Raw genomic sequence first — 57,671 nt, forward strand, 5'->3', positions numbered from 1 at the left:
ACGACCGCCCCCGAAAACGACTCGACGCAGCCACGCCCCGCGAAGCCCTGAACCAGCTACTCTCAGACCAACAAGACGGCAGTGTTGCATCGACCGGTTGAATCCACCCGCGGTGTGCCGGGCGCAATTGTCCGCATCGGGAACCGCTGTTCCAGCGGTGAGTTTCGGGTCAGACGGCCGGGCGGGCGACCGAGGACTGGCCGGGGTCGCGGGCGCCGAAGCTCGACGAACCGGGGCTCGGCGTGAGGCCCAGGCGGCGAACGATCTCGGCGGCCTCCTCGGCGGGCTTACGGCCCGCGTCGATGGTGATCGCGTTCTCGTCGGACTCCGGCGGCTCGAGCGCGTCCACCTGTGAGTCGAGCAGCGAGGTGGGCATGTAGTGGTCGTGCCGGGTCGCCAGGCGGCGCCCGATCAGGTCTTTCGACCCGGTCAGGTGCACGAAGATCACATTGTGCTCGCGCAGCACGTCGCGGTAGCGGCGCTTGAGCGCCGAACAGGTGATGATGCCGGGCACGCCCGCCATGGAGTGCTCGATGATCCACGAGGAGATCGTGTCGAGCCACGGCGCGCGGTCCTCATCGTTGAGAGGCTCGCCAGAGGACATCTTGTCGATGTTCTCCTGCGGGTGCAGGTCGTCGCCCTCTTCGAGGTCCCAGCCGAGCTGGCCGGCGAGGATGCCCGCCACGGTGGACTTGCCCGATCCAGAGATTCCCATGATCACGAGCACGGGCCGCTGATTCTCGAACATGGCTAGATCACGATGTTCAGGAGGAGGACGCCGGCCAGTCCGGTGACGGAGATGAGGCACTCCATGACCGTCCAGGTCTTCAGGGTCTGCGGAACGCTGGTGCCGAGGTACTCCTTGACCAGCCAGAAGCCCGCGTCGTTCACGTGCGAGAGGAACAGCGAACCGGCGCCGATGGCGAGCACCATGAGCGACACATCCGTGGAACTCAGGCTCGCGGCGACCGGGGCGAGGATGCCGGCGGCCGTGACCGTGGCGACGGTGGCCGAACCGGTGGCGACGCGAACCAGCGCGGCGACGACCCAGGCCAACAGCAGCACGGAGACGCTCGAGCCGTTGACCGCGTCGGCGATGACGGTGCCGATGCCGGTGTCGATGAGCACCTGCTTGAAGCCACCGCCTGCGCCGACGATGAGCAGGATGCCGGCGATCGGGGGAAGCGAGTCGGCGAGCGACTTCGAGACCGCAGCGCGGTCCATGCCGCCGCCGCGACCGAACACGATCATGGCGTAGATCACGGCGATGCCCAGCGCGATCATCGGGGTGCCGAGGAAGTCCAGGGTGGCGTTGAGCGGGTCGGTCGAGCCGGGGTTGATCGCGTCGGCGATCGACCTGGCGAGCATCAGCACGACCGGCAGCAGGATTCCTGAGACCGTGGCGATGAAGCTCGGGCGCTTGATGTTCTCTTCGAGACCCTGGTCGGCGGCGGTGATGAACATCTCGGGAACGGGCACCTTGACCCAGCGGGCAGCGAACTTGCTGAACAGCGGGCCGGAAATGATCACCGTGGGGATGGCGATGAGCACGCCGATGGCCAGGGTGAGGCCGAGGTTGGCGTTCAGGGTGGTGACGGCCACGAGCGGGCCGGGGTGCGGCGGCACCAGGCCGTGCATGACCGACAGGCCGGCGAGGGCCGGGATGGCGATACGAATGAGCGACTGCCCGCTGCGACGGGCGACCAGGATGATGACGGGGATGAGCAGGACCAGGCCGACCTCGAAGAACATCGGCAGGCCGATGAGGCCACCGATCAGGGCCATGGTCCACGGCAGGGTGCGCACGCTCGAACGGCTCACCAGCGCGTCGACGATGCGGTCGGCTCCGCCGGAATCGGCCAGCAGCTTGCCGAACATGGCCCCGAAGCCCACGAGCACACCCACGCCGGCCATCGTGGATCCGAAGCCCGCACCGAAGCTGGTGACGGCGGCGTTGGGGGCCATGCCGGCGCCCACGCCCACGCCGACGGCGCCGATGGAGAGGGCCAGGAACGGGTGCACCTTGAGCCACGTGATCAGCACGATGATCACGGCGACGCCGATGGTCGCCGCGAGGATGAGTTGCAGGGTACTGCCGGCGGGAACCACTGGTTCCACCGCCTGAATCGCGCGGGTCACATTCATCTCGAGAATCCGTTCCGAGGCCGCGTCCCTGCGACCCCTTCGTCATGTGGTGAACACGTAAGTCGCCCTCTCGCCGCGGGATGCGGCATAGTGAAGGAGGAAGTACGTAATCTGATTAATCTGATTAATCGGATTTATGAAGTGTTACACAACGACGGCGATGTGGTCAACAGCGCCGGAGTACAGATTGCGAAGTCGCAGGCTGGGACGGATCGGTGCGACGGGGTCGCACCGGGAGAGTGAGGGTGTGACAGTGACTGAAGTGGGCGACGAAACCTGGCGGGACCGGGGATTGCACGCGCGAGTGGTGAATGCGCTCGGCCAGGAGATCGTCGACGGCACCTACGCGCCCGGCGACATCCTCAATCTGGACAGACTGAGCGAACGGTTCACCGTGTCGCGCTCGGTGCTGCGCGAGGCACTCCGGGTGCTGCAGTCGCTGGGCATGGTCGAACCCCGGCAGCGCGTGGGCACTCAGGTGCTGCCCCGGCAGCTGTGGGACCTCTTCAGCCCGCAGATCATTCAGTGGCGCGGCCAGGGAGACTACTTCGCCCAGATGCGCGAAATACTCGAGCTGCGCCTGGGCATCGAACCCGTGGCCGCGCGGCTCAGCGCGCGCCTGATGACGACAGAGGAGCGGGAGGCCGTCGCCCGGGCCGCCGCCGTCATGATCCAGGCCGACCAGGCACGGGACGGCCGGCGGTACCTCGAGGCCGACGTCGACTTCCACACCCTGATCCTGCAGGGCTCGGGCAACGCGGTGATGGGCCACTTCGCGAGCACCGTGGCGGCGTTGCTGCGCACCCGCGAGCAGGAGAAGCGCTTCACGATCACCGAGTACACGCCGCCATCCGCCCATCGGCACAACGATCTGGCCGCGGCCATTGTCGCGGGCGACGAGGATGCCGCCTACTCCTGCGCGTATGCCACCCTCGAGGCCACCCTCAATGAGTTCGTGCAGGAGTCGGCCGGCTCCCACACCACCGCGGGCTAGTTCTTCAGAGCGACCCGGTGGGCTACTGCAGACCGTCGACCGAGACCAGGCCGTCGTGGCGGCGGCCGTCGAAGATGATCGTGGGGATCTTCACGGTGGCGATCTTCTCCTCCACGAGGGTCTTATTGGTGGCGATGATGTCGGCGACGGTGTCGGAGCCGGCCTCGGTCACGATCACGTCGATCTGGTCGGCGGACAGGCCGAACTCCTCGAGCCAATCGACCAGGGTCGCGGTGGCCTCGTCGGCGTCCATCGAGTTGATGGTTTCCTGCCACGGCAGGCCGGTTTCGGCCTTCTCCGTGAAGATGCGCTCGAGCACCTGCCAGTCGACGGGGGTCTCGGCGCCGCCCTGCGGATGCAGCCGCAGGGCCTCGAGGTACTGGGTCACCAGCAGCGAGTTGGGGAACTTGTAGCCCTCGGTGCCCGCGATCGGGTACGCGATGTAGGTGAGGTTGTGGGTCTGTTCGAAGCCCGACTCCTCGATGTTCTGGAACAACGCCTTGCAGAAGGTACAGCCGGGGTCGATGACCTCGACGGCGATGGGGTTCGCGGCGTCTTCGGTGAGGTAGCTGGCGTTGGCGGGCAGGTAGTCCTCGGCGGTCCAGGTCTGCAGGCGGGCCGGGATGGCCGCGAAGGTCTCGCCGAGGCTGCCGAATTCGTTGCCGAACGCACCGAGCACGTCGAACTCGCCCAGTGATTCCATGAAACCCGGCGTCTCATCCGGGATCGAGCAGGCCTCCGCGCCCAGGGTGCAGGATGCCGAGTCCTGCTTGTTGCAGGTGCCGTAGACGTAGAGGTTGACGGCGCTCTTGACCACGGTGTAGCCCGACCAGATGGTGGTGAGGATGACGAGAACGGCGAGGATCTCGAGGGCGATGCTGGCCGGACGCACCAGGCCGGGCCGGCGCACGGCGATCGGGGCGAGCAGGTGGTCCTTGATGTCCTGCTTGAAGGTCGTGTCGCAGGGCCGGAAGGTGACCCGGCGCCAGGTGCAGTTCCAGGCCTTGCCAACGTAGCGCCGGTACCTCGCCGAGAAGGCGGCCATGATGACCAGGACGATGAATGCTGCGATACAGAACACTTAGGAGAGGCCCTTCATCAGCCGTGCGACGGCCTGCGTGGCCGAGTCGATGTCCGACTCGGTCGAGTGCAGGCCGAGGGAGAAGCGCAGCAGCGGGGGAAGCCCGAGCTGTTCCTTGAGGTAGTGGTGGGCGCAGAAGTAGCCGCTGCGCGCCATGATCTTCGAGTGCGAGAGAAACACCGCGAGCCGGTGCGAGTCCTGCGCTGGCGCGTAGACGCTGATCACCGGGCTGGGCTCGGTGGCCAAAACGGTGAGCCCGGGGATCTCGGCGAGGCCGGCATGGAGCCGGGTGGACAGCCCACTGATGTGCTCGGCGGGCGCCAGCCCACCGGGGCGGATGCCGCCGAGCCACTCGATTGCCCGGCCGAGCGCGATAATCTCGCCCCAGGCCTGCAGGCCCGGTTCGAGTAGCGCCCCCGGGTCACCCTGAACGAGGTCGAAGTCGTTCTCGCGCACATCCTGCACCATGCCGCCGCCCACAAAGCCGAGCTCGAGGGAGGTGAGCAGCTCGTGCCGCGCCACGACGACGCCGAGGCTGGCGGCGTACATCTTGTGGCCGGAGAAGCAGACCGCATCCGCCTCGGTCTTCTGCAGCAGCGCCCGGCTGTGGCCCATGGCCTGGGCGGCGTCGACGATCACGATGCCGCCGCGGGCGTGGGTGTCGCGCACGAGCTCGGCGAGGTTGGTGAGCTGGCGGCCGTCGACGTTGGAGGTGGCGTTGACGACGACGACGGCCTTCTCCAGCCGCGCGGGTTCGTAGAGCAGGGCGCCGTCGGCGGCGCGGCCCAGCACCAGGCGTTCGACGCCCAGCCGGCGGGCGGCGGTGATGGTGGGCAGGAACACCGAGTTGTGCTCGATGTGGCTGGTGACGACCCTGTCGAAGCGGCCCAGCGGCAGCTGCTGCAGGAGCAGGTTGAGGCCGTAGGTGGTGTTGAGGGTGAACGACACGGCGTGGCTCTTGGACGAGAGCCCCAGCAGGCCGAGCACGGCCTGGCGGGTGTCGGCCACGGCGGCATCAACCTTCAGGCCCCAGGCGTACTTCACCCGGCCGCCGCAGGCGTTGTAGGTCGTGTAGTAGTCGGTGAGGGCGTCGATCACGGGCTGCGGGCGCAGGCTCTGGCAGGCGGCGTCGAGGTAGATCTCGCCGGGTTGCAGGTAGCCGAAATCAGCCGACCGGCCCGTGTCGAGCGGCTCTGCGGCGGGCCTGCGGAACAGCGTGCTGCGCTTCATGTATCTCAACTCCAGGCTCAGCTTAGATTCGGCGCCGTTCCCGGAGTGGGGTCCTAGGTCCCGTTTGACCGGGAGATGCGACCTTTACACAGCTAGCTCCAAGCGTTGGGCGAGATACGGCGCCGTGCGGCTGTAAGGATGCGCCGCGACCATAGCCGGGGTGCCCTCCGCCACGATGCGCCCGCCCGCGCTGCCGCCGGCCGGGCCCAGGTCGATGACCCAGTCTGCCGCGGCCACCACGCCCATGTCGTGCTCCACCACGACCACGGTGTTGCCCGCGTCGACGAGCCGGCCCAGCTGCGTCATCAGCAGCTCCACGTCGGCCGGGTGCAACCCTGTGGTGGGCTCGTCGAGCAGATAGAGGGTGTGGCCGCGGCGGGCGCGCTGCAGCTCGGTGGCGAGCTTGATGCGCTGCGCCTCGCCGCCGGAGAGCTCGGTGGCCGGCTGGCCCAGGCGCAGGTACCCCAGGCCCACCTCGCGCAGGGTCTCCAGGCTCCGGGAGGCGCTGGGCACGTCGGCCAGGAACTCGGCGGCCGCGTCGACGGTGAGGCCGAGCACGTCGGCCACGGACTTGCCGTTGTAGAGCACCGCGAGGGTCTCGGCGTTGTAGCGGGAGCCGCCGCAGGCTGGGCAGGGTGCGTAACTGCCGGGTAGGAAGAGCAGCTCCACGGCCACGAACCCCTCGCCCTGGCAGGTGTCGCAGCGCCCGCCGGCCACGTTGAAGGAGAATCGGCCGGCGCCGAAGCCGGCCTTCTGGGCCGCAGCCGTCGCCGCGTAGGTGGAGCGCACGGCGTCGAACAGGCCCGTGTAGGTGGCCAGATTGGAGCGCGGGGTGCGGCCGATGGGTTTCTGGTCGACGCGCACCAGGCGGTCGATGACGCCGGCACCGGTCACCGCGTCGACGACGGTGGTGGCCCGGTCGGCGCCGGCCTCGTCCTCATCGGCGTCCTGTGCGGACTGCTGGTCGGCCGCTCCGTTTCCGGCGGTACTGCCGGCGGGAGCGGCGTCGACCGGGCCCTGGCGCAGTTCCCGGCCCACGGCATCCGCCAGCACCCGGCTCACCAGGGTGGACTTGCCCGACCCCGAGACGCCGGTGACGGCGGTGAGCACGCCGAGCGGCACCTGAACGTCGAGGTCGACCAGGTTGTGCCTGTTGACGCCGGTCAGACCCAGCCACGCGGCCGGCTCACGCAGCGCGGGCGCCACCGAGGCGCCGGATGCCGGGTACAGGTATCCGCGTGTGACGGAGGCGGCGACCTCGCCCAGCCCCGATACCGGGCCGCTGTAGAGCACCTCGCCGCCGCCGTCGCCCGCGCGCGGGCCCACGTCGACGAGCCAGTCGGCGCGGCGCACGACGTCCATGTTGTGTTCGACCACGAAGACCGAGTTGCCGGATGCCTTGAGTTGTTCGAGCACCACCAGCAGTGGTTCCGCGTCGGCCGGGTGCAGTCCCGCTGAGGGTTCGTCGAGCACGTAGATCACGCCGAACAGGCCGCTTCGCAGCTGGGTGGCGATGCGCAGGCGCTGCATCTCGCCGGGTGAGAGGGTGGGGGTGGCCCGGCTCAGGCTGAGGTAGCCCAGCCCCAGGTCGATGAGCACCTCGAGGCGTCGCACCAGGTCGCCGGCCAGGGTGACGGCCACCTCGGTGACCTCGCCGGACTGGGCGGCGCGGTGCGAGCCGGTGGCGCCGGTGAGCTCGGCGGTGGGCCGCAGCACGTCGGCGAGGTCGCTGAGCGGCAGGGCGTTGAGTTCGTTGATCGGTCGGCCGGCGAAGCGCACGGTGAGGGCCTCGGCGCGCAGGCCGCTGCCGCCGCAGAGCCGGCACGGGCCGGTCTCGACGAACGCGAGCACGCGCTGACGCATCTGGGCGCTCGTGGAATCGGCCAGCGTGTGCAGCACATAGCTCCTGGCGCTCCAGAACCGGCCCTTGTACGGTTTGGCCACCCGGTCGCGCAGCGGGGTGACTTCCACGACGGGCTGCTCCTCCGTATAGAGGAGCCAATCGCGCGACTCACGGCTGAGCTGTGCCCACGGCACATCGATGTCGTGGCCGAGCACCCCGGTGATGTCGCGCAAGTTCTTGCCCTGCCAGGCGCCGGGCCACGCCGCGATGGCGCCGTCGCGGATGCTCAGGCTCACGTCGGGCACCAGCAGCGGTTCGGTGACGGTGTGCGAGATGCCCAGGCCGTGGCATTCCGGGCAGGCGCCGGTGGCCGTGTTGGGGGAGAAGGCGTCGGAGTCCAGGCGCAGGTCCGACCCCGCGGGGTAGGTGCCGGCGCGGGAGTAGAGCATCCGCATCGAGTTGGAGAGTGTGGTGACGGTGCCCACGCTGGAGCGGGAACTGGGTGACCCGCGGCGCTGCTGGAGGGCCACGGCCGGCGGCAGCCCGGTGATGAGGTCGACGTGCGGGGTGTGGCCCTGCTGGATGAGGCGGCGTGCGTAAGGCGCGACGGACTCGAAGAAGCGGCGCTGGGCCTCGGCGAAGATGGTGCCGAAGGCCAGGGAGGACTTGCCAGAGCCGGAGACTCCGGTGAAGGCGACGATGGCGTCGCGGGGAATATCGACGTTCAGATCGCGGAGGTTGTTCTCCCTGGCGCCGCGCACGCGCACGAAGCCATCGGCGCCGGGGTGGGCGGCGAGGTCCGTGGGAAGGTCCGGAGAAGTCAGTGCCGAAGAAGTCAATGGGGAGTGAGGCATCCGATCGACTCTAGTTCGGACCCCTGACACTCGACCGTGCGCGGCACGCGTATCGTGGAGAAGTTGATCCTCGAAAGGTCCTGATGCGCCGCACTATGTTCAAGTCCAAGATCCACCGCGCCACCGTGACGCACTCCGCCCTGCACTACGTGGGGTCGCTGACCGTCGACCTCGACCTGCTCGCCGCCGCCGACCTGCTGCCCGGCGAACTGGTGAGCATAGTGAATGTCAACAACGGCGCCCGCTTCGAGACCTACCTGATCGCCGGGGAGCGCGGCAGCGGTGTGATCGGCGTCAATGGCGCGGCAGCACGGATGGCGCACGAGGGCGACCTGGTCATCATCATCTCCTACGCCCAGATGAGCACAAAGAAGGCCAGGGCCTACCTACCCACCGTCGTGCACGTGGATGCGCAGAACGCCATCATCGCCGTGGGAACCGACCCTGCCGCCGCCCACGGCGAGAACCTCGAGCGCCCGCCCCACGCCGTCTGAGCCACCGCTGATCGGGTTGACCCACCGCTGATCGAGCTCATGCTTGTTAGTGGCCGCCGTCGACGAGCTTGAGGCCGATGACGCAGCCGACGAGGCCGAGGATGAGCAGGATCTTGAGCACCGACGCCGGTTCGCTGCCGAAGATCATCGCGTAGAGCACGGTCAGGGCCGCGCCGATCCCCACCCAGACCGCGTACGCGGTTCCGATCGGGATGGTGCGCATCGCGAACGCCAGGCCGGCCATGCTCAACACGAGGCCGGCTCCGAAGATCACCGTGGGCCAGAGCTTTGTGAAGCCGACGGATTTGCCGAGGGCCGTCGCCCAGACGGCTTCGAGAACACCGGACACGATCAAAATAATCCACGACATGACAACACTCCCGTGGCCAGTCTTGTCGCGTGCCGGGTACTGATCCGTCGTCCGGGACCGCGGTGAGCGGTCTCCCAGAAGACTAGCCCGGCGGCCTGTGCAGGAACTGAGCAGGCCGCCAGGGAGCGCTATGCGGCGGCGATGATGTCCACGACGAAGACGAGAGTGTCGGTTTCGCTGATGCCGGCCGTCTCGTTGCCGCCTTCGTAACCCAGTTCGCCCGGCGGGATGACGATCACGACCTGGGAGCCGACGGTCTGTCCGACCAGTCCCTGGGTGAAGCCGGTGATCAGCCCTGAGACCGGGAAGGTCGTGGGGCCGACGCCCCAGCTCTGGTCGAACACCTTGCCGGTGTCCCAGATGGCGCCGGTGTACTGCACGGTCACCGTGGAGGTTTCCGTGACGGCCGCGCCGTCGCCCTTCTTGAGCACCTCGACCCCGAGTTCCGCGGGCGGGTCGCTCTTGGGCATGGTCACGGTGGGCTCGCCGTCCTTGGCGAGCTTCACGGCGGGGAAACCGTCGGTGGGTTCCTGGTCTTCCCCGGTCGCGCGGGTGGGCAGCTTTTCCTTGATGTCGATCACGAAGAGCAGCTGGTCGGTGGCGGCCACACCCAGGTCGGTATTGCCGGCCTCGCCGAAACCGTCGGCGGGCGGGAAGACGACGGCCACCCTGTCTCCCACGTTGGAGCAGGCCACGCCCTTGAGGATGCCAGGGATGACGGCCTGGCCGTCGACCACGTTCACGGTGAGTCCGGCGGCGTCGCCGAAGCCGCCGGCGGTGAGCTTGGCCCCGGTGGTTGCGTTGTACGCGGCGTAGGAGATGGCCACGGAATCGCCCTCCTCCACGGCGTCCCCGGTGCCCTCCGTGACGACGGTGCGTTCGGTCGCCTTCGTGGCCAGAGGGGTTTCGAAGGTCACGGTCGGTTCAGCTCCGGCATCACCGGTGACGTTCACGGCATCCGAGGTCGAACCTGGATCGGTGCACTCGATCGCAGCAGCAGAGGCCGACGGTGTTGCCGACGGATCTGGCGACGTCGAGCACCCGGTGAGGACGACGGTTGCGACCGCAGTCAGGGTGAGGAAGGTAGGAAGTGTGCGCACGCAGGTGTCTCCAGTCAGATTCGGGCCTCGATCAGTCTGGCCCCCGCACCTATGTAAGTGCTGAATCGGGGCCGCTCCCAGCCGGAATCCCGGCGCGTTGTTGGGACTTTCGTCCCCTGACGGGGGAAGGACGGAGATCTAGACTTAATATACGGCTCCAGAAATTCGTCAGGCCGAGCAGGTCGATGGTGACCGAACCCCACCGACAGTGGCGCCATGCTTTCACGGCAACGTTTTGTTTGATTGACGCCCTGCCTCACCCATCGACCGCCGCTCGATGTGGTGAAAGCACGTCGAGAGAAAGAGCAATTCGTGTCCGACCAAAAGTCGACTTCAGTCAACGCCGTCAGCATGGACCGCTGGGAGAGCCTCAAGCGCGAGTATTTCTGGCGCACCCACCGCAACGTCCCCGCCGCGGCCCCGGCCGCCACGGTAGCCGACCCCAACGCGGAGTAGCCCGCCGTTCACCGGCGGCCGGTAGCCCGCGTCGGGACTTTGGTCCACAGACGTTCCCGCCATAGCGCGATATGATGAATTCATGGAACCGCTGAATGAGGATTCGACCGACACCTTCACGGATGCCAACCGCCCGCTGTATGAGGTGAAAGCCAACCTCTTCAAGGGTTTGGCGCATCCGGTTCGGGTGCGGGTGCTCGAGGTACTCGCACACGCCGACACCGACCTTTCGGTCTCGGACCTGCTCGCCGACACCGGCCTGGAGGCCTCACACCTCTCCCAGCACCTGTCGGTGTTGCGCCGGCACAACCTCGTGGTCGCCGAGCGCCGCGGCAGCCTGGTGTTCTACAGCCTGGCCTACCCGCAGGTCGCCGATCTGCTCGCGGTGGCCAGGCAGCTGCTCGTAGAGATCCTCGAGACCACCCAGCAGCGCCTGATCAGCACGGTGGGCCTGTCCCAACCCGGGTCGGCAGATGCCGTGGCGAGCAACGCGGTGTCGCGTTGACCGGGCTGGCCACCGCAGCCGGCACGACCGGCCGCTACCTGCGCGCCCTGTTGCCCAGTTGGCAGGACTACCGCGACGTGAAGCGCACCTGGCGCGGCGACATCGTCGCCGGCCTCACCGTGGGCATCATCGCGCTGCCGCTGGCCCTGGCCTTCGGGGTCAGCTCCGGCGCCGGCGCCGAGAGCGGCCTCATCACCGCCATCGTGGCCGGGGTCATCGCGGCCGTGTTCGGCGGCTCCAACATCCAGGTGTCCGGCCCCACCGGCGCGATGGTCGTGGTGCTCGGCCCGGTCGTGGCCGCCCACGGCGTCGGTGTTGTCGCGGTGCTCAGCCTCATGGCGGGCCTCATCGTGATCGCCGCCGGCGCCCTCAAGCTCGGCCGCGCGGTCACCTTCATCCCCTGGCCGGTGATCGAGGGGTTCACCCTCGGCATCGCCGTCATCATCTTCCTGCAGCAGGTGCCCGCCGCGATCGGCTCGCAGGCCGGACCGAGCAGCAACGCCTTCGTCGCCGCCGTGCAGTCCTTCGGCACCGTCGACTGGTCCACCGTGATCATCCCCGTGGCCATGGTGCTCGTCGTCGCCGCGATCATGATGCTGGCCCCCCTCGTGCACAAGAAGCTGCCGGGCTCGATCGTGGCCATCATCGTGGTGACCGTGATCGCCAACCTCGCCAACCTGCCGCTGGCCCGCATCGGCGAGCTGCCCAGCTCCCTGCCCTCGCCTCTGCTGCCCCAGCTCGATGCCGGCATGCTCGGCTCGCTGGTCGGCCCGGCGCTCACCATCGCGGCGCTCGCCGCGATCGAGTCCCTGCTCTCGGCGCGGGTGGCCGTCACGCTCTCCGACACCGGCCCGTACGACGCCGACCGCGAGCTGGTGGGCCAGGGCCTGGCCTCGATCGCGTCGGGCTTCTTCGGCGGCATGCCGGCCACCGGCGCGATCGCGCGCACGGCCGTGAACATCCGTTCGGGCGGCCGCACCCGGCTGGCGGCCATCGTGCACTCGATCGTGCTCGTCGGCGTGGTCTACCTGGCCACCGGGGTGGTCTCGCAGATCCCGCTCGCCGCGCTCTCCGGGGTGCTCATGATGACCGCGGCCCGCATGATCTCGATCGCCACGGTGCGCAGCATCATCGGTTCCACGGGGTCGGATGCCACGGTCTTCGTCATCACCGCCCTGGTGACGGTCTCGGTCGACCTCATCGTGGCGGTGGGCATCGGCATCGCCGTTGCCGCGTTCTTCGCGCTGCGGGCGGTGTCGGCCTCCAGTGGGGTGCACCGGGAGGAACTGCCCGGCGAACCCGTGTCCGGCGATGAACGCATCGCACTGTTCAGGCTCGACGGCGCCCTGTTCTTCGGTGCCGCCGAGCGGATGCTCGAACGGGTCAACCAGACCAGTCACATCACCGTCGTGATCATCCGCATGTCGCAGCTGCAGATCCTCGATGCCACCGGCGCCCGGGTGATCACCGAGATGATCCAGGCGCTCGAGCGGCGCGGCATCACGGTACTGGTCAAGGGCATCCAGCCGCGGCACCTCAAGCTCGTCACCCGGGTGGGCGTGATCACGTCGCTGCGGCACCGCAACCACCTGTTCACCGACCTCGACGCCGCGATCGAGCACGCTCGCAGCCACGTCACCCGGGCCGCGACCGCTGCGGGCGGCACGGATGCCGGCGACTTCGGCTGGACCAGCGCGATCCGGTTACCCAGGGACTAACGGGCCAGCGACGCCAGCTCGGCGCGGGTGGAGGCGCCCACCTTGCGCAGCAGGTTGGCCACGTGGAACTTCACCGTGTTCTCGCTGATCGACAGCTCTGCGGCGATGGCCTTGTTGCGCGCGCCTGAGGAGACGAGGGCGAGAACGCCCTGCTCGCGTGGGCTCAGCCCCCACTCGGTGGCCGGGGCCAGCGGCGCCAGGGGCGCGTCGAGCGGCAGCGAGACGGTGAGCTCCGAACCCCAGCCGGCGGTGGCCTGCACATCGAAGGTACCGCCGAGCGCGGCCACCCTGGCGGTGAGCGGACCGACGCCGGGGGAGTCCGCGGAGAGGGCCCCGGCTCCGTCGTCGCGGATCTGGATGAGCAGGTTGGCGCCGTCACAGTCCCACTGCACCCGCACTCGGCTCACCCCGGTCTGCTCCACCAGGGCCAGCACGGCCCCGCGCACGATGGCGCGGCCAGCGTGGGCGACCTCGCCGGGCAGGGCCCGCCCGTTCGCCGGTGGTTCGACGAGCTGCACGTCGAGGTCGCCGAACCGAACCAGCGGCCGCAGGTCGTCCCGCAGTCGGGCGAAGGCCTCCACCACGGGCTCCTCCGCAAGCGATCGGTCCCGGTCCGACACGGCCCGCAGGCTCACCATGGCGCTGGCGGCCAGATCGGTGGCGGTCTGCCGGGCGGCCTCGGCGCTGACCGTGCGCGAGCGCAGCACGGCGAGCAGGGATTCGAGGGTGGTCGAATGGGCATCCGTGAGGTCGGCGATGAGCTTGGCGCGCTCGGCCGACGCGGCCCGCGAGTCGAGCAGGTAGGCGGGGGTGGCCGCAGCGACCTGCTGGCGGATGCTGGTGGCCACGAGCTGCCACAACCGGCCCACGAATCCGAGGGTCGCCTCGGGATCCGCGGCGCCGGCCGGCGTGAGTTGGGGGTCGGTGAGCACCAGCAGGGCGCCGGTCGACGCGGTCCACGCGGTGACCGGTCGGTCGGTCCCGCCGATCACGGCCCGCCGGCCCCACGGGTCGGACGGCGCGAGAGTGAGCGAGTGTCGCACGGCGTCGAGCTCGACGAGCGTTACCTCATCGATGATCGCCGGGTCACCGGCCTTCTTCTGTGGGCGCCCCGTGCAGTCCTCGGTGAAGATCACCAGGGCGCTATGCCCGATGAACGGCTCCAGCAGGGCCGAGAAGCCGCCGGCGATGTCGAGGAGGGAACTCTCGACGACGGTTTGCAGGGCGTCGAGCAGTTCGATTGAGCGGGGGTTGGCGAGAGAGTACACCGGGTCAGCCTACCCGGATGTAGTCGTCCGGCCGCCCAGGCCCTACCCATTCGGGTGGGCGGCCCGTCCGTTCGGTGGGCCGCATCCACTGAGATGGGCGGCAACCATGGAGGAATGCCCCACACCGAAACCGTGACCGCCAGCCTGGGAACGATCCTCGCCGAGAACACGGCCGTCATCGATCGCCTGGCCACGGATGCCGCATCCACCGCACTCGATGACGTGGCCGACCGGCTCCGCGCCGCCGAGCGCATCTTCGTGCTGGGCGCCGGCCGCTCGGGCCTGGCCCTGCGGATGACCGCCATGCGCCTGATGCACCTGGGCCTCGATGTGCACGTCGTCGGCGAGGTCACCACGCCGGCCATCACGGCCGCCGACGCACTCCTCGTGGCGAGTGGCTCGGGTAGCACCGCTGGCATCGTGCGGGCGGCCGAGACGGCGCACGCGGTGGGCGCGACGGTGCTGGCCCTGACGACGGCCGGATCCTCCCCGCTGGCCGGGCTGGCTACGGTGACCGTGGTCGTGCCGGCGGCCGAGAAGCAGGACCACGGCAGCGCCCTGTCGGCGCAGTACTCCGGCGGCCTGTTCGAACAGTCCGTGTTGCTGATCGGCGACGCGGTCTTCCATACGCTCTGGCAGGCATCCGGGTCTACCGCCGCCGACCTCTGGCCCCGGCACGCCAATCTCGACTAGCCCGCCCCTCCCACTCACTTCGCACCACCCACAGAAACGGAAAGCAGATCCCATGAAGCTTCAGGTCGCAATGGACGTACTCACCACCGACGACGCGCTGGCCCTGGCCGGCAAGGTCGCCCCGTACGTCGACATCATCGAGCTCGGCACCCCGCTCATCAAGGCGGAGGGCCTTCGCGCCGTCACCGCGATCAAGCAGGCCCACCCCGACAAGATCGTCTTCGCCGACCTCAAGACGATGGATGCCGGCGAGCTTGAGGCCGACATCGCCTTCACCGCCGGTGCCGACCTGGTCACCGTGCTGGGCACGGCCGGCGACAGCACCATCGTGGGCGCCGTGAAGGCGGCCACCACGCACAACAAGGGCGTCGTCGTCGACCTGATCGGTGTGGCCGACAAGGTCGCCCGTGCGCGCGAAGTCATCGCCCTGGGTGCCGTCTTCGTCGAGATGCACGCCGGTCTCGATGAGCAGGCCGAAGAGGGCTTCACCCTCGAGACCCTGCTCGCCGCCGGCGAGACGGCCCAGGTGCCGTTCTCCCTGGCCGGCGGAATTTCGGCTGCCACCATCGAGTCAGTTCAGCGCGCCGGCGCAGCCGTCGCCGTGGCCGGCGGCGCCATCTACGGGGCGGACGATCCCGCCGCCGCCGCCGCCGAACTTCGCGCCGCAATCAGCTAGCCGCCGCCGGCGCCGTGACGGCGCATCCGCGAGATGACAGGAACGGCCCCTTCACAACGTGTGAAGGGGCCGTTCGCGACGCCTGGGCGCAGCGGGGATACTGCGAAACTGACGGATCAGCCTAAAAGGAGCTTGCCGAGCTGGTCGGAGGAGTGCACCACGGCGGTGGCCAGGGCGGCCTCCTCGGGGGAGCCGTAGCCCCATTCGACGAGGATGGTGGGAACGCCGTTGGCGTTGGCGCCCTCGGCGTCGTAGACGCGGTCGCCGACCATGACGACGGCGGAGGTGTCGACGCCGGCGGCGGCGAGGCGCACCAGGGCCTCCTCGACGATGTCCGCCTTGTTGCTGCGGGTCTCGTTCTCGGTGGCGCCCACCATGACGGTGAAGTACTGGGCCAGTTCGAAGTGTTCCAGGATCGCGATCGCGGTGTGCTCGGGCTTGCTGGTGGCCAGGCCGAGCGGGATGCCGGACTCGTGGATGCGCTCGAGCAGGCCGGCGACGCCCGGGTACACGGCGGTGTCCAGCGACGCGGGGCCCTGGTAGTCGGCGCGGTACACGGCCAGGGCCTCCTGGGCCTCGTCGGGCGTCATGCCGGCGTACTCGCCGAACGCGGCCAGCAGCGGCGGGCCGACGTACTTCATCAGCTCGGTGTCGGAGGGAACCGGACGGCCGAGCAGAGCGAAGGTGCGGGCCAGCGAGTTCGTGATCGCCGGGGCGGAATCCGTGATGGTTCCGTCGAGGTCGAAGAGGATGGCGCTCCAGGTGCGCGTCAGAGTGGGGTTCACTCGCAATATCCTAGGGCCGGAGGGGGCAAACCCGTGCATGCGAGGAGAATTCACGGCAAGCGCACGACCCTGCGGTTGACGGCTCGCTCGGCCGGGTTTCGGTCGTTTCCCCAGCCAACTGTTGCCGCAACGGACATCTGCGGCCGGTGCGCCGGACGCAAATGTCCGCACCGGAAACAGTTGCGGCGGAGGGCCGGTCAGGCCGGGGGGATGACGGTGGCGTCGAGGCCGGACACCCGCAGCGCGGCGCGGGGCGCCGACCGCTCGATGAGCAGCGCGTTGGCGCCGTCGACGTTCTCGGCCCAGTCGCGGGCGGCCTCCGGGTTGCGGCCGTGCCGCTCGTGCCGTGCCACCAGGCGCTGCAGGCGCTCGGAGCCCGGGGTCTCGCAGAACCACACCTCGGCGGCCAGGTCGGGCACCAGGTTCCAGGGTTTTCGATCCACGAGCAGGTAGTTGCCCTCGACGACCACGATGCGGGTGCCCGGTTCCACGACCAGGGCGCCCGCCACTCCCTCGTCCACCGCGCGGTCGAAGCTCGGCGCGTAGACCGGGTGATCGGTCTCGGCCGTGAGGCGCCGCAGCAGCGCCACGAAGCCCCACCCGTCGAATGTGTCGATGGCGCCCTTGCGGTCGTGCCGGCCGAGCCTGTCGAGGGTGGCGTTGGACAGGTGGAAGCCGTCCATCGGCAGGTGGACGGCCAGGGGCGCGGCGGCATCCGGCCCGGCGGGAGCCAGCTCGGTGATGCGCCGCGCCACCCGGTCGGCCAGGGTGGTCTTGCCCGCGCCGGGGCTGCCGGCGATGCCCACGATGATGCGGCCCTCGACGGGCAGCAGGTCGAGCACCCGGCGGGCGAGCAGGTCGAGCGGTGTGTCGTCGCCCGTGGGCGCACCGAAGGACGCGGCCGAGGACAGGTCGGGCACGGGAGCCTAGAAGAGTTTCGAGGCGGTGTCGTCGAGCCCGCGCATGGCGTCGTAGTCGAGCACCAGGCAGCGGATGCCGCGGTCCTCGGCCAGGGTGCGCGCCTGCGGCTTGATCTGCTGCGCGGCGAACACGCCCACCACGGGCGCCAGGTGCGGATCGCGGTTCATCAGCTCGAGGTAGCGGGTGAGTTGCTCGACGCCGTCGATGTCGCCGCGGCGCTTGAGTTCAACGGCCACCGAGGCGCCCTGGGCATCCCTGGCCAGGATGTCGACGGGGCCGATCGCCGTCATGTACTCGCGGCGAACCAGGGTGTGGCCGTCGCCGAGCAGGTGGATGTGCTCGGCGAGGAGCTTCTGCAGGTGGGCCTCGACGCCGTCCTTGATCAGGCCGGGGTCGATGCCGAGATCGTGGGCTGAGTCGTGCTCCACCTCGTAGAGGCTCACGATGACCTGGTCGGCGGTCTTGGCGTGTGTCACGGTCCACAGCTCGGTGATCCCGGCGTCGGCCTGCAACCCGTCGGGCGCCGAGACGGCCAGGCTGCACGGCGGGCTCATCCAGTTCAGCGGCTTGTAGGAGCCGCCGTCGGAGTGCACGAGCAGGCTGCCGTCGGACTTGACCATGAGCAGGCGGGTGGCCAGCGGCAAATGCGCACTGAGCCGTCCGGCGTAGTCAACTGAACATTTTGCTATAACGAGGCGCACTGAACGAGCTTAACCGGCGGCGGGGGTCTGCGTGCGCTCGCGGGCGGCCGGGGCGGCCAGCCCGGCCAGGGCCATGAGCACCACGATCACGAACAGGGCGTTCAGGATGCCCCACTGCTCGCCGATCAAGCCCAGCACCGGCGGCCCGACCAGGAACGCGAAATAGCCGATCATGGCGACGGCGCTCACCCGGGCGGCCGCGTTGGCGGTGTCGTCGGCCGCGGCAGACATGCCCACCGGGAAGCCGAGCGAGGCGCCGAGGCCCCACAGCACGGTGCCAACCACGAGCAGCCACACCGCCGGTGCGAGGATCACGAGCAGGAGCCCGGTCACCCCGAGCACCGAACAGGCCCGCAGTACGGGCACCCGGCCGAACCTGTCGAGCACCGGGCCGCCGAGCACCCGGCCCACCGTCATCGCCGAGACGAACACCCCGAAGACCAGCGCCCCGGTGGCGTCGCTCTGGCCGTGCCCGTCGACCACGGCCAGGGCCAGCCAGTCGCTGGCCGAGCCCTCGGCGAACGTCATGCCCAGCACGATCACCCCGATCAGCAGGATGCTCGGGTCGCGCCACACAGCGAGGCTGCTGCGCATCCGCTCGGCCCAGATCGGCCGCACGACGGAGGGATCCGCGGGGTCGCCGAGGGCCGGTCGGAGCGGCACGAACCGCACCGCGATCGCCGCGGCGGCCAGCGCGAGGGCGGCGACCAGGCTGAGATGCCAGCCCACTGGCACGGCGAGAGCGGCAGCCCCGGCCCCGAGCAACGCCCCCGCCACGGTGCCCAGGCTGAAGCAGGCGTGCAGCAAGGGCATCAGGGTGACACCGAGTTCGCGTTCGACGGCGGCGCCCTCGACGTTCATCATCACGTCGGTCGAGCCCATGCCGAAACCCACCAAGGCCAGTGCCGCGAACGCGATCGGCGACGACCCCCACACGGTCGCCGCGACGCCCACGAGGACCAGTCCCGCCGACGAGGTGGCGATACTGATCACCAGGGCCCGGCGGGCGCCGAACGCCGACAGCAGCCAGACGGCCGAGATGAGTCCGAGGACCGAGCCGGCGGAGAGCCCGAAGATCAGCAGGCCCACCTGGTCGGTGCGAAGGGCCAGGTCGTCGCGCACGGTGGGGATGCGGGACACCCACGACGCCAGCCCGAGCCCGCTCACGAAGAACAGCATGAAGACGGCGTTCCGCCACCGGGTGAGTTCGTGCCGCCCACGAGTGTTCGTCATTCCACCCACGCTACCGCCCCCGCGAGCCGTGAGCTAAGCACCGAATGCCGGGACACTCTGGGGCTTAACTCACGGCTCGCGAACCGGTCAGGCGCCCAGCCGCACCCAGCGGGTGCCGCGGGCGCGAAAGGAGAGGGTCACCGCCCGGGCGCCGAGGAACCCGAAGACGAACGTGGCCATCAACCAGGCGAGCCCGGCGGCACCAACGGGCGCCCAGAGCAGCACGAGGCCGACCATCGGAACGAAGGCGGCCAGGTTGACCAGGCCGGTCATGGCGAGGTAGCGCGCGTCGCCGGCGCCGATCAGCACCCCGTCGAGCACGAAGACAAGGCCGCCGAGTGGCACAGACAGGCCGAGCACCACGAGGGTCGGCGGCAGCAGCGCGGTGACCTCCTCGGCATTTGTGAACACCGCGCCGAGCACCCCGCTGGCGGCCACCACGACCAGGCCGAGCAGCATCCCGCCGCCGATGCCCCACTCCAGGCAGCGGCGCAGCACCTGGCGAACCTGCTGCTCGTCGCCGGCGCCGAGACCGCGGCCCACCAGGGCCTGGGCGGCGATGGCGAGGGCGTCGAGGGCGAAGGCCAGCGTGGCGAAGAGGGTCATCGCGATCTGGAACGCCGCGAGCTCCGGCGAGCCGAGGCTGGTGGCCACAAACACCGCCAGTAGCATGGCCGCGCGCAGGCTCGCGGTACGCAGGAACAGCCAGCCACCGCTCGTCGCCCCGCGGAGGAGGCCCGCGCGATGCGGTCGGAGCGGCGCCCGCTCACGCCGGGCGTGCCGCACGACGATGACGAGGTAGACGGCCACCATGCCCCACTGGGCGAGCACCGTGCCCAGCGCCGAGCCGACCAGCCCGAGGCCCAGCCCGTAGATGAACCACAGGTTGAGCAGGATATTGACCAGGAAACCGAGCCCGGCGACCCAGAGCGGGGTACGGGTGTCCTGCAGGCCGCGCAGCAACCCGGTCGCCGCGAAGACCACCAGCATCGCGGGCACGCCGAGCATCGACAGGCCCAGGTAGTCGGCGGCGGCGCGGGTCACCTCGGTCTCGGCGCCGAAGACGGCCACCAGCGCGGGGGTCGCGAACCAGCCGGCCACGGCGAGCACGGCGCCGAGGCCGAAGGCGAGCCATAGGCCATCCACCCCCACCGACACCGCGCGGCGCCGGTCGCCGACACCGAGCCAGCGCGCCACGGCGGGGGTGGTGCTGTACGCGAGGAAGACCATCAACCCGATGATCGTCTGCAGCACCGCGCTGGCCAGGCCGAGACCCGCCAGCGGCACCGCGCCGAGGTGGCCGACCATAGCCGAGTCGGCGAGCAGGAACAGGGGCTCGGCGATGAGAGCGCCGAGGGCAGGCACGGCCAGCCGGCGGATCTCGCGGTCGATGGGTTGGGGGCGTAGAAGTTCGATGCTTCGACTCTAGTTTCGGCAGAGGCTAGCGGATGCCGATTCGTCGCCGGCGGTCCTTCGTGCTGCGCACGTCTCGCGCCAGGCGCCGGTCGCCGTGGTACAGGATCCTCTGCCAGTCCACAGGCTTGCTCGGGTCGACGAGCGAGGCCGGGTCGAACGGCTTTTTCCTGGGCTTCCTCTCGTCGATGTAGAGGAAGTTGAGGAAGCCGAGCCAGACGTCGACGACGGAGTTGCGGATGCCGATGTAACTGCGGATCGCGCCGGCGGCCATGATCGCGTTGAAGCCGGCGAACAGCGCGTTGCCCCAGTTCTGTTGGATCACATCCCGGTACAGGGTGAGCAGCGAGAACAACACAATCAGGTAGGGCACGATCACGTACAGGGCCGGCGCCGCCGTGCGGTCCTTCACCTTGGGGGTGCGCACGAACGGAATCTTCTCGCCCGTGAGCATCTGCTGGAACGACTTCAGCACGCCCGCCAAGTTGACCGGCAGCAGCACCAGGTTGAACCCGTAGATGCGGAAGATGTCGCTGAACCGGTGGCCGGCTTCGCGCAGGTCGAAGCCCATCGCAATGAAGTACGGCATCGCCGCGAGGAACACGAACGGGCTGAGCAGCCGACCGTCGTAGGGGTAGGCGAGCAGGAAGAGCAGGCCGAAGCTGCCCCAGGCGATGGAGGCCATGTAGTTGCCGCGCAGCGCAATCTCGCTGAGCAGCACGTGCTCGCGGTTGAACCGGCGGGTGCGCAGCTGGTCGAAGAACTTGGACAGGATGAGCAGGCCGCCGTTGGCCCAGCGCCGGCGTTGCACGATGAGCGATCCGAAGTCGGGCGGGGTAGCGCTGTAGCTGAGCCGCTCCGGGTAGTTCACCAGGGACCAGCCGTGGGTGCCCAGGTCGATGCTCGACTCGGTGTCCTCGATCACGGTGCGGTCCTGGATGAAGGTCTTCACGGTGAACCCGGCCACCACCTCGGTCTCGACGATGTCTTCGAGGGCCCGTTTGCGGATCACGGCGTTGGCGCCGACCCAGAAGGTGGCGTTGTAGTAGGTCATACCCTGGTGAAGCATGTGCTGCAGATCGGTGCTCGCGCCGGCCACTCGCTCGATGCGGGTGGGTGCACCGCGGAATGCCGAGTACGGCGTCTGCGTCACGGCCACCCTGGCATTCTCGGCCTGCTCGAGCAGGTACACCAGGCGAACGCAGTAGTCCCGCAGCAGCAGCGAGTCGGCGTCCAGGGTGAGCAGGTAGGTGGTGTCGGGAATGACGAGGTCCGGACTGGCGCCGTCGACGCTCTCGCGCAGCACAACGCCGTCCGAGGTCTGTTCAGTCGTCCACGACTGGCCCATCAGCCCGATGTAGGAGTTCAAGTTCATGGCCTTGTTCGCCTCATGCGAGAGCGACGAGTACATCTTGCGCTCGAAGGAGCCCACCCGGGTGGTGAACAGCCGGGCCAGCCTGAGGCCCAGCGTCATCAGGCGGTCGGCGTCCGGGTATGACCCCTGGGTCAGTGAGGCGTTCAGGGCGAGCAGGCTCAGCCGCAACTCGCGGGCCAGGCCCATCACCACCTGGTCAACGAAGAACTCGTCCACGTGGTCTGCCACCTGTTCGGTGTCGGCCAGGGCCTCCAGCCAGATGGCCGCGACGGTGTAGTCGCTGGCGAGCAGCGCGACGTCCTCGTGCAGCACGACCGAGTCATCGGCGAAGCGCAGTGCGCGGGCCGTGACGGATGCCCGGAATCTCTCGCCGGGTTCGTTCAGGGCGGCCTCGATCTGGCTGGGCAGCTCCCGAGTGGCGTTCAGCGTGGCCAATTTGTCCGGGTCGTCCGGAAACGGCGGGTCGTCGAGCAGGAGCACCACGCTGAGGTTCGGGAACTCCTGCAGTGCCGCCGACCACAGGGTGGCCCGCACGACATTGGTCTCCTCCGAATAGCTCGGCACGAGCACCGTGATGGCCTCGTTGTAGTCGGCGAAGTGCCTGTCGAGTTCGCCGCGCGGCACCCTGTCGTGGCTACGGAACCTGTACAGGGCACCCTGACGGGCCACCAGGTACATCAACGCCGAAAAGCTGAGGATCGTGACGACGGCCACGTAGCCGACCGCCTCGACGGTGAAGCGGAATCCCGCACCGGGGTTGTTCACGAATTCGCGCACGATGGTGGTGAACACGTAGATCACCCAGAAGCCCACTGTGGAGATGATCGCGAGCCTGCCCAGGGTGATCGTGCGATTCGAGGGCCGGGGATGCACGATCGGCAACGGCTCGCTGCGCCGCTCTGCGCCCCACTGCCGCCGCCGACCAGTCGAGACTTCACCGGTCAGGTCCATTAATTCTCCAGTTTCCCCGCGCGCCGAATTTCTATGCAACTGTATCGTGGTCGTAGTGAACCATGAGTGGGGGACCATTGTCCAAGCGTTTTCCCGGAAGGCGATTGTCTTTTCTCCGTCTGACCGGCGTGTTCGTTGTCATCGCTGGCCTCGTATTTTCAGGTTTCCAGGGCTGGCGCTGGTTCCAGGACACGACCACCGCGCGGCCCGCGGCGTGGATGGCCGGCTATGTCGACGTCACGGCCACGCCCAACTATGCGTTCGAGAACCCCGCGGCGACTGCCGGCACTCATGTGGTGTTGTCGTTCGTCGTCGCCTCCACCGCGGACGCCTGCGTCCCGTCCTGGGGCACCTACTACTCGCCTGACGAGGCGGATGTGGCGCTCGACCTGGACCGCCGCGTCGCACGCCGCGTGCAGCAGGGCGGTGACGTGATCGTCTCGTTCGGAGGGCTGCTCAACACCGAACTGGCCACGGGTTGCACCGATGCCACCGAACTCCGCCGTGGCTACGAGTCGGTGATCGACCGGTACTCGCTGAACACCATCGACCTCGACATCGAGGGGGACAACCTCGCCGATACCGCGGCCGGTGAGAGGCGGGCGAGCGCGATCGCCGCCATCCAGACGGAGCGGGCGACCGCGGACAACCCGCTGGCGGTTTGGCTTACCCTGCCCGTGCTGCCCACCGGGCTCACCGAGGCCGGCACGACCGCGGTCGCCCAGATGCTCGCCGCCGGTGTCGACCTGGCCGGAGTGAACGTGATGACCATGGACTACGGCGCCAGTCGCGGCGGCATGAGCATGGTGGATGCGGGTGTGGGCGCCCTGCGCGGCACGCACAGTCAGCTGAAGACCCTCTACGGCCGCCAGGGCGTCGACCTGGGCACCAAGGAACTCTGGAACAAGGTCGGCATGACCCCCATGATCGGGCAGAACGATGTGCCCGGCGAGATCCTCACCCTCGACGACGCCAAGGCCCTCAACACATTCGCGCTCGAGAACGGCGTTGGCCGGGTGTCGATGTGGTCACTCAACCGCGATCAGACCTGCGGTTCGAACTATCCCGACGTCACCAGGGTCTCCGACTCCTGTAGCGGCGTCGCTCAGGGCGCGGTCAGCTTCGCCGATGTGCTCGGAGGGTCGTTCACGGGAACACCGGAGAATTCCGCCGCTGTCGTGACGACCTCAGGGCCAACCGCCTCGGCCGCCGACCTGCTCGACGACCCCGATACGAGCCCATACCGGGTGTGGTCGGAGCAGGTGGCATACGCCAAGGACACCAAGGTGGTCTGGCACCGTGAGGTGTACGTCGCGAAGTACTGGACGCAGGGTGACCTGCCCGACAACCCGGTGCTGCAGTCGACCGAGACGCCGTGGACCCTGATCGGCCCGGTGCTGCCCGGCGAGACGCCGGTCCCGGTGGCTACCCTGCCGGCCGGCAGCTATCCGGAGTGGGACGGTAGCTCCGTGTTCACCGAGGGTGACCGGGTGATGTTTGACTCGCTCACCTTCGAGGCCAAGTGGTGGACCACCGGCGACAGCCCGCAGGCGGCCGCCGTAGACGCCGATGTGTCGCCGTGGCGCCAGCTCACGCCGGCGGAGATCACCGCACTGCTCACGGAGCCGACCGCCCCGTAGCTCCGGGCGGCGTTGGCACGGCGCCCGTGGCGGGTGCCTGGGACTGCCGTGTCGGCAGCCCGGGCGGCGGATCCACCCCGTAGATACTGCGGGCCGTGGACCGACGGTTCCTCCCCCTGACCCAATCCGTGGGGTAGATCTTCGGGAGGATCTTCGCTACAGCGAGCACAACGTAGATGACGGTATTGATCCCGACGAAAGCTGAAAATACTGCGAAGAAGTGCGAGGCCAAGGCCGAATCGGGCAACAGGATGCCGGTCGGCACCGACTGGGGCGGAATGAGCGGGAGCAACGTGAGGAGCGGTGGCATCGGGATCAGGCGGCCCTCACCTTAGGGCTCTTCGCGTTCGCATGTTCCCAGTTGGCCTGCCGACCGAGGGTGATGTCGATGATGCCCTTGACGTAGACCACGTTCAGGAACATGTCGAAACAGAGTTCGGGGAACACGGTGAGCGCGAGCAACCGGGCCCGCCACCCGCCCTCCCACACGGTGACGACGCGTTCTGCGACGAAGATCGAGCCGAGGCCGAGCCAGAACGGGAACCAAACCCAGGTGCTCACGGCGAGCAGGGTGACCAGGATCAAGGTCAGGAACGAGGTCAGGGCGATGACGCTGTAGCCGATGCCGAGCTGTTGTGCCCAGTAGCGCAGCGTCGCGGGGGTTAGACCGTACGCGCCGATGTTCTCCAGGGCGCCGCGTTGCCAGCGCAGGCGCTGCTGCCAGAGGGCGGGCAGGGTCGGCATCAGCTCAGTCACTACGGTGCACTGTGCGGGGGAGGTTATTAGGGCGCCGAGCGATTTCAGTGCGATGGTGAGCTCGTTGTCCTCGGTGAGCGCGTGCGTGTCGTAGACATCGCCGTGGACGCCCGGGAGGGTGAGAGCGCGATTCTCAGCGACGGAACGCAACGCGAAGGGCCGGAACATCGAAGCCGTGCCGGTGAGCACGAAGACGCGGCCGCGCCGCCGGGCTAGTTCCCGGGAGTAACGCACATACTCATTGCGCTGGAGCAGACCGATCAGGCCGAACCCCGGCTCGCCGTAGAAGAGGCCGCCGATCGCCATCAAGGCGCGATCGCTCGTGAAACGGGCGACGGCCGCGGCGAGGAACCCATCATCGAGCGCGGTGTCCGCGTCCATGACCATGATCACGTCGTTGTCGAGCTGTCCCGGCAGCACCCGACTGAGTACCTGGTTCAGGGCACCGGCCTTCTTCTTGCTGTTGTTCACGGATTCGAAGACCTCGACGCCGTACGCGCGGGCGATGGCGATGGTGTTGTCTGTGCAGTTGTCGGCGACGACGATCACTCGCTCCGGCCTGTGCGACTGGGCGAAGAGCGAGGCCAGGGTCACCGGCAGCGAGAGCTCCTCGTTGTGCGCGGGGATCAGCACGGTCACCGTCACGGGTCCGGTGAAAACACCCCCGTTCCGGGCCATCACGATTTTCGGCGCGAGCGGGTTACGGCTCGCGTTCGAGGAACGGCGCGACGTGTTCGTCGCCCGGTGTTCGAGCAGCGCGATGCCGGCGGCGAAAAGCACGGCGAGGGCGATGGCCCCGAGGATCGCCCGGAGCGCTGGTGCGCTCGGATCGTAGAAAATAGGGAGCATACCGAAGATCAGGTACGGGAAGGGGGCTGCACCGGCCGTCGGATTCCCGGCTGCGACTATGAACCACAACAGGCCAGCCGCGCTCGTGGATAGACCCGCGATGACGAGACCGACTGATCGTCCCGGTGCCTGTGCCCCCATACATCAGATCGTATCGGCTCGGGGAGGCCGATTGTGCGGAACGGTGGCTGTTGAAATGCCTAGTTCAACAGGCGGTTTCCCACCCACGCCGGCGGAGATCACCGCGCTGCTCGACCAGCCGGCAGCCCGGCAGCCCGGGCGCCGGCGACACGTCCTACGGCAGGATGACGAGCTTGCCGCGCGCGCCGGACTCGAAGTCGTCGAAGGCCTCGGCCACGTCGGCGAGGGCGTAGCTGCCCTGCACGGTCACGGAGGTGCGGCCGGCGGCGAGGCTCTCGGCCAGGCGGGTCAGCACCTCGGTGGTGGGATCGGCGTGGATGGGCACCACGGTCACGGTGTCGCTGGCGAGCTGGTCGGGCGAGCCGATCAGGGTGGAGACGAGACGACCGCCTGCACGGAGCGCCGGCAGCACGGTGGCCGCGTCGCCGGCGAAGTGCAGCACCACGTCGACGCCGTCGGGGTGGGCGGCGAGTACGGCCTTGCTGAGGTTCTGGGTGTGGTCAACGACCTCGCTGGCGCCGAGCAGGCGCACCTGGGCGATGCCGAGGGCGGTGCGGGCGGTGGCGATCACGGTGGCACCGGCCGCGGCGGCGAGCTGCAGGGCCTGGTTGCCGACACCGCCGGTGGCGCCGACGATCAGCACGGTGCTGCCGGGGGTGAGCTCGGCGGCATCCATGGCGGCCTGCGCTGCCGTTCCCGCCAGCCCGAGGGCGGCGGCGCGCGCGAAGTCGACCTGGTCCGGCAGCTTCGCCAGGCCCGTCGCGGTGGGCACGACCACGAACTCGCCGAACGAGCCATCGCCCAGGTAGGCCTTGGTGACGACGCCGAAGACCCGGTCGCCCACGGCGTAGGTCGTGACGTCGTCGCCGACGGCATCCACGATCCCCGCGAAATCCTTGCCCAGCACCACCGGGAACCGGTGCTCCATCAGGCCGTCGAGGTGACCGGCGGCCACGGCCAGGTCGATCCCGTTGACGGATGCCGCGTGCACGCGCACGCGCACCTCTCCCGCGGAAGGCTGGGGGGTGTCGATCTCGCGCAGTTCGAGGGCGGAGCCGAACTCGGGCAGGGTGATGACGCGCATGGGGATCTCCTGGGTCAGGGGCGACCCGTGTGGAGCGCCGTTGTGCTTATGCTCCCACGCCGACCACATCCCCCACCACGGCCCATGGTCCTACGCCCACCGCATCCCCCACCACTTCTCAGTGAGGTTTAGGCTGGGGCGATGACTGATCAGGCGACTGCATCCGGAATCGACACCGACGAACTCGACCAGGGCGTGCGCCCGCAGGACGACCTCTTCCGCCACGTGAACGGCAAGTGGATCGCCCGCACCGAGATCCCTAACGACAAGGCCCGCTGGGGCTCGTTCTACCTGCTCGCCGAAGAGGCCGAGAAGGCCGTGCGGGCGATCATCCTTGAGGCCCAGACCGCCGAAGAGGGCACGGAGGAGCGCAAGTTCGGCGACCTCTACGCCAGCTTCATGGACGAGGAACGCATCGAGCAGCTCGGTGCCACTCCGCTCGCGGCCGACCTGGCTACCGTGGACGGAATCAGCTCGGTGCCGGTGTTCCTGGCCACCCTCGGCCGCCTCGAGCGGGCCGGCGTTTCGGGCACCTTCCAGCTCTTCGTCGACAACGACCCGGGCAACCCAGAGCGCTACCTGGTTTTTGTCGAGCAGGCCGGCCTGGGCCTGCCGGACGAGTCTTATTACCGCGACGAGAGGTTCGCCGGTGTGCGGGAGGCCTACCTTTCCTTCGTCGAACGGATGCTCACTCTTGCCGGCATCGACGATGCGCCGACGCGCGCCGGGCGCATCTTCGCCCTGGAAACCGAACTCGCCAGCCACCACTGGGACAACGTGCGCACCCGCGACAGCGAGAAGACCTACAACCTCAAGACCTGGGACCAGCTTTCCGCGCTCGCCGCGGGCGCCGACCTCGACCTGTGGCTGCAGGGCCTGGATGCCCCGGCCGTGGCCTTCGAAGAGGTCGTCGTGCGCCAGCCGAGCTTTGTGGTCGGCCTGGCCGAGATGCTCACCGACGACCGGCTCGACGCCTGGCGGGACTGGCTGCGATGGCAGGTCATCCGCTCGAGCGCCTCGTGCCTGTCGAGCGGCTTCGTCGAGGCGAACTTCGACTTCTACGGCCGCACCCTCACCGGCACCCCGCAGATCCGCGCCCGCTGGAAGCGCGGCGTCGCGCTTGTGGAGGGCGCGCTCGGCGAGGCCGTCGGCCGCATCTACGTTGACCGGCACTTCTCGCCCGACGCCAAGACCAGCATGGACGTGCTCGTCGGCCACCTCGTCGAGGCCTACCGGGGCAGCATCACGGGCCTGGACTGGATGACTCAGGAGACCCGCGACAGGGCCCTGGAGAAGCTGGACAAGTTCACCCCCAAGATCGGTTATCCGATGAAGTGGCGCGACTACTCCAGCCTGGCCATCGAGCCCGGCGACCTGATCAAGAACGTGCGCGCCACCGGCGAGTTCGAGTTCCACCGCGAGCTGGGAAAAATCGGCAACCCTCTGGACCGCGACGAATGGTTCATGACCCCGCAGACCATCAACGCCTATTACAACCCGGGCTTCAACGAGATCGTCTTCCCCGCGGCCATCCTGCAGGTGCCGTTCTTCGACGTGAATCGGGACGCGGCGGCCAACTACGGAGCGATCGGCGCGGTCATCGGCCACGAGATCGGCCACGGCTTCGACGACCAGGGCTCCAAGTACGACGGCGACGGCCGGCTCACCGACTGGTGGACCGAGGCCGACAAGGCCGCGTTCGAGCAGCGCACGGCATCGCTCATCGAGCAGTACGACGCTCTCCACCCGGCGCAGGTGCCCGACCACCACGTCAACGGCGCCCTCACCATCGGTGAGAACATCGGCGACCTCGGCGGCCTCTCGATCGCCTGGAAGGCATACCTGCTCTCCCTCCAGGGCGACGAGCCGCCCGTCATCGACGGGCTTACCGGTGCGCAGCGGTTCTTCCTCTCCTGGGCGCAGGCATGGCAGATGAAGATGCGCGACGAGGAGGCCGTCCGGCTGCTCGCGATCGACCCGCACTCGCCCAACGAGTTCCGCTGCAACCAGATCGTGCGTAACATCGACGAGTACTACACGGCGTTCGGCGTGACCGAAACGGATGCCGCGTGGCTCGCCCCTGAGAAGCGCGTCACGATCTGGTAGCGGTCGGGTCCGGCCCCGCAACCCGTGGGTTAGGGTATTCGCGGGGACTTCGCAGTACCGATAGCCAGAGGACAACGCCGTAGTGGTCGCGCCAGCACAGGAATCCGAACGCCGGTCCAGGCACGCCCTCCAACGCGGCGGCAAACACCGGGAATCCTCGGTGCCGTCCAGCTTCGAACGCGGCTTCCAATCGCTCGGTGAGCTCGCCATGGGCGGCGCGCAGGTGTCCGCGCGGGCGACCGACCTGGCCACCGGCAGGGTGCTGTTCTCCGTCGATGACCACGTCGTCATGCCCACCGCCGGCATCGGCACGGTGCTGCTGCTGATCGAGGTGGCCTCGCGGCTGCGCGACGCCGACTTCGGTGCGTACACGATCCTCGACCGCTCGGTGCGCGACTCGGTCGACGGCTCCGGACTCTGGCAGCACCTGCAGGTGCCATCGCTGCCCGTCGCCGACCTCGCCGCACTCGTGGGCGCCACCAACGACAACCTGGCCACCAACGTGCTGCTGCGCGCCGTGGGCCTGGAGGCCGTGCGCCGTCGCACCGAGGACCTCGGCCTGAGCGGCACCGGCCTGCTCGACCTCGTCCGCGACTCACGCGGCCCCGACGATGCCCCCAATCTGTCGGTGGGCAGCGCCCGCGAGCTCACCTGGCTGTTCACGGCCCTGGCACGCGGCGAGATCCTCGACGACGAGGGCAGCGAACGGGTGCTCGGCTGGCTGTCGCTGAACTCCGACCTGTCGATGGTGGCCAGCGCGTTCGGCTTCGAACCGCACGCCCACCGGTCGGCGTCCCACGGGGTCCTGCTGGTGAACTCGACAGGCACCGACAACGGGGTGCGCAGCGAGGTGGGCGTGCTGCGCGGACCGCGCGCCGGCGTCGCCTATGCCGTGTCGATCTTCTTCGAGGACCACACACTCTCCTCCCGCCTCTCGGTGCTGGACGGCATGCGCGCGGTCGGCCTGGACCTACTCGAATACGTGCACTGACCCCCCGCGAACTGTGAGCTAAGCCCCGAAAGACTCGAGTTTTCGGGGCTTTTCTCACGGCTCGCGGCGCTGGTGGGCGCGCTCGTTGCGCGCGGCCGCCTCTGCCGTCTCCCTGATGCGCGCGGACCGGGTTGCGGGGCGCTTCGCCTGCACGATCCACTCCAGGATGGCGCGGCGCGGGGAGCGCGGGAACGCGTCCCAGTTCGCATGGGCACCCTCGTAGCCGGCCAGGGCCGCGGCCAGGTCGGGCGGCACGATCAGGTCCTCGACCTCGTCGAGCCGGGTCCAGGAGCCGTCGGCCTCGGCGGAGCGCACGGCTGCCTCACCGGCGTCCCGCATCAGCCCGTCGGCGCGGAGCCGCTCGATGCGCTGCTTGTTGGGCCTGGACCACGAGCTGCCGGGCCGGCGGGGCGCGAAGTAGAGCATGGTGCGCCTGTCGTCGACCTTGCCGCCCTTGCTGTCGACCCAGCCGACGGCAAGGGCCTCGAGGACCGCATCCTCATAACCGAGCACCGGCATCCCGGAGCCCTGGCGCCAGGTGACCAGCCACACTCCGGTCCTCTGTGTGTGGTTCTCCGCCAGCCAGGCCCGCCACGCGGCCCGGTCCTCGGGGTGCACCCGTTCGGCTTCATCGCTCACGCCGCCACCATAGCCCGCGAGCCGTGAGCTGAACCCCGAAGAACGCGTGTTCTCGGTGCCCAGGTCACGGCTCGCGAGTAGTCTCGTCGCATGAGCGAGCAGACCACCGCGCTGAGCGTGGAGCGTAACGGCATCAACTCGATCGACCAGAGCGAGCACAGGGGGCATCCGCGGGATCTGTTCTGGCCGTGGTTCGCGGCCAATGTGTCGGTGCTCGGGGTGAGCTACGGGTCGTTCCTGCTCGGCTTCGGCATTTCGTTCTGGCAGGCCACCCTCGTGGGCCTGACGGGCATCGTGGTGTCTTTCCTGTTCTGCGGCTTCATCGCCCTGGCCGGCAAGCGCGGGCACGCGCCCACCATGACGCTGAGCCGGGCCGCCTTCGGCGTCAACGGCAACCGGGTCCCCTCGGCGATCTCCTGGCTGCTCACCGTGGGCTGGGAGACCGTGCTCGCCTCGCTGGCCGTGCTGGCAACGGCCACGGTCTTCCGGGAACTCGGTTGGGAGGGCGGTGATGTGACCAAGGTCGTCGCGCTCATCGTGGTGGCCGCCCTGATCGTGGCCGGCGGCATCATCGGCTTCGACTTCATCATGAAGCTGCAGATGTGGATCACCATCGTCACGGGCGTGCTCACCGTGGTCTACATCGTGCTCACCTTCAACCAGATCGACGGCGCCACCCTCGCCGCAATCCCGCCCGGCGGGGCCCCTCAAGTAGTCGGCGCGCTGGTGTTCATGATGACCGGCTTCGGCCTGGGCTGGGTGAACGCGGCCGCCGACTACTCCCGATACCTGCCCCGGTCGGCGTCCAGCGCCGGCGTGGTCGGCTGGACCACCTTCGGCGCCTCGCTGGCCCCCATCATCCTGCTCCTGTTCGGCCTGCTGCTGGCCGGCTCGTCACCCGAACTCAGCGCGGCCATCGCGATCGACCCGATCGGCGCGCTGACCACCATCCTGCCGGTCTGGTTCCTCATCCCTTTCGCACTCACGGCGGTGCTCGGCCTGGTCGGTGGCGCGGTGCTCGACATCTACTCCTCCGGCCTGGCCTTGCTCAGCACCGGCCTGCGGGTGCCCCGGTTCGTGGCCGCCGGCATCGACGGGGTGCTCATGGTGCTCGGCTCGATCTACGTGGTGTTCTTCGCGGCCGACTTCCTCGGCCCGTTCCAGGGCTTCCTGATCACCCTGGGCGTGCCCGTCGCAGCCTGGTGCGGCATCATCATGGCCGATGTGCTGATGCGTCGCACCGGCTACGCGGCCAAGGACCTCTTCGACCCCGCCGGCCGGTACGGCAACGTGCGGGTCCTCGCTATCGTGCTCATCGCGCTGGGCTCGGCCATCGGCTGGGGCATGGTCACCAACGGCTTCGCCGGCTGGCTGGCCTGGCAGGGCTACCTGCTCGAACCGTTCGGCCTGGGCGGCCGCGAGGGCGACTGGGCGTACGCGAACCTCGGTGTGCTGGTGGCCCTGGTGATCGGCTTCGGCGGCACCCTGCTCTTCGGCCGGGGCACCGTGCGCCGCCAGGAGGCGCTGTCGCTGGCCGACGGTGACCACCTGACCGAGGAGCAGGACCTCGCGGCCCGCCCATGAGCACCGGGTCCTGGTTGGTGCTCGTCGACCTGCAACGCATCTTCGGCGAACCGGCGAGCGAGTGGTTCACACCGCGGTTCGACGAGGCGGCGGCCGGCGCCGTGCGCCTCCGTGAGATCTTCCCTGGCCGCACCGCGCTGACCAGGTTCGTCGCGCCGACCGAGCCGACGGGCGCCTGGGTGCCGTACTACCAGCAGTGGCCGTTCGCGCTGGATCCCGCCAATGCCGCTCTCTACGACCTGGTTCCGGCGCTGCCGCCCGGCGACGCCGTGCTCATCGACCGGCCCAGTTTCGGCAAGTGGGACGCCGCGACCCGCGCCGCCCTCGGCGACACCCGCGACATCGTGCTCGCCGGGGTCTCCACGGATTGCTGCGTGCTGTCAACGGCCCTCGCCGCCGCCGACGACGGCGTGCGGGTGCGCGTGGTGGCGGACGCCTGCGCCGGCCTCAGCGACACCGACCACCAACGCGCCCTCGGCGTGATGGCGCTGTACGCACCGCTGATCGAGATCACCACCGTCGAGGCGATCCTGGCCGAGCGCGGGCTCGCCAGGTGACGGTGGCCGGCGCGGCGGTGTCTGGGCCATCCGGCATCCTCGACCGGGCCGTCGGAGCGCTCACCGGCCTGGCCATCGGCGACGCCCTGGGTATGCCCAGCCAGCTGATGAGCCGGTCGGAGGTGCTGACCCGGTTCGGGCCCGGCGGCGTGACCGGGTTCGAACCCGCCGCCGCCGCCCATCCGATCGCCGCCGGGCTGCCGGCCGGCACGGTCACCGACGACACCGACCAGGCGCTGCTGTTGGGCCGGCTACTCGTTGCCGGCCGCGGCCGGCTGGCTCCGGCCGGGCTCGCCTCGGCCCTGCAGGAGTGGGAGGACCGGATGCGTGCGGCCGGGTCGCTGGACCTGCTCGGCCCGTCCACCCGCGGCGCCCTGGCCCGGCTGCGGGCGGGGGAATCCGTGGCAGAGGCCGGCCGGTTCGGGGCGACCAACGGAGCCGCCATGAGGGTGGCCGGCGTGGGTATCCTGATGCCGACCGGCGACCTGCCGGCCCTCGTCGACAGGGTGGCGGAGACCGCCAGGCTCACCCACAACACCGGGGTCGCCATCGCCGGAGCCGCCGCTGTCGCGGCCGCCGTGAGTGCGGCGCTCGAGGGCGCGACCGTGGCCGAGTCGACAGCGGTGGCTATCGAAGCCGCCCGGCTCGGTGCGCTGCGGGGGTACTGGGTCGCGGCCGGCCAGGTGGCCGCGCGCATCCGCTGGGCGGTCGACCTGATGGATGCCCGCCGACCGGCCGAGTCACTCGAGTGGGTCTACGAGCTCGTCGGCACCAGCTTGGCCAGCCAGGAGTCGGTGCCAGCGGCCTTCGCCGTGCTCGCGCTCTACCCGGGCGACCCGTGGCAGGCGTGCCTGGCGGCCGCGTCGCTCGGCGGTGACAGTGACACCATCGCCGCGATGGCCGGAGCCGTGGCCGGAGCCGTTCACGGGGTCGACGGGTTTCCGCCGCACGCGGTCGAGACCGTGCGCCGGGTGAACGACCTCGACCTCGAACCGATCGCGGCCGGGCTGCTCGTGCTCCGCCGGTCGGCGAGGGCCGGATGACCCCTCCCGGCGCCAGCCCGATCCACCGGCTGGTCAGCCTGGGCACCGTGGTTGTTGATCTCGTCACGTTCGTGCCGGCGCTGCCCGAGCAGGGCGGCGACGTGTTCGCCTCCGGCGGGGCGCTCGTTCCCGGCGGCGGCTATACGGCCATGGCGGCGGCCCGGCGCGCCGGCCTGCCCACGATTCACGCCGGCACCACCGGCACCGGGCCGTTCGGGGACCTGGCCCGCGCCGCTCTCGCCGCGGCCGGCATCGAGACGGCCGTGGAGCCGGTGCCGGCGGTCGACACCGGCCTGTGCCTGGTGCTCGTGGAGCCCACTGGGGAGCGCACCTTCGTGACGCTGCCGGGTGCGGAAGGGCGGATGGAGCCGGCGATGCTCACCCGGCTGTCGCTTGCCCCCACGGATGCGGTGCTCCTGTCGGGCTACGGCCTCGCGCACCCGGTGACCGGGCAGGCGATCCTCGCCGTGCTCGCCGGGCTGCCGGCCGGGGCCACCCTCGTCGTCGACCCCGGTCCGCTCGGCCACGAGCTCGATCCCGCCGTGCGGGGGTCCCTCTTCGCCCGCGCCGACTGGTGGACCTGCAACGCGAGGGAGGCGATTCTGCTCACGGGAGAGGCCGACCCGACCGCCGCATCCGGCGTGCTCGCCGAACGGCTGGCCTCCGACCGGTCCGCGGCGACTGGGCAGGGCAACATGCCTCGCGCGCCGGGACACGCGGTGGTGCGCCTCGGCGCGGCGGGTTGCCTTCTCGCCGTCTCGGGTCGCCCGCCGGTCCTCGTCAGCGCGGTGCCGGCATCCGTCATCTCGACGAACGGGGCCGGCGACGCCCACACAGGTGCCCTCATCGCCGCGCTGGCCGCCGGGCGGTCGCCGATCCCGGCGCTTCGCCAAGCGAACGAATCCGCCCGGGAGTTCCTCCGCTCCCGCGAGCCGTTGCCGCGGACTAGAGGGTCGCGTCGTAGGCGTGTTTGAGCCAGGCACCCACCTCGGAGTCGACCTGGCTGGCGGAGGTGAGCGGGATCCGGGCGGGGAAGTCTGCGCCGAGCTCGGTTGCGGGTCGCAGCCGGGTGCTGGGCGCCACCTCCGGCATGTCGATGCGAAGGCCCAGGTCCACGCGGTGCCGGGTGGTCGGCTGCACCACCGCGAAAGTGCGCTGCGGCCCGGTCAGCGCAACGTGCGTGGTGCGCGTCTGGATACTCACATCGTCGAGGTCACCGGCGTACAGCAGAACGGCGTCGAGGATCGGCCGCAGCGACGGGCGGTCGTCGTACTGGGCGTCGATCAGCTCGTCGGCGGCCCGCACCGTGGAGTCCGGGTAGCCGAACGTCTCGTGCACGAGCAGCGCGCGCGAGTAGCCGCTGACCCCCTCGGTCACCAGCCACTCGCGCAGGGCGCGTTCGTGGGGCGGGTCCAACTCCTGGATGCGGGCCAGCCAGTGCTCGAGGCCGCTGCCGGTGGACTGTTGCAATATGCCGATCTCCCAGAGCCGGATAGCGGCCCAGGGCAGCGGCTGCTCGTCGGTCATGCAGGCAGGGTACGCCCGCTCGTGCACTCCCGCGAGCCGTGAGATAAGCCCCGAAAAATCGCATTTCGTGGGGCTTTTCTCACGGTTCGCGGGTCAGTCGATGCGTCCCGCTGCGTGCAGGAGGCGGAGGACCTCGACGCCTGCCGGCGGGCAGTGTGCGGCGTCGGCCGAAGTGGCCCAGTGCACGGCGCTCACCTCGGCGCTCGCCGACGGGTCATCGGGGGTTTCGGCACCGAACACGGCCATCCGCACGAGCCGGCCGTCGGGTTCGCCGTGGGCCTGGATCAGCACCGTGAACAGCGGTTCGAGCGCGGCGGGGTCCAGGCGCACCGTCACCTCTTCCCAGGCTTCCCTGGCGGCGGCATCCGCCTCGCTCTCGCCGGGGTCGATCTTGCCGCCGGGCATGAACCACACGTCGCGCCCGCGGGCAGTGACCATGAGCACCCGGCGGTCGCGGATCAGTGCGACGGCCGCAACCAGAATGTCGGGGTGCGCCGGGGGTGCCGGCACCGCAGTGTCATTCACAGCGGTCGCCGGTGCATCGCTCACGCGCGGGCGAAGGCCGAGGCTGCCCGCACCTGCTCGTTCGTCGGTCGCACGCCGGTGTAACGCTCGAACTGTTCGGCGGCCTGCAGGGCGATCACCTCGGCGCCGGTGATCACGGTCTTGCCCATCGTGCGGGCCGCGAGGATCAGCGGCGTCTCAGCGGGCAGAGCGACGACGTCGAAGACGGTGTCGGAGGCCGATATGGCCGCGGCCGTGAAGGCGGATTCGGTGGCCTGCGCCCCGCCGGCCATGCCGATCGGCGTTACGTTCACCAGCAGCGGCGCGGTGGCGTCGCCCGGTTCGGCCCGCCAGTTGTAGCCGAGCTCGTCGGCCAGGGCCCGGCCGCGGGTCTCGTTGCGGGCCACGATGGTGCCCGCGGCGAAGCCGGAGTCGCGGAGGGCCGCGGCGACCGCCTTGGCCATGCCGCCGGAGCCGCGCAGCAGGAACGGGGTGGCCGGGTCGAGGTTATTGCTCTTCAGCAGGTCGGCCGCGGCGATGTAGTCGGTGTTGTATGCACGCAGGTAGCCGTCGTCGTTGACGATGGTATTCACCGACTGGATGGCCGTGGCCGAGGCGTCGAGTTCGTCGACGAGCGCGATGACGTCTTCCTTGAACGGCATCGACACCGAGCAGCCGCGGATGCCGAGCGCACGCACCCCGGCGATGGCGCCGGCCAGGTCGGTCGAGGTGAACGCCTTGTAGACGAAGTCCAGCCCGAACTGCTCGTAGAGGTAGTTGTGGAACCGGGTGCCGAAGTTGCTCGGCCGCGCGGCCAGCGAGATGCAGAGCCGGGTGTCCTTGTTCAGCGGGGGCTTGGTCAGTGTGGGCTTCGTTGAGTTCGTCATCGCCTCCAATGCTACGGCCCGCCCGGATTTCCATCCGGGCGGGCCGCAGTTCTCAGTGGGGGTACCGCTCAGCAGCACCGGCCCTGAGGGTTGGTGTCCTGCCGGTCGGCCTGGTCGCGCCAGAACTCCTGTTCGGTCATGGCCGGCGCCGCAGCATCCGTGCCATGCACCGACTCGTGGTGCGCCCGGTACTTGTCGTAGGCGTCCTCACCCATGACGCCCTTGACATACCAGGCGAGTCCGGCCGCGGCCGAGCGCACCGCGGTGGCCACGCCCATCAGTGCTCGCGCGTCTTGCGCTTGCCGGTGCTCGGGCGGGCGTCCCACAGCGCCTGGGTGGCCTTTTCGGCCGGCGTGGCCTTGAGGCCGGCCGGTGCGAAGATCCGCGACGGCACGGCGAGGTCCTCGTTGGTCGCGTTCGAGTGGGTCCGCCACGCGTTCCAGGTGGCCTGCAGCGCGGTGAAGATCACGATGACCGCGAGCGTGACGAAGATGATCGACAGGATGCCCTGCACCATCGTGTTGCGCACGACGGCCTCCATCGCCTCGACCGAGGTGGCCGTGCCGAAGCTCGTCTCCCCGTCGGCGAGGGCATTGGAGAAGGCGGCGTTCTGGGCGAAGTAACCCACCGACGGCACGGTCGAGAAGATCTTCAGGATCGAGGCCGTGATGGTCACGACGGCCGCGAAGCTGAGCGGCAGTGCCACGATCCAGAGGTACTTGAACAGGCCTCGCTTGGCCACGATAGCCATGCACACCGCCAGAGCGATCGCGGCGAGCAGCTGGTTGGCGATGCCGAACAGCGGGAACAGCGTGTTGATGCCGCCGAGCGGGTCGGTGACACCCATCACGAGCACCGCACCCCAGGCCGCCACCATGATGCCGGTGGTCAACCAGGCGCCGGTGCGCCAGGAGGTGTCCTTGAACTTCGGGAAGAAGTTGCCCAGGCTGTCCTGCAGCATGAACCGGGCGACGCGGGTGCCGGCATCCACTGCCGTGAGGATGAACAGAGCCTCGAACATGATCGCGAAGTGGTACCAGAACGCCATCATGCCGCTGCCGCCGGCGACCTGCTGCATGATGTTTGCCAGGCCCACCGACAGCGTCGGGGCGCCGCCGGTGCGCGACACGATGGATTCCTCGCCAACGTTGAGAGCGGTCTGGGTGAGCATGTCGGGGGTGAGGTTCACGCCGGTCAGGCCCAGGCCGTTGACGAAGGCCACCGCGCCCTGCACGGTGCCGCCGGTGAGGGCAGGCGATGCGTTCATGGCGTAGTAGATGCCCTGATCGATCGACAGGGCGGCGACGAGCGCCATGATCGCCACAAAGGACTCCATCAGCATGCCGCCGTAGCCGATGAACCGGGTCTGGCGTTCCTTCTCGATCAGTTTGGGCGTGGTGCCGGAAGCGATCAGAGCGTGGAAGCCGGACAAGGCGCCGCAGGCGATGGTGACGAAGAGGAACGGGAAGAGTGTGCCGCTGACCACGGGACCGGCGCCGCTGGTGGCGAAATCCGTGACGGCGGGAACGGTGATTTCCGGGCGAACGATGATGATCGCCACGGCGAGCATGCCGATGGTGCCGATCTTCATGAAGGTGGAGAGGTAGTCGCGCGGGGCCAGCAGCAGCCAGACCGGCAGGATCGCGGCGATGAAGCCGTAGACGATGATTCCGATGGCCAGCGGCAGCTTGTCGATGTGGAACATTGCCGCACCCCACTCGGTTCCGGCGATGGCGCCACCGCCGACGATCGCGGCGATGAGCAGCACGAAACCGATGATCGAGATCTCGGTGACCTTGCCCGGGCGGAAGAACCGCAGGTAGCAGCCCATGAACAGGGCGATCGGGATGGTCATGCCGACCGAGAAGACGCCCCAGGCGCTCTCGGCGAGGGCGTTGACCACGACGAGGGCGAGGATGGCGACGATGATCACCATGATCGTGAGCGTGGCGAGGAGGGCGGCGGTGCCGCCGACGCGGCCGAGTTCGTCGCGGGCCATCTGGCCGAGCGACCGGCCGCCGCGGCGCATCGAGAAGAACAGCACCAGGTAGTCCTGCACAGCGCCGGCGAAGACCACGCCGACGATGATCCAGATAGTGCCGGGCAGGTAGCCCATTTGCGCGGCGAGCACCGGGCCGACGAGCGGGCCGGCGCCGGCGATGGCGGCGAAGTGGTGACCGAAGAGCACCCGGCGGTCGGTTGCGGCGTAGTCCTTGCCGTCTGCCTTGTACTCGGCGGGCGTCGCACGCCGATCATCCGGGCGCAGCAGGTGTTTCTGGATGTAGTTGGAGTAGAACCGGTACCCGATCAGGTAGGTGCAGATCGCGGCGAAGACGAACCAGATGGCGTTCACGGTCTCGCCGCGCACGACGGCGAGCATCACCCAGCTCAGTCCGCCGAGCAGCGCGATGGCCACCCAGATAGCGATCTTCACCGGGGTCCAGTGGGCCTCTTCGGCCTCGTGGATGGCTGGGTCCAGGGCTACCGGCGGCAGCGCGGGATCCTGGGTGAGGTCGGGATCGTCGATGGCGTCGTGCGGAATCTTGGACGTGGCGCCCATATTCTCCCCTTTGAGATGCAGAGTAACTCACAGCTGATTGCCGGGTAACTACACAACGGTAACAGCCGAGAACTCCTCGAACGGGGGCCTAAGGTCCCGCGCGTGTCGCCCGTGCGACCTTCCCGCCGGCCCCGCTCAGGGGTGCGCGGTGCTGGTGAAGACGTCGTTGAGGGTCACGGTGCTCAGGCCTCGGTCGTGCAGCAGGCCGCTCAATTGGGGGAACACATTCGTGACCGGTTCGAAGTTGAGGTGCCCGATCACGATGTGCTGCGGCAGGAACCAGGTGGTCGCGAAGTCCACGACCTGTTGTTCGGTGAGGAGCCCGGAGTCCGCCAGCGAGCCGTACCAGGTGGTCGGCACGGTGTAGCCCAGGTCGGCCGCGAGGGCATCCACCCTGTCGTCGTGCACACCGTACGGCGGGCGAAAGTACGGCCGGGCATCCACCCGGTAGGTGTCGCCGATGAAGTCGTGGTTTCGGCTGAGTTCGGCGGTGACGTCGGCGTCGGAGAGGGTGCTGAGGTCGGGGTGCGACCAGGTGTGGTTGCCGAGCTGGATCTGGCCGGTCTGCACGAGAGGCCGCAGCTGGTCGGCGTTGTCGGTCCAGGCGTCGTAACAGCCGGTGACGAAGAAGGTGAGCCTGGTGCCCGTCTCGGCGGCGAAGCGGATGTACCGGGCCAGCACCTCGCTGCTCGAACCGTCGTCGACGGTCCAGGCCAGGAGGGCGCCCTCGCCGGGCAGGTCAGACAGGGTGCCTGGTGGCACGGGAACCCGAACGAGACTGGGCGCGGGTCGGACGAGCGGAGCTGGCGGCGGTACAGCGCCGGGCAGCGGCCGGGGAAGAGGGCTGGAAGCAGGCGTCATCGTCGCGGTCGGGGCGCTCGGGCGCGGGGCGGGAGTGACGGCCGCACAGCCGGCGAGGGCGAGAGAGAGGCCCAGCGACGCGAGCACGGCGCGCCGGGTGAGGTCTGGGTCCTGCCGCACGGCGGTCCTCCCCCCGGAGCCGGTCGATGGAGCTGATGGAACAGCGCAGCGAGCGGAGCGCGAGTGGAACGAGTCGAAGTTATCGTCCCCGCGGTCGGCTGACAACGCCCGTAATCGGGGGCCGCGCCCGCATCGCTAAAATGGACGAATCCGTACCCGGGCTCGCGCCCGGTGTTTTGACCATCCTTTTGGACCATTGGAGCCACCGTGGCCGCACTTTCCCGTCTTGATTCCGTCATCGCCCTCGCCCGCCACCGCGGCTTCGTCTTCCAGGCCGGTGAGATCTACGGCGGTAGCCGGTCGGCCTGGGACTACGGGCCCCTCGGTGTGGAGCTCAAGGAGAACATCAAGAAGCAGTGGTGGCGGTTCATGGTCACCAGCCGCGACGACGTCGTGGGTCTGGACTCCTCGGTCATCCTGCCGCGCAAGGTCTGGGAGGCCTCCGGCCACGTTGAGGTCTTCTCCGACCCGCTCGTGGAGTGCACCAGCTGCCACAAGCGCTTCCGCGAGGACCACCTCGTGGAGGAGTTCGAGGAGAAGAAAGGCCGCCCACCCGAGGGCGGCATCGACGGCATCGCCTGCCCCAACTGCGGCAACCGGCACACCTGGACCGAGCCGCGCGCGTTCTCCGGCCTGCTCAAGACCTTCCTCGGGCCGGTCGACGACGAGGCCGGCATGCACTACCTGCGCCCCGAAACCGCGCAGGGGATCTTCGTGAACTTCGCCAACGTCCTGCAGGCCGCACGCATGAAGCCCCCGTTCGGCATCGGCCAGATCGGCAAGAGCTTCCGCAACGAGATCACCCCCGGAAACTTCATCTTCCGCACCCGCGAGTTCGAGCAGATGGAGATGGAATTCTTCGTCGAACCCGGCACCGACGAGGAGTGGCACCAGTACTGGATCGACCAGCGGATGAGCTGGTACACGGGCCTGGGCATCAACATCGACAACCTGCGCTTGTTCGAGCACCCCGCGGAGAAGCTCTCGCACTACTCCAAGCGCACCGTCGACATCGAGTACCGCTTCGGCTTCTCCGGCAGCGAGTTCGGCGAGCTCGAGGGTGTGGCCAACCGCACCGACTTCGACCTCAAGACGCATTCGGAGGCCTCCGGCAAGGACCTCTCCTACTTCGACCAGACCAAGAACGAACGTTGGGTCCCCTACGTGATCGAGCCCGCGGCCGGTCTGACCCGTTCGCTGATGGCGTTCCTGGTGGATGCGTACAACGAGGAAGAGGTTCCCAACGCGAAGGGCGGCGTCGACAAGCGCACCGTGCTCAAGCTCGACCCGCGCCTGGCCCCGATCAAGGCCGCCGTGCTGCCGCTGAGCCGTAACGAGGCCCTCTCGCCGATGGCCCGCTCGCTGGCCGCGCGTCTGCGCGAGTCCTGGAACGTGGACTTCGACGACGCCGGCGCCATCGGGCGCCGCTACCGCCGCCAGGACGAGATCGGCACGCCGTACTGCATCACGGTGGACTTCGACTCGCTCGAGGACCAGGCCGTCACCGTGCGTGACCGCGACACCATGGCGCAGGAGCGCGTGCCCCTGGCCGAGCTCGACGCGTACCTGGCCGTGCGCCTGCGCGGAGCGTAACCGCCCGCCGCATCCGCACCCCGGCCGATCCCAAACCCGGCAGGGGAGCATAACTCCTGCAATTTTTTAGAAACCGGCCCAAAACCGGCTGTTTTGCCCCCGTGCGGCAGAAATAGCAGGAGTTATGCATCCTGCCCGCCGGGGGTGCCGGGGTGGCTAGGGCAGGGTCAGGTCTATCAGGGTGACGCCGGCGGCGGGCAGGGGCGCCGACATGGCGGCCAGGGCCGCGGGGGCATCCGCCAGCGGGATCCGGGTGCTGATCAGGTCCTGCGGGCGCAGCCGGCCGCTGGCCACCAGGGCCATCAGCTCGGGGTAGTCGCTGGCGGGCATGCCGTGGCTGCCGAGCACGGCCAGTTCACGGCCGATCACCACGCCCAGAGGCACGACGGGATCCTTGGCGAGCAGGCCGATCTGCACGTGCCGGCCGCGGGTGGCCAGCGAGCGGATGGCGATCCCCACCGTGTTCTCCCGGCCGAGCGCCTCAACCGACACCTGGGCGCCGCCGTCCGAGAGCAGGCGCAGCCGGTCCACCACCGCGGCGTCGGTCATGACGCTGGAGTTGACCGTATAGGCGGCACCGGCCCGCGCGGCCGCGGCCAGGGCGTCCACGCTGATGTCCACGGCGATCACCCGGGCGCCGAGCGCCTGGCCGATCATCACCGCGGAGAGGCCCACCCCGCCGCAGCCGATCACCACGAGGGTTTCGCCGGCCATGAGCTTCGCCTGGTGCACGAGCCCGCGGTATGACGTGGCGAACCGGCACCCGAGCAGGGCGGCGGCACCGGCGTCGAGGTCGTCCGGCACCGCGATGAGGTTGACGTCGGCGTGGTGCAGCGCCACCCGCTCGGCGTAGGAGCCCCAGTGGGTGAAGCCGGGTTGGGTCTGGTTACGACAGACCTGGGCGTTGCCGCTGGCGCACTCCGGGCAGTCGCCGCAGGCGCAGACGAACGGTACCGTGACCCGCTGGCCCACCGTGAACCGGGTGACCACGGGGCCGACGGCGTCGATCACGCCGACGAGCTCGTGGCCCGGTACGTGCGGCAGGGTGATGTCGGCGTCATGGCCCAGCCAGCCGTGCCAGTCGCTGCGGCAGAGCCCGGTGGCCTCCACCCGCACCACGACGCCGGCGGCGCTGGGCTCGGGATCGGCGACCTCGCGGAGCACCGGCAGCGCACCGAAGTGATCGAACCAGACGGCCTTCATGTCGGGACGTCAGGACGCGGCGTCGGAGATGCCGGCCGCCCCGGGCAGCTCGACGGCTGCCACTGCGGAGTCCGGCAGGGTCACCTCGATGCCGAACAGGGCGTCGAGTCCGCCGAGGAACGCTTCCTGATCGCCGGCACGGGCCAGCTCCCGGGAGCGCACCATGGGCGTGTGCAGCAGCACCCCGGCGAGGTGCCGCAGGGCGGACTCGGTTTGCTCGCTGGTGTCGCCGCGCCGCCTGGCCCGTTCGATTTCGCCGTCGAGGATGTCGAAGACATGCGAGCGCAGGGCCACGACGGCGGGCGCCAGGCTCTGCTCCTCGGCCACGGCCGAGAACTTCCTGGCGGCGCGGCCGACCAGCTTGCGGGCCTCGCTCGTGGCGTTCAGTTGTTCGAGGGGTGCGTGGATGCGGATGGTCTCGAGGTCGAGCAGCTCCACTCCGGGCACGTCGCTGACGTCGGGGTCGACGTTGCGCGGCAGGCCGAGGTCGATGACCAGCTGTCTGGCGGCCTCGGCTTCAAGCTCGGGCTCGGAGCCGATGGGGCAGGAGCGCACGGGGCCGGCCTCGGCCCCGGGAACCGATGTTCCGACACCGGCATGCGCTGTGGCGACAAGCCCGCGGCCGGCGGTGAGGATGCCCGCATCGATGACGTGGTGTTCGACGGTGGTGCAGGTGAGGATCAAATCGGCCAGGGCGGTCTCGATGGCCAGGGCGTCGGCATCCGTCGACACCGCCGCAATGTCGTGGGCGACGGCGAATTTCGCGGCGCGGCCCGACGGCGAATAGACCCGCACATCGGTGACGCCGAGATCGCGCAGGGCCGCCAGCGAGGCGCCGGCGTACCGGCCGGTGCCCACCAGCAGCACCCGGGTGTGCGCCCAGTCGGTGACCCGGCTCTCAGCCAGTTCGAGCGCCAGGCGTACGAGGGAGCGGCCGGCGGCGCCGATGCCGGTGTGATTCTTCACACCGCGGGAGGTCTGCGAGGCGCGCTGGAACAGGCGCTCCAGTTCGGGGCTGGTGGTGCCGGCGGCGCGGGCCTCCTCGAGGGAGCGGCGCACCTGGCCGGCGATCTCGCCCTCACCGACGACCACGGATTCGAGCCCGCTGGTCACGGCGAAGAGGTGCTCGGCCACGCCGTTGCCGTGCACGAGATCGAGGGTGTCGCGCAGCAGGGCGGCGCTCACGCCGGTGCTCGCGCTCACGGCGTCGATCGCGGCGTAGACCGCGGGAAGCGGCGAGACCCCGAACGGTTCGTCCAGGTCGAGGTAGGCCTCGAAGCGGTTACAGGTGGCGACGACTACGGCCCCGCTGAGGGCATCGTGCCCCGTGAGCATCCCGCCCGCCGCTGAATCCGCGCCCACAGACAGCTTTTCGAGCACGTCGAAGCTGGAGTTCTTGTGGTTCGCGGACAAACAAATCAACACCGCTTGATTCTACGGTGTGCGCAACAACACCTCGAATCGTTCCCCCGGCCGATGTAGAGGAGAATCGAACGTGATGAACCTCGAGACGACGCACCCACTTTCTTCCGGCCTCACCGCGGACTCCCGGCTCGTCCGGGCGTACCAGGGCACCCGGCCAGACGTGACTCCGGTCTGGTTTATGCGCCAGGCCGGCCGTTCCCTGCCCGAATACCGTGAGCTGCGGGTGGGCACCCAGATGCTCGACGCCTGCCTGGACCCCGCGATGGCCAGCGAAATCACCCTGCAGCCGATCCGTCGGCACGGCGTCGACGCCGGCATCCTGTTCAGCGACATCGTCGTTCCTCTCAAGCTCGTGGGCGTCGATGTCGAGATCGTGGCGGGCCGCGGGCCGGTGCTCGCCCGAGCGGTGCGCACCGCGGCGGATGTCGACCGCCTCACCGCGCTGGACCCTGCCGTGCTCGACACCGCGCTGGCCCCCATCAGCGAGGCCGTCGCGCTCACTGTCGCCGCGCTGGGCTCGACACCGCTGATCGGTTTCGCCGGGGCGCCGTTCACCCTCGCCGCCTACATCGTCGAGGGCGGACCGTCCAAGGACCACATCCACGCCCGCACCCTCATGCATTCCGACCCTGAGGCCTGGGCCAAGCTGATGGCCTGGACCGCAGAGGTCACCGGCCGGTTCCTCCGCGCCCAGGTGCTCGCCGGCGCCAGTGCCGCGCAGCTGTTCGATTCCTGGGCCGGTGCCCTCTCTCTCGACGACTACACCCGCTTCGTCGCCCCGGCGTCCACCGCGGCGATTTCGCACGTGCGCGACCTCACCTATTCGGAGCCGGCGTCCGACGCGGCCGCCGATCCGGAGTCGATCCGCCGCAATGTGCCCGTCGTGCACTTCGGCGTCGGAACCGGCGAACTGCTCAAGGCGATGCACGGCATCGGCGCCGACGTCGTCGGGGTGGACTACAGGGTGCCGCTTGATGAGGCCAGCCGGCGCCTCGGCGGCGTCGTGCCCGTTCAGGGCAACATCGACCCGGCCCTGCTCAACGCGCCCTGGCCGGTGCTCGAGGCGCACGTTCTCGACGTGCTCGAGCGCGGCCGCACGGCGCCGTCGCACGTGCTCAACCTGGGCCACGGCGTGCCGCCGGAGACGAACCCCGACGTGCTCACCCGGCTGGTCGAGTTCGTGCACACCACGACGTCGAACGCCTCCACCGCTCAGTAGAGCCCGTGCCGGTGGTAGCCGCCGGCAGAAAGCAAGGTCATGAAGGACGTCTTGGTCATCGGCGGAGGTGTCGCCGGCCTGGTGGCCGCCCGCGAGTGCGCCCACCTCGGGCTCAGCGTTGCCGTGCTGGAGGCTGCCGACACTGTCGGCGGCGCCGTGGCCGGCCACGAGGTCGCGGGCCTGCAGCTCGACGCCGGCGCGGAGAGCTTCGCCGTGCGCGGCAACACGGTTGCGGCCTTCATCGCCGGCCTCGGCCTCACCAACGAGATCGTCGAACCCAACCCGGCCGGGGCCTGGCTGCACCTGCCGGCGCACCGGCCCGGCGGCGCACCAGTGTCGGTGCCGCTGCCTAAGGCCGGCGTGCTCGGCATTCCCGGGTCTCCGTTGGCCGATGACGTGCGCCGAGCGATCGGCTGGTCCGGCGCCCTCCGCGCCTACGCCGACCGGCTGATGCCGGTGCTCAAGATCGGCCGCGAGCAGAGCCTCGGCGAGCTCGTCGGCAAGCGGATGGGGACGAAAGTGCTCGAACGCCTGGTCAACCCGGTCGCCGGCGGGGTCTACGCCACCGCGGCCGCCGACCTCGAGGTCGACGTCGTGGCCCCCGGCCTCAACCGCGCCCTCACCACAGCCGGCTCGCTCTCCGGCGCCGTCACCGCCCTGCGCACCGCCGCGCCGGCCGGTTCCGCCGTTCGGGGGCTGAACGGCGGCATGCACCGCCTGGTCGACGCCCTCGTCGCCGACCTCGACACCTACGACGTCGAGATCCGCACGCACACCGCCGTGACCGGCCTCACGCCGGTCGACGTCAGGTCGACCGACGACGCAGAGGCCACGACCCGCACCTGGGTCGTCTCGCTCCTTCCGGCGACGGATGCCACGACCGGCGCCGCAGCCGACGATCCGAACACCGCCTCGGCCCGGCACATCATCCTCGCCGTGCCCGCGGCGGCCGCTCTGGTCCTGCTGGCCCCGCTCGGCGCCGAGTTCGCCGCCCTCGCCGCACTCGACTGGCCGGAACCGGCCGCCGTTGAACTCGCCACCCTGGTACTCGACGCCCCGGCGCTGGACGCGCACCCGCGCGGCACCGGCGCGCTCGTGGCCGAGGGCACCCCAGGCGTCACCGCCAAGGCGATCACCCACGTCACCGCCAAGTGGGCCTGGCTGGCTGCCCTCACACCGCCCGGCCGGCACGTGGTGCGGCTCTCCTACGGACGCGCCGGCGCCCCGGTGCCGACCCTCGGACTCAGCGACGACGAGCTGCAGCACCTCGCCGTGCACGATGCCGCCGCCATCCTCGGGGTAAACCTCGCGGACGCCCAGGTGGCCGGTTTCGCCCGCACCCTGTGGGCCGACGGCCTCTCGCCGGCCACGATCGGCGCGCCGGAGCGCATCCGCCGGGTGCGCGAGGTCGTCGACGGCACGCCCGGCCTCGACGTGACCGGCGGCTGGCTCTCCGGCACCGGCCTGGCCTCGGTGATCCCCGATGCCCTCGCGGCGGGTATCCGCGGCAGGCGGGCAGTGCTAGACCTCTGATCAGGACCGTTTTGTGCCACGTACACATGTGCGTCCCCGGGCTGGGGGGTTACGCTGGCAATACATGAACGTATAGGAATGGAGTCACAATGCGGGGAAAGCTTCTTTTCATCACGGGTGGCCTCGTCGGCTACGTGCTGGGTGCACGCGCCGGACGTAAGCGCTACGACCAGATCGCGTCGGCCGCTTCAGACCTGTGGAACCGGCCGCCCGTGCAGAGGCGCGTGAACGAGGTCAAGGACTTCGCCCTCGAGCGCGTTGGCGACGTTCCCGGCGCCCTGTACGAAGCGGGCAAGAAGGTCGCCTCCGCCGTGGCGAGCAAGGCCGAGAAGAAGGGTGCTCCGGCGACCGGCGCGTCCGGCGCTGCCACAGCGGCCACGAAGGCCGCTGCGTCTGCCCCGAAGGCCGCCGACGACACCACGGCCGCGCAGTAGTCCCGCCGACGACAGTCCAAGGAAGGATGCCAGTGAGCAACAGCGGGTATAACCCCAAGAGCAAGCAGTCACTGTTCACGCTCCTCAGCGAGCTTCCGGGTCAGATCGTTGATCTGGTCAAGGCCGAGATCGACGCCTTCAAGGCCGACATCTCCGGCAAGGCCAAGAATGTGGGAATCGGCCTGGGCCTGTTCATCGGTGCCGCGGTGTTCGCCTTCTTTTCGATCGTCGTCTTCATCGCGCTGGCCGTGATCGCCCTCGACCTCGTGCTGCCGCTGTGGCTGGCCGCGCTCATCGTGGCCGTCGCGCTGCTGCTGATCGCGGTGATCCTGGCCCTGGTCGGGCTCAGCCGGGTCAAAAAGGGCACTCGCCATGACCCTGAGGGCGTGACCGCGAGCATCCAGAAGGATGTCGACGCATTCAAGGGAGTTGGCGACTATGAGCACTGACAAGACCCCGGAAACCACGCCGGAACACCACAGCACCGCCGAGCTGCGCTCCGAAGCCGACCGGGCCCGTGCCGCGCTCGCCGGCACGCTGGACGCGATCGAGTACAAGCTCAACGTGCCCAAGCAGATCAAGATCAACACCCGGCGATTCACACTCGGGCTGCACAGGCTCGGCGATGACAATCCCCTCGCCCTGGCCGGCATCGCCCTCGGCGCCGCCGCTGCAGCGGGCACGATCGTGTGGTGGGGCGTGAAAACGGTCCTCGACCGCCGCTGATCGCGCGGGTGGGCGGGTCTACTTTTGGCTCTCCGGGCAAAGCGGTGGAGACTAGTACACATGACTCACCCGGCTGCCGGAGAGGCAGTAGACATGACCGTGCCCACCCCCGCTTCACACACCTCGCCAGAGGCTGAACCCACCGAGGCCTCGCCCTCCGGATTCACCCTCTTCACGGTGCTGCGCAAGGATCCGGCGAACCCCGACGACCTCGACGGCCACGACGTGCCGCGTTTCGTCGACGAGCTGGACGACATCATCGGACTCGTCGAAGCCGAGGGTGTGACCCTCCGCGGCATCTACGACGTCTCCGGCCTCCGCGCCGACGCCGACGTGATGCTCTGGACCCACGCCGACGAGGCCCAGACCCTGCAGTGGGCCAACCGCGAGCTGCGCCGCAGCCGTCTGCTCAAGAGCCTGCTGCCCACCTGGAACGCCATGGGCGTGCACCGCGACGCCGAGTTCAACAAGAACCACGTGCCCGGCTTCCTGCGCGGCGTCGAGCCCAAGGGCTGGCTCACCGTCTACCCCTTCGTGCGCAGCTACGAGTGGTACCTGCTGCCAGAGGCCGAACGCAGCAAGATGCTCGCCGACCACGGCCGCAAGGGCGCCGCATTCCGTGGCGCCATCGCGAACACCGTCTCGTCGTTCGCGCTGGGCGATTACGAGTGGCTGCTGCCGATCGAGTCCGACGAGCTCACCGAACTTGTCGACCTGATGCGCGAGCTCCGCGCCACCGACGCCCGCATGCACGTCCGCGAAGAGGTGCCGTTCTACACCGGCCGTCGCATCTCCACCGCCGAGCTCGTGGAGGTCCTGCAGTAATGACGAGCTACGACGCCATCCTCCTCGCCGGCTTCGGCGGGCCAGAGGGCCAGGACGATGTGATTCCTTTCCTGCGCAACGTCACCCGCGGCCGTGGCATCCCCGAGGAGCGCCTCGAAGAGGTTGCGGTGCACTACCGTCACTTCGGCGGCATCAGCCCGATCAACAACCAGAACCGCGTGCTGCGCGCCGCCCTGCAGGCTGAACTGGACCGCCGCGGCATCGCTCTGCCGGTGATCTGGGGAAACCGCAACTGGGCGCCCTACCTGCCGGACACCATCGCCGAAGCTCACGCTGCCGGGCAGGACCGCCTGCTCGCCATCGCCACCAGCGCCTACAGCTCGTACTCCGGCTGCCGGCAGTACCGCGAGGACTTCGCCCAGGCGCTGGACTCGACCGGACTCACCGGCACCGTGCAGATCGACAAGATCCGCCAGTTCTTCGACCACCCCGGCTTCGTCACCCCGTTCATCGAGGGTGTGCGCCAGGGCCTGGCCGACGCCGTGGCCGCGAACCCGGGCATCGACCTCAGCACCGAGGTCGAGGTGCTCTTCAGTACCCACTCGATCCCGTCCACGGATGCCGCCAAGAGCGGCCCTGCCGAACGCGGCTTCGGGGAGGGTGGCGCTTACGCCGCCCAGCACCTGGCCGTCGCCGACCTGGTCATGCAGGGCCTCGACACCCCGTGGCAGCTGGTCTACCAGTCTCGCAGCGGCCCGCCCAGCATGCCGTGGCTCGAGCCCGACATCAACGACGCCATCGCGCTCCTGCCGGCGCGCGGCGTTCGCGCCGTCATCATCGTGCCGCTCGGCTTCGTCAGCGACCACATGGAGGTCATGTGGGACCTCGACAACGAAGCCACCGAAACGGCCAGGGAACACAGCCTCTTCTCGGTGCGCGTTCCCACGCCCGGCGCGGACCCGGTCTTCGTGAGCGGCCTGATCGATCTTGTCGAGGAGCGCCTGAACGACGTGCCCGCCGCGGATCGCCCTGCCCTGACCGACCTCGGCCCCTGGTACGACATCTGTCGGCCGGGTTGCTGCGAGAACGTGCGCCTCGGCTTCAAGCCGGCCGTGGCCGGTGTTGCGCCGTGAGCGTCATCCGCGTCGGCACCCGGGGGAGCGCCCTGGCCATGGCCCAGACCACGGCCGTCGCCAACCGCATCCAGGCGGCGACGGGCGGCGAGGTGGAGATCATCCCGATCACCACACACGGCGACGTGTCCCGCGAGTCCCTCTCCAGCCTGGGCGGCACCGGCGTCTTCGCCAGCGCCCTGCGCGAAGCCCTGCTGAACGACGAGTGCGACGTTGTCGTGCACTCGTTCAAGGACCTGCCCACCGAACCGTACGCGGGCCTGGTCATCGGCGCGACGCCCAAACGCGCCGACGCCAGGGACGTGCTCTGCGCGCGGGACGGTTTCACCCTGGCCACGCTGCCTGAGGGCGCCAAGGTCGGCACCGGGTCGCCCCGCCGGGCCGCCCAGCTCCGGGAAAAGCGTCCAGACGTCGAGGTCGTCGACATCCGCGGCAACGTCGGGACCCGGCTCGCGCTGGTCTCCGACGAGAAGCTGCACGCCGTGGTGCTCGCCGCAGCTGGCCTGGGCCGGCTCGGCCTGCTGGAGAACATGGCCACCGACTACCTCGAACTCTCCGACTGGCCCACGGCGCCCGGGCAGGGTGCCCTGGCAATCGAGGTGCGAGAGGGCAAGCCTGACCGCCTGCTCAGCAAGGCCCTCGCCGTGCTCAACCACGCCACCACCCAAGCCACCGTGACCGCCGAGCGCCACGTGCTCGCCCGGCTCGAGGCCGGCTGCGCGGCCCCGATCGGGGCCACCGCCGTGATCGACGACGGACTGCTCTTCCTCACCGCCACCGTGTACAGCCCGGACGGCACCCGCCGGATCACCGCGTCGCACGCGGCGACCCCCGAGTCGCACTCCGTCGCCGACTTGCAGGACGCCGCCGTGGACATCGCCGAGCGCGCCGCCAGGGAGCTTCTCGCCGGCGGCGCGGCCGAGTTCGCACCGCTCTCGGTGACCTCGTGAGCGCCGTGCGGTACAACCTCGACAAGCCCCTGGCCGGTTGGCGGGTCCTGGTGCCCCGCGGCGGCCCCTGGGGCGACCAGGTGGCCGCGAACCTGCGCTCCCGCGGCGCCTTGCCGATCGTCGCGCCGATGATCAACTTCGCGCCCACCGAGGATGCCGCCGCGCTCGACGCCGCACTGGCACGGCTCGCGGCCGGCGACTTCGACTGGATGACGGTCACCAGCGCCACCACCGTCGACGTGCTCGCCTCGCACCGGGCCGTCGTGGCGTCGGGCACCCGCATCGCCGCGGTCGGCGAGACCACCGCCGCCGCGCTCGTGGCCGCGGGCTACCACGTGGACATAGTCCCATCGGAGGACAACTCCGCCAAGGGCCTGCTCGCCGACTGGGAGGCCGCCACGCACGGCGTTATCCCGCTGCGGGTGCTCACCCTGCGCTCCGAGATCGCCAAGCCGCTGCTCACCGAGGGGCTGCGCCGCATCGGACACGACGTCGAGTCCGTCGTCGCGTACCGCACCGTCGGTGTGCCGGTCTCTGACCGGGTCGTCGCCGACATCAAGGCCGGTCGCGTGCACGCCGTCCTGGTCACCAGCGGCAGCGTCGCGCAACAGGTGCAGGACCAGCTCGGCCCGATCCCCCGGACCACCCTGGTCGCCTGCATCGGCCCGCGTACGGCGAAGGATGCGGAGGCCATCGGTCTGCGTGTCGACGTCGTCGCCGACGAGCGCAGCGCGGAGTCCCTCATCGAGGCCCTCGTGCGCCTCGCTCCGCGGGACCTGTAGAACAGCTGGGAAGGCGTTGCACTGTGTGCGTGGTTGCACTTAGTGTAAGCATGTGACTCCGTCCCTCATCGCCCCCGATCGGCGTGCCGAACTCAAGGCGCGGCATCGTCGGGCGATTCTGGATGCCGCGGACGCGCTCATCCGCGAACGGGGCACGCCCCACTTCAGTGTCTCCGAACTCGCCGACCGTGCCGACGTTTCCCGGCGCACGGTGTTCAACCACTTCACCTCGCTCGACGACGTGATCATGACGACCTGCACCCGGTTGCTCGGCGTCGCCGTCGATGACTTCCGGGCGGCCACGCAGGCGACGCCAGCGGGAGACGGCAGCCGGGTGGCCCTCTTCGAGGAGATCACCACGGCACTTCGCGCCGTCGACCTGCCCACCGTGGTCTCCTACCTTTGGGGGGTGCTCGCCGGGGACGGCGAAAACGGCCGCTCCCAGCACGCCCTCACCGATGTCTTCACCCGCGCCACCGATCAGCTCTCCATCGAGATCGCCGATCGCAGCACAGCGATCGACGCGTTCGAGGTGGCGATCCTGGTCAGCTCGGTGATGAACGGCGTCGCAGTGGTGGCAGTGCACTGGATAGCCCGCACGGGCGCCACACTCGACGAGGCCTCCCGAACGGTGTGGGATGACCTGATCGACCGCCTCATCGCCTCCATCCGGAACGGCTATTCAGCCGCCGGCTGACCCGCACTCTTCTGTACCCACCACCTCTCTTCCCGATGACGCGATGCGAGTTTCCCTCCGCTCACTAGGCACACACGAAAGAACCTGAGGACTATGGCATCCCTTCTCTACCGACTCGGTCGGTTCTCCGCCCGCCGGGCCTGGCTGGTCATCGTCGCGTGGCTGGTCATCCTCGGCCTCGCCGGTGGCGCCTTCGCCCTCTTCGGCGGCACGCTCACCTCCTCGGTGAGCATCCCGGGCACCGCCACCCAGAAGGTCAGCGACGAGCTCGCCGAGAAGTTCCCCGCCGCCAGCGGCGGACGGGGCACCGTCGTCTTCACCACCACCGACGACTCGGCGTTCACGGCCGAACAGAAAACCGCTATCGGTGAGCTGCTCGCTGACACCGTCGAGCTCGACAACGTGACCTCCAGTACGAATCCCTTCGACACGCAGGCGCAGATCGACGATCAGGCCCAGCAGATCGTCAACGGCCGTCAGCAGATCATCGACGGCACGACCCAGATCGATGCCGGGCAGGCGCAGCTCGACGCGGCCACCGCCCAGCTCGATGCGGGCCAGGCGCAGCTCGACGCCGCCCGCAGCCAGGCGGAGGCGGCCGGGCAACTCGCCGCCGCCCAGCCGACGCTCGATGAGAAGCAGGCCCAGCTCGACGCGGGCGCGGCCGCCGTGGCCGAGCAGCAGGCCATGCTCGATGAGGGCCGCACCGCAGTCGAGACGCAGAGCACCACTCTGGAGCAGGGCTCCGACCTGCTCGACCTGGCCGCGGGCATCCGCCAGGTATCGGCCGATGAGACGACCGCCGTCGCGAGCCTGCAGTTCGACACGTCGCTCAACCAGGTTCCTGCCGAGTCGAAGGAGGCGATCGTCGAGGAGATGGACAACGCCGGGATCGATGGGGTCACCGCCGAGGTGTCCAACGACATCGCCGCCAGCATCCCCGAAATCCTCGGCCCGGGCGAGATCGGCGGCGTGATCATCGCGGCCGTCGTGTTGTTCGTCATGCTCGGCACGCTGATCGGTGCGGGTCTTCCGCTGCTGAACGCGCTCATCGGCGTCGGTGTCGGCGTGCTCGCGTCGCTCGCCCTGTCCGGCAGCGTCGAGATGCTCTCCGTCACCCCGGTCCTGGGCGTCATGCTCGGGCTCGCGGTCGGCATCGACTACTCGCTCTTCATCCTCAACCGGCATCGCACCCAACTGCGCAACGGAGTGGCACTGCAGGAGTCGATCGGGCTGGCGAACGGCACCTCCGGCAACGCCGTGGTGTTCGCCGGCGCCACAGTGCTCATCGCCCTGCTCGCCCTCAACCTCACCGGAATCCCGTTCCTCGGCCTGATGGGCACCGTCGGCGCCGTCTGTGTTTTCGTCGCGATCCTCATCGCGATCACCCTGACGCCGGCGCTGCTGGGCCTGGTCGGCACGAAGATCCTCACCAGGAAGGCGCGTGGGCACATCGGCACCCCCTCCGCCAAGGTCGCGGCGCCGATCAAGCCGATGAACACGGTGCGCGCGGTCGTGACCGTGATCGCGGGCATCGCCGTGCTGCTGATCGTGGCGATCCCCGCGCTCTCCATGCGCCTGGGGCTCCCGGCCGGATCGTCCGAGCCGCTCGACTCGAGCGCATACCGGGCCTACAAGCTCGTCGACGACAAGTTCGGCGCCGGCGTGAACGGCCCTCTGCTCGTGGTCGCCGACCTCGAGGCGGCCATCACCGACGAGGAGCTGATCGCCGAACAGGTGCGCATCGGAACCGCGCTCAAGGCGGAGAACGGTGTCGTCGCGGTCGCACCCATCGGTGCGTCGGACGATGACCTGCTGCTCGCCTTCCAGGTCATCCCAGAGGACGGGCCGAACAGCGAGTCGACCGAACAGCTTGTGCGGGACCTGCGAAACCTCGACATCGACGGTGTCAGCTCGCTCGGCGTCGCCGGCAACGCATCCGGCAACATCGATGTCAGCGAGAAACTCGCCGACGCGCTGCCGTTGTACCTGCTCGTGGTCGTCGGACTCTCGTTGATCATCCTGATCTTCGTGTTCCGCTCGATCCTGGTGCCGGTCACTGCGACCCTCGGATTCGTGCTCTCGTTGTTCGCCTCGTTCGGCGCGATCACGGCGGTCTTCCAGTGGGGCTGGCTCGGAGCGCTGTTCGGCATCCACGACCCGGGGCCGATCCTGAGCTTCCTGCCCATCCTGGTGGTCGGCGTGCTGTTCGGCCTTGCGATGGACTACCAGCTGTTCCTGGTCAGCGGCATGCGCGAAGCGTACGCTCACGGCGCACCGGCGCGGATGGCGGTGCAGCGCGGTTTCCACGCCGGGCGCACCGTGGTCATCGCGGCCGCGCTGATCATGGCCTCGGTCTTCTCCGGTTTCGTCTTCTCGAACTCGGTGATGATCCAGTCGATCGGCTTCGGGCTCGCCATCGGCGTGCTGCTCGACGCCTTCGTGGTGCGGCTGCTCATCATCCCGGCCGTGATGCACCTGCTGGGCGACGCGGCCTGGTGGCTGCCGAAGTGGCTGGAGCGCATCCTGCCCAACGTCGACGTGGAGGGTGCATCGCTCGAGCGCACGCACCCGGTACACCCGACGGCCGATCCCGAGCTCGTCACCACCCCGAGCGCGTAGGCGCACACCGACGGCGCGAACTCCGCTTTGATGACGGCGCGGCCCGATCCCCTCACGGATCGGTCCGCGCCGTTTCCGCACCCACCCGCGCAGCCAGGGCCGCGCACCCAGGCGGGAGGCCTAGGCTGGTCGGGTGATAAACCCCGTCATCCGCCCGCGACGACTGCGCAGCACCCCCGCGCTCCGCCGCCTGGCCAGCGAAACCCGTGTCCACCCCGCCGAGCTCGTTCTGCCGCTCTTCGTGCGTGAGGGCAACGAATCCACCCCGATCTCCTCGATGCCGGGCATCGTGCAGCACAGCGTCGACGCCGCACGCCGCGCCGTGGCCGAGGCCGCAGCGGCCGGAATCGGCGGGGTGATGCTGTTCGGTGTGCCGACCGTGCGCGACGCCACCGGCACTGGTGCGACCGATCCCGACGGCATCCTGAACGCCGCCACCCGCGCCGTGGTCGCCGAGGTGGGCGACGCCCTGGTGGTGCAGACCGACCTGTGCCTGGACGAATTCACCGACCACGGCCACTGCGGTGTGCTCGCCACCGACGGCCACGTCGACAACGACGCCACGCTGCTGCGTTACAACGACATGGCGCTCGCGCAGGCGGAGGCCGGTTCGGCGCTGCTGGGCCTGTCCGGAATGATGGACGGTCAGGTCGCCTCGGTGCGCGCCACCCTCGACGCCGCCGGCTATGCCGACACCGCCGTGCTGGCCTACTCCGCCAAGTACGCCTCCGCCTACTACGGCCCGTTCCGCGAGGCCGTGCAGTCCACCCTCGTCGGCGACCGCCGCACCTACCAGCTCGACCCCGCCAACCGGCGCGAGGGCGTGCGTGAGGCCCGCATCGACATCGACGAGGGCGCCGACGTGGTCATGGTCAAGCCCGCGGGCAGCTACCTCGACGTGCTCGCCGAGGTTGTCGCGATGAGCGAGGTTCCCGTCTGGGCGTACCAGGTCTCCGGCGAATACGCCATGATCGAGGCCGCCGCCGCGCGGGGCTGGATCGACCGCCGCCGCGCGATCGAGGAGTCGGTGCTCAGCATCCGCCGTGCCGGTGCCGACGCCATTCTCACCTACTGGGCCGTCGAACTCGCCGCCTGGCTCACCGAAACGGATGCCCGATGACGCACATCACTCACAACGACGAGCTCTTCGCCCGCGCGCAGCTCTCCATCCCCGGCGGCGTCAATTCGCCGGTGCGTGCCTTCCGGTCGGTCGGCGGCACCCCGCTGTTCCTGGTGAAGGCGGCCGGCGCCTACGTCACCGACTCGGACGGTCGCGAGTACGTCGACCTGGTCAGCTCGTGGGGCCCGGCGATCCTCGGCCACGCGCACCCCGCCGTGGTCAGCGCCGTGCAGGAGGCCGCCGCCCTGGGTCTGTCGTTCGGCGCCTCCACGCCCGGCGAGACCGTGCTCGCCGAGCTGATCAAGGACCGCGTCGGCGCCATCGAGAAGCTGCGCCTGGTTTCCACCGGCACGGAGGCCACCATGACGGCCATCCGCCTGGCCCGCGGGTTCACCCAGCGTGACCTGCTGATCAAGTTCGCCGGCCACTACCACGGCCACTCCGACGGCCTGCTGGCCGAGGCCGGCTCCGGCCTGGCCACCCTCGCGCTGCCCGGCTCGGCCGGCGTCACCGCGGCCACCGCCGCGCAGACCCTGGTGCTGCCCTACAACGACCTCGACGCCGTGCGCGCCGCTTTCGAGGCGCACCCGGGCCGCATCGCCGCCGTGATCACCGAGGCCGCCGCCGCCAACATGGGCGTCGTCGCCCCGGATACCGGCTTCAACGCGGCCCTCTGCGACCTCGCGCACGAGTACGGCGCCCTGCTCATCGTCGACGAGGTGCTCACCGGCTTCCGGGTCAACCCCGGCGGCTACTGGGCCCTGCAGGCCGCCGACGGCGAGACCTACACGCC

Annotated in this window: 53 protein-coding genes and 1 riboswitch (1 of these 54 running past the window's edge); of the genes, 28 read left to right on the top strand and 25 right to left on the bottom strand. The window is 69.5% G+C overall.

From position 1 onward, the window contains the following. Positions 1-169 precede the first annotated feature (169 nt). On the bottom strand, positions 170-748 hold the full coding sequence (locus E3O42_RS14540) for a gluconokinase (protein ID WP_134454621.1): 579 nt from the start codon (positions 746-748) through the stop codon (positions 170-172). A gap of 2 nt (positions 749-750) precedes the next feature. Next, entirely contained in the window at positions 751-2,145 is a 1,395-nt protein-coding gene (locus E3O42_RS14545; RefSeq protein ID WP_103460092.1) for a GntP family permease, read from the bottom strand. A gap of 247 nt (positions 2,146-2,392) precedes the next feature. Here E3O42_RS14545 and E3O42_RS14550 point away from each other — a divergent pair, with 247 nt between their 5' ends. Further along, positions 2,393-3,139: a FadR/GntR family transcriptional regulator gene (locus E3O42_RS14550; RefSeq protein ID WP_166788011.1), complete on the top strand. Its 747-nt coding sequence runs from the start codon at positions 2,393-2,395 to the stop codon at positions 3,137-3,139. 22 nt (positions 3,140-3,161) lie between these two features. Here the strand turns inward: E3O42_RS14550 and E3O42_RS14555 are convergent, their stop codons facing one another. The 3 genes from E3O42_RS14555 to E3O42_RS14565 form a co-directional block, all read right to left on the bottom strand. Beyond that, positions 3,162-4,220, bottom strand: coding sequence for a DsbA family protein (locus tag E3O42_RS14555; RefSeq protein ID WP_134454623.1), 1,059 nt, complete (start codon positions 4,218-4,220; stop codon positions 3,162-3,164). Beyond that, positions 4,221-5,450: an aminotransferase class V-fold PLP-dependent enzyme gene (locus E3O42_RS14560; protein ID WP_134454624.1), complete on the bottom strand. Its 1,230-nt coding sequence runs from the start codon at positions 5,448-5,450 to the stop codon at positions 4,221-4,223. It abuts the gene before it with no gap. An 84-nt stretch (positions 5,451-5,534) separates the two neighbouring features. After that, entirely contained in the window at positions 5,535-8,147 is a 2,613-nt protein-coding gene (locus E3O42_RS14565; RefSeq protein ID WP_166788012.1) for an excinuclease ABC subunit UvrA, read from the bottom strand. Between the two features lie 83 nt (positions 8,148-8,230). On the opposite strand from E3O42_RS14565, the gene panD reads away from it, so the two are divergent. Then, complete coding sequence (gene panD, locus E3O42_RS14570) at positions 8,231-8,641, top strand: aspartate 1-decarboxylase (RefSeq protein ID WP_134454625.1); 411 nt, start codon at positions 8,231-8,233, stop codon at positions 8,639-8,641. Positions 8,642-8,687: 46 nt separating this feature from the next. Here panD and E3O42_RS14575 read toward each other — a convergent pair whose 3' ends face one another. Both E3O42_RS14575 and E3O42_RS14580 read right to left on the bottom strand, forming a co-directional pair. Next, positions 8,688-9,011, bottom strand: coding sequence for a DMT family transporter (locus E3O42_RS14575; protein ID WP_134454626.1), 324 nt, complete (start codon positions 9,009-9,011; stop codon positions 8,688-8,690). 11 nt (positions 9,012-9,022) lie between these two features. Continuing rightward, positions 9,023-9,087: riboswitch (guanidine-III (ykkC-III) riboswitch) on the bottom strand. 52 nt (positions 9,088-9,139) lie between these two features. Further along, entirely contained in the window at positions 9,140-10,111 is a 972-nt protein-coding gene (locus tag E3O42_RS14580; RefSeq protein ID WP_134454627.1) for an FKBP-type peptidyl-prolyl cis-trans isomerase, read from the bottom strand. A 312-nt stretch (positions 10,112-10,423) separates the two neighbouring features. Here E3O42_RS14580 and E3O42_RS18100 point away from each other — a divergent pair, with 312 nt between their 5' ends. The 3 genes from E3O42_RS18100 to E3O42_RS14590 all read left to right on the top strand — a co-directional run bounded on the left by E3O42_RS18100 (position 10,424) and on the right by E3O42_RS14590 (position 12,790). After that, positions 10,424-10,567, top strand: a complete 144-nt coding sequence (locus E3O42_RS18100) for a hypothetical protein (RefSeq protein ID WP_158253860.1) — start codon at positions 10,424-10,426, stop codon at positions 10,565-10,567. 82 nt (positions 10,568-10,649) lie between these two features. Beyond that, entirely contained in the window at positions 10,650-11,072 is a 423-nt protein-coding gene (locus tag E3O42_RS14585) for an ArsR/SmtB family transcription factor (RefSeq protein WP_134454628.1), read from the top strand. Continuing rightward, complete coding sequence (locus E3O42_RS14590; RefSeq protein ID WP_134454629.1) at positions 11,069-12,790, top strand: SulP family inorganic anion transporter; 1,722 nt, start codon at positions 11,069-11,071, stop codon at positions 12,788-12,790. The genes E3O42_RS14585 and E3O42_RS14590 overlap by 4 nt, the downstream gene beginning before the upstream one ends. Here E3O42_RS14590 and E3O42_RS14595 read toward each other — a convergent pair. Beyond that, positions 12,787-14,058, bottom strand: coding sequence for a LuxR C-terminal-related transcriptional regulator (locus E3O42_RS14595; protein ID WP_134454630.1), 1,272 nt, complete (start codon positions 14,056-14,058; stop codon positions 12,787-12,789). The genes E3O42_RS14590 and E3O42_RS14595 overlap by 4 nt on opposite strands. 114 nt (positions 14,059-14,172) lie before the next feature. Between E3O42_RS14595 and hxlB the strand changes: the two genes are divergently transcribed. Both hxlB and hxlA read left to right on the top strand, forming a co-directional pair. Continuing rightward, a complete protein-coding gene (hxlB, locus tag E3O42_RS14600) occupies positions 14,173-14,751 on the top strand; it encodes a 6-phospho-3-hexuloisomerase (protein ID WP_134454631.1) in 579 nt (192 codons plus the stop codon). Between the two features lie 52 nt (positions 14,752-14,803). Beyond that, entirely contained in the window at positions 14,804-15,427 is a 624-nt protein-coding gene (hxlA, locus tag E3O42_RS14605; protein ID WP_134454632.1) for a 3-hexulose-6-phosphate synthase, read from the top strand. Positions 15,428-15,543: 116 nt separating this feature from the next. On the opposite strand, the gene E3O42_RS14610 is transcribed toward hxlA, so the two are convergent. From E3O42_RS14610 to E3O42_RS14635, 6 genes are all read right to left on the bottom strand, one after another. Continuing rightward, positions 15,544-16,212, bottom strand: coding sequence for an HAD hydrolase-like protein (locus tag E3O42_RS14610; protein WP_241984851.1), 669 nt, complete (start codon positions 16,210-16,212; stop codon positions 15,544-15,546). A 197-nt stretch (positions 16,213-16,409) separates the two neighbouring features. After that, positions 16,410-17,132, bottom strand: coding sequence for a nucleoside/nucleotide kinase family protein (locus E3O42_RS14615; protein WP_338144956.1), 723 nt, complete (start codon positions 17,130-17,132; stop codon positions 16,410-16,412). A gap of 6 nt (positions 17,133-17,138) precedes the next feature. Then, positions 17,139-17,834, bottom strand: coding sequence for an endonuclease NucS (gene nucS / locus E3O42_RS14620; RefSeq protein ID WP_134454634.1), 696 nt, complete (start codon positions 17,832-17,834; stop codon positions 17,139-17,141). Between the two features lie 9 nt (positions 17,835-17,843). Then, positions 17,844-19,067, bottom strand: coding sequence for an MFS transporter (locus E3O42_RS14625; RefSeq protein WP_134454635.1), 1,224 nt, complete (start codon positions 19,065-19,067; stop codon positions 17,844-17,846). A gap of 87 nt (positions 19,068-19,154) precedes the next feature. Continuing rightward, positions 19,155-20,432, bottom strand: a complete 1,278-nt coding sequence (locus E3O42_RS14630; RefSeq protein WP_134454636.1) for an MATE family efflux transporter — start codon at positions 20,430-20,432, stop codon at positions 19,155-19,157. A 76-nt stretch (positions 20,433-20,508) separates the two neighbouring features. Then, entirely contained in the window at positions 20,509-22,806 is a 2,298-nt protein-coding gene (locus E3O42_RS14635) for a glycosyltransferase family 2 protein (protein WP_134454637.1), read from the bottom strand. A gap of 104 nt (positions 22,807-22,910) precedes the next feature. Here E3O42_RS14635 and E3O42_RS14640 point away from each other — a divergent pair, with 104 nt between their 5' ends. Then, complete coding sequence (locus tag E3O42_RS14640; RefSeq protein WP_241984852.1) at positions 22,911-24,446, top strand: chitinase; 1,536 nt, start codon at positions 22,911-22,913, stop codon at positions 24,444-24,446. Between the two features lie 315 nt (positions 24,447-24,761). Here E3O42_RS14640 and E3O42_RS14650 read toward each other — a convergent pair whose 3' ends face one another. Next, positions 24,762-26,192 carry a glycosyltransferase family 2 protein gene (locus tag E3O42_RS14650; RefSeq protein ID WP_134454639.1) on the bottom strand — a complete coding sequence of 477 codons (1,431 nt, stop codon included), beginning with the start codon at positions 26,190-26,192 and terminating at the stop codon, positions 24,762-24,764. A 154-nt stretch (positions 26,193-26,346) separates the two neighbouring features. Beyond that, the gene (locus E3O42_RS14655) at positions 26,347-27,276 is read right to left on the bottom strand and encodes an NADP-dependent oxidoreductase (protein ID WP_134454640.1); all 930 of its coding nucleotides are present in this window, start codon (positions 27,274-27,276) and stop codon (positions 26,347-26,349) included. Between the two features lie 141 nt (positions 27,277-27,417). Between E3O42_RS14655 and E3O42_RS14660 the strand changes: the two genes are divergently transcribed. Together E3O42_RS14660 and E3O42_RS14665 are read left to right on the top strand one after the other, a co-directional pair. Beyond that, entirely contained in the window at positions 27,418-29,382 is a 1,965-nt protein-coding gene (locus tag E3O42_RS14660; RefSeq protein ID WP_134454641.1) for a M13 family metallopeptidase, read from the top strand. Between the two features lie 82 nt (positions 29,383-29,464). Further along, positions 29,465-30,373 carry a serine hydrolase gene (locus E3O42_RS14665; protein WP_134454642.1) on the top strand — a complete coding sequence of 303 codons (909 nt, stop codon included), beginning with the start codon at positions 29,465-29,467 and terminating at the stop codon, positions 30,371-30,373. Between the two features lie 54 nt (positions 30,374-30,427). On the opposite strand, the gene E3O42_RS14670 is transcribed toward E3O42_RS14665, so the two are convergent. Continuing rightward, positions 30,428-31,012 carry a YdeI/OmpD-associated family protein gene (locus tag E3O42_RS14670; RefSeq protein WP_241984853.1) on the bottom strand — a complete coding sequence of 195 codons (585 nt, stop codon included), beginning with the start codon at positions 31,010-31,012 and terminating at the stop codon, positions 30,428-30,430. A 90-nt stretch (positions 31,013-31,102) separates the two neighbouring features. On the opposite strand from E3O42_RS14670, the gene E3O42_RS14675 reads away from it, so the two are divergent. The 4 genes from E3O42_RS14675 to E3O42_RS14690 are packed head-to-tail and all read left to right on the top strand — an operon-like array spanning position 31,103 to position 35,170. Then, positions 31,103-32,596, top strand: coding sequence for a purine-cytosine permease family protein (locus E3O42_RS14675; protein WP_134454644.1), 1,494 nt, complete (start codon positions 31,103-31,105; stop codon positions 32,594-32,596). After that, complete coding sequence (locus tag E3O42_RS14680) at positions 32,593-33,153, top strand: cysteine hydrolase family protein (RefSeq protein WP_134454645.1); 561 nt, start codon at positions 32,593-32,595, stop codon at positions 33,151-33,153. Before E3O42_RS14675 ends, E3O42_RS14680 begins: the two co-directional genes overlap by 4 nt. After that, entirely contained in the window at positions 33,150-34,196 is a 1,047-nt protein-coding gene (locus E3O42_RS14685; RefSeq protein ID WP_241984854.1) for an ADP-ribosylglycohydrolase family protein, read from the top strand. Before E3O42_RS14680 ends, E3O42_RS14685 begins: the two co-directional genes overlap by 4 nt. Further along, a complete protein-coding gene (locus E3O42_RS14690; RefSeq protein WP_134454646.1) occupies positions 34,193-35,170 on the top strand; it encodes a PfkB family carbohydrate kinase in 978 nt (325 codons plus the stop codon). The genes E3O42_RS14685 and E3O42_RS14690 overlap by 4 nt, the downstream gene beginning before the upstream one ends. On the opposite strand, the gene E3O42_RS14695 is transcribed toward E3O42_RS14690, so the two are convergent. The 6 genes from E3O42_RS14695 to E3O42_RS14720 all read right to left on the bottom strand — a co-directional run bounded on the left by E3O42_RS14695 (position 35,142) and on the right by E3O42_RS14720 (position 40,655). Beyond that, positions 35,142-35,723, bottom strand: coding sequence for a DUF5655 domain-containing protein (locus E3O42_RS14695; protein WP_134454647.1), 582 nt, complete (start codon positions 35,721-35,723; stop codon positions 35,142-35,144). The two genes, E3O42_RS14690 and E3O42_RS14695, sit on opposite strands and share 29 nt — an antisense overlap. 93 nt (positions 35,724-35,816) lie before the next feature. Continuing rightward, entirely contained in the window at positions 35,817-36,248 is a 432-nt protein-coding gene (locus tag E3O42_RS14700; RefSeq protein WP_241984855.1) for an NUDIX hydrolase, read from the bottom strand. Between the two features lie 20 nt (positions 36,249-36,268). After that, complete coding sequence (locus E3O42_RS14705; protein WP_134454648.1) at positions 36,269-37,114, bottom strand: shikimate 5-dehydrogenase; 846 nt, start codon at positions 37,112-37,114, stop codon at positions 36,269-36,271. Positions 37,115-37,182: 68 nt separating this feature from the next. Then, positions 37,183-37,392, bottom strand: coding sequence for a YbdD/YjiX family protein (locus E3O42_RS14710; protein ID WP_134454649.1), 210 nt, complete (start codon positions 37,390-37,392; stop codon positions 37,183-37,185). Beyond that, entirely contained in the window at positions 37,392-39,674 is a 2,283-nt protein-coding gene (locus E3O42_RS14715) for a carbon starvation CstA family protein (RefSeq protein ID WP_134454650.1), read from the bottom strand. The genes E3O42_RS14710 and E3O42_RS14715 overlap by 1 nt, the downstream gene beginning before the upstream one ends. Positions 39,675-39,809: 135 nt before the next feature. Then, on the bottom strand, positions 39,810-40,655 hold the full coding sequence (locus E3O42_RS14720) for a polysaccharide deacetylase family protein (RefSeq protein WP_134454651.1): 846 nt from the start codon (positions 40,653-40,655) through the stop codon (positions 39,810-39,812). 207 nt (positions 40,656-40,862) lie between these two features. Here E3O42_RS14720 and E3O42_RS14725 point away from each other — a divergent pair, with 207 nt between their 5' ends. Next, on the top strand, positions 40,863-42,248 hold the full coding sequence (locus E3O42_RS14725) for a glycine--tRNA ligase (RefSeq protein ID WP_134454652.1): 1,386 nt from the start codon (positions 40,863-40,865) through the stop codon (positions 42,246-42,248). A 156-nt stretch (positions 42,249-42,404) separates the two neighbouring features. Here the strand turns inward: E3O42_RS14725 and E3O42_RS14730 are convergent, their stop codons facing one another. Further along, positions 42,405-43,451 carry an alcohol dehydrogenase catalytic domain-containing protein gene (locus E3O42_RS14730; protein WP_134454653.1) on the bottom strand — a complete coding sequence of 349 codons (1,047 nt, stop codon included), beginning with the start codon at positions 43,449-43,451 and terminating at the stop codon, positions 42,405-42,407. A gap of 9 nt (positions 43,452-43,460) precedes the next feature. Further along, positions 43,461-44,876 carry a glutamyl-tRNA reductase gene (locus E3O42_RS14735; RefSeq protein ID WP_134454654.1) on the bottom strand — a complete coding sequence of 472 codons (1,416 nt, stop codon included), beginning with the start codon at positions 44,874-44,876 and terminating at the stop codon, positions 43,461-43,463. A 73-nt stretch (positions 44,877-44,949) separates the two neighbouring features. Between E3O42_RS14735 and hemE the strand changes: the two genes are divergently transcribed. The 13 genes from hemE to hemL form a co-directional block, all read left to right on the top strand. Beyond that, positions 44,950-46,095, top strand: a complete 1,146-nt coding sequence (gene hemE / locus E3O42_RS14740; protein ID WP_134454678.1) for a uroporphyrinogen decarboxylase — start codon at positions 44,950-44,952, stop codon at positions 46,093-46,095. A gap of 39 nt (positions 46,096-46,134) precedes the next feature. Beyond that, a complete protein-coding gene (gene hemG / locus E3O42_RS14745; protein WP_134454655.1) occupies positions 46,135-47,628 on the top strand; it encodes a protoporphyrinogen oxidase in 1,494 nt (497 codons plus the stop codon). Between the two features lie 89 nt (positions 47,629-47,717). Further along, a complete protein-coding gene (locus E3O42_RS14750; RefSeq protein WP_134454656.1) occupies positions 47,718-48,062 on the top strand; it encodes a hypothetical protein in 345 nt (114 codons plus the stop codon). A 32-nt stretch (positions 48,063-48,094) separates the two neighbouring features. Then, entirely contained in the window at positions 48,095-48,511 is a 417-nt protein-coding gene (locus E3O42_RS14755; RefSeq protein WP_166788013.1) for a phage holin family protein, read from the top strand. After that, on the top strand, positions 48,501-48,788 hold the full coding sequence (locus E3O42_RS14760) for a DUF3618 domain-containing protein (RefSeq protein WP_134454658.1): 288 nt from the start codon (positions 48,501-48,503) through the stop codon (positions 48,786-48,788). The genes E3O42_RS14755 and E3O42_RS14760 overlap by 11 nt, the downstream gene beginning before the upstream one ends. A 93-nt stretch (positions 48,789-48,881) precedes the next feature. After that, positions 48,882-49,613, top strand: coding sequence for a hydrogen peroxide-dependent heme synthase (gene hemQ, locus E3O42_RS14765; protein WP_134454679.1), 732 nt, complete (start codon positions 48,882-48,884; stop codon positions 49,611-49,613). Beyond that, the gene (locus E3O42_RS14770) at positions 49,613-50,707 is read left to right on the top strand and encodes a ferrochelatase (RefSeq protein WP_134454659.1); all 1,095 of its coding nucleotides are present in this window, start codon (positions 49,613-49,615) and stop codon (positions 50,705-50,707) included. The genes hemQ and E3O42_RS14770 overlap by 1 nt, the downstream gene beginning before the upstream one ends. Beyond that, positions 50,704-51,657 (top strand): hydroxymethylbilane synthase, encoded by a 954-nt coding sequence (gene hemC, locus E3O42_RS14775; RefSeq protein ID WP_134454660.1) that lies wholly within the window; start codon positions 50,704-50,706, stop codon positions 51,655-51,657. Before E3O42_RS14770 ends, hemC begins: the two co-directional genes overlap by 4 nt. Next, complete coding sequence (locus tag E3O42_RS14780; protein WP_241984856.1) at positions 51,654-52,439, top strand: uroporphyrinogen-III synthase; 786 nt, start codon at positions 51,654-51,656, stop codon at positions 52,437-52,439. The genes hemC and E3O42_RS14780 overlap by 4 nt, the downstream gene beginning before the upstream one ends. 52 nt (positions 52,440-52,491) lie before the next feature. Continuing rightward, on the top strand, positions 52,492-53,136 hold the full coding sequence (locus E3O42_RS14785; protein ID WP_134454661.1) for a TetR/AcrR family transcriptional regulator: 645 nt from the start codon (positions 52,492-52,494) through the stop codon (positions 53,134-53,136). A 93-nt stretch (positions 53,137-53,229) separates the two neighbouring features. Then, positions 53,230-55,758 carry an MMPL family transporter gene (locus E3O42_RS14790; protein WP_134454662.1) on the top strand — a complete coding sequence of 843 codons (2,529 nt, stop codon included), beginning with the start codon at positions 53,230-53,232 and terminating at the stop codon, positions 55,756-55,758. Positions 55,759-55,894: 136 nt separating this feature from the next. Next, positions 55,895-56,878 (top strand): porphobilinogen synthase, encoded by a 984-nt coding sequence (gene hemB / locus E3O42_RS14795; RefSeq protein ID WP_420897886.1) that lies wholly within the window; start codon positions 55,895-55,897, stop codon positions 56,876-56,878. Next, positions 56,875-57,671, top strand: partial view of a glutamate-1-semialdehyde 2,1-aminomutase gene (hemL, locus tag E3O42_RS14800; RefSeq protein ID WP_174844278.1) — the 5' portion only. 535 nt of this gene lie beyond the right edge of the window; 797 of the gene's 1,332 nt are visible here — the first part of the coding sequence; the start codon lies at positions 56,875-56,877; its stop codon lies off the right edge, out of view. The genes hemB and hemL overlap by 4 nt, the downstream gene beginning before the upstream one ends.

This window comes from Cryobacterium adonitolivorans, from assembly GCF_004402695.1.
Classification (GTDB): domain Bacteria; phylum Actinomycetota; class Actinomycetes; order Actinomycetales; family Microbacteriaceae; genus Cryobacterium; species Cryobacterium adonitolivorans.

Bases quoted from the DNA above. Each gene is read 5' to 3' on its own strand.
- E3O42_RS14770 (WP_134454659.1), top strand. From the start codon at position 49,613: ATGACGAGCTACGACGCCATCCTCCTCGCCGGCTTCGGCGGGCCAGAG.
- E3O42_RS14710 (WP_134454649.1), bottom strand. From the start codon at position 37,392: ATGGGCGTGGCCACCGCGGTGCGCTCGGCCGCGGCCGGACTCGCCTGG.
- E3O42_RS14760 (WP_134454658.1), top strand. From the start codon at position 48,501: ATGAGCACTGACAAGACCCCGGAAACCACGCCGGAACACCACAGCACC.
- E3O42_RS14730 (WP_134454653.1), bottom strand. From the start codon at position 43,451: ATGAAGGCCGTCTGGTTCGATCACTTCGGTGCGCTGCCGGTGCTCCGC.
- E3O42_RS14690 (WP_134454646.1), top strand. From the start codon at position 34,193: ATGACCCCTCCCGGCGCCAGCCCGATCCACCGGCTGGTCAGCCTGGGC.
- E3O42_RS14545 (WP_103460092.1), bottom strand. From the start codon at position 2,145: ATGAATGTGACCCGCGCGATTCAGGCGGTGGAACCAGTGGTTCCCGCC.
- E3O42_RS14625 (WP_134454635.1), bottom strand. From the start codon at position 19,067: ATGACGAACACTCGTGGGCGGCACGAACTCACCCGGTGGCGGAACGCC.
- E3O42_RS14705 (WP_134454648.1), bottom strand. From the start codon at position 37,114: ATGACGAACTCAACGAAGCCCACACTGACCAAGCCCCCGCTGAACAAG.
- hemQ (WP_134454679.1), top strand. From the start codon at position 48,882: ATGACCGTGCCCACCCCCGCTTCACACACCTCGCCAGAGGCTGAACCC.
- E3O42_RS14750 (WP_134454656.1), top strand. From the start codon at position 47,718: ATGCGGGGAAAGCTTCTTTTCATCACGGGTGGCCTCGTCGGCTACGTG.
- hemG (WP_134454655.1), top strand. From the start codon at position 46,135: ATGAAGGACGTCTTGGTCATCGGCGGAGGTGTCGCCGGCCTGGTGGCC.
- E3O42_RS14565 (WP_166788012.1), bottom strand. From the start codon at position 8,147: ATGCCTCACTCCCCATTGACTTCTTCGGCACTGACTTCTCCGGACCTT.
- E3O42_RS14635 (WP_134454637.1), bottom strand. From the start codon at position 22,806: ATGGACCTGACCGGTGAAGTCTCGACTGGTCGGCGGCGGCAGTGGGGC.
- E3O42_RS14585 (WP_134454628.1), top strand. From the start codon at position 10,650: ATGGAACCGCTGAATGAGGATTCGACCGACACCTTCACGGATGCCAAC.
- E3O42_RS14575 (WP_134454626.1), bottom strand. From the start codon at position 9,011: ATGTCGTGGATTATTTTGATCGTGTCCGGTGTTCTCGAAGCCGTCTGG.
- E3O42_RS14695 (WP_134454647.1), bottom strand. From the start codon at position 35,723: ATGACCGACGAGCAGCCGCTGCCCTGGGCCGCTATCCGGCTCTGGGAG.
- E3O42_RS14675 (WP_134454644.1), top strand. From the start codon at position 31,103: ATGAGCGAGCAGACCACCGCGCTGAGCGTGGAGCGTAACGGCATCAAC.
- E3O42_RS14560 (WP_134454624.1), bottom strand. From the start codon at position 5,450: ATGAAGCGCAGCACGCTGTTCCGCAGGCCCGCCGCAGAGCCGCTCGAC.
- hemE (WP_134454678.1), top strand. From the start codon at position 44,950: ATGAACCTCGAGACGACGCACCCACTTTCTTCCGGCCTCACCGCGGAC.
- E3O42_RS14650 (WP_134454639.1), bottom strand. From the start codon at position 26,192: ATGGGGGCACAGGCACCGGGACGATCAGTCGGTCTCGTCATCGCGGGT.
- E3O42_RS14660 (WP_134454641.1), top strand. From the start codon at position 27,418: ATGACTGATCAGGCGACTGCATCCGGAATCGACACCGACGAACTCGAC.
- E3O42_RS14540 (WP_134454621.1), bottom strand. From the start codon at position 748: ATGTTCGAGAATCAGCGGCCCGTGCTCGTGATCATGGGAATCTCTGGA.
- E3O42_RS14680 (WP_134454645.1), top strand. From the start codon at position 32,593: ATGAGCACCGGGTCCTGGTTGGTGCTCGTCGACCTGCAACGCATCTTC.
- hxlB (WP_134454631.1), top strand. From the start codon at position 14,173: ATGCCCCACACCGAAACCGTGACCGCCAGCCTGGGAACGATCCTCGCC.
- E3O42_RS14790 (WP_134454662.1), top strand. From the start codon at position 53,230: ATGGCATCCCTTCTCTACCGACTCGGTCGGTTCTCCGCCCGCCGGGCC.
- E3O42_RS14655 (WP_134454640.1), bottom strand. From the start codon at position 27,276: ATGCGCGTCATCACCCTGCCCGAGTTCGGCTCCGCCCTCGAACTGCGC.
- hxlA (WP_134454632.1), top strand. From the start codon at position 14,804: ATGAAGCTTCAGGTCGCAATGGACGTACTCACCACCGACGACGCGCTG.
- panD (WP_134454625.1), top strand. From the start codon at position 8,231: ATGCGCCGCACTATGTTCAAGTCCAAGATCCACCGCGCCACCGTGACG.
- E3O42_RS14715 (WP_134454650.1), bottom strand. From the start codon at position 39,674: ATGGGCGCCACGTCCAAGATTCCGCACGACGCCATCGACGATCCCGAC.